The following is a 57,671-nucleotide window of genomic DNA, read 5'->3' on the forward strand; positions in this document are numbered from 1 at the left end:
GTGAGAGCCACCATCTCTCAGAATTTGTAAGAGATAACAGTGGATTTAGTAAATGGTTGATTGACCTACGAAACTTCCATGAACATGCCGATTTATCACGAACAGTATTTACTAATTTTGAGATTACCCCTGCGGGCTTGGTTAGAACACCAACATGGGGTATTGAAGGCGAAGTTGTTAAAGGTCCATTAGCATTAAGGGGTGAATTAGTCTATGCCTTGGAGTATCTTATGATTACCATAGAAGCCATATTCCTTCACTGTGTTCAGGCAAGCCTAACTCCAAACTTGCCTTGGGTTATTTACCCCACACCAGATGAAGAACTGGATATCACTAATCCAATCAAATTTAGATTAACTTTAGATCATACTAAGATGAATTTTCCTGAATAGATTCAAAGCTGAGTGATAGAGCTAGAGCCATTAAACAAACAATCAGATTAGTAGCTCACAGAATACCAAATAAAACCAATTAGGATACAGTTTGAAAGCACCGCTAGAGCTCTTTGGCTGGTTTATGTAACTCATTTTGCTCCATATGGATAAAAAGACAAAAGGCTTACAAAGCTGCAATGCCCTGTAAGCCTTATGTTTATTGGTGGTGATGGGGGGACTTGAACCCTCGACCCCAGGATTATGAATCCTGTGCTCTAACCAGCTGAGCTACATCACCGGGGAAATCTTCTGATTAAATCTCTGGATTTAATCAAGCCCGCCATTCTATTGTTTTGAGGGGGTATTGTCAAAAACAACTGCGGTTTTCAGCAATATCTAGACATTAAACAAGAAGTGCATCACATCGCCATCCTGCACGATGTAGGTCTTGCCTTCCAGCCGCATTTTGCCGGCTTCTTTAGCGCCTTGTTCGCCTTTGTGGGCGACATATTCGTTATAGTTAATGACTTCAGCACGAATAAAACCGCGTTCAAAATCTGTGTGGATGACACCAGCGGCTTGCGGGGCGGTGGAGCCTTTGCGGATAGTCCATGCGCGTACTTCTTTTACGCCCGCGGTGAAATATGTTTCCAGACCGAGCAAGCTGTAGGCCGCACGGATAACGCGGTCTAGGCCGGGTTCATCCAGCCCTAGTTCGGTTAAGAACATGGCTTTATCTTCATCTTCAAGGTCGGAGATTTCGGCTTCGATCTTGGCGCAGATGGAAACAACAGGTGCGCCTTCTGCTTTGCCGAGGTTGGCGACTTGATCAAGTAATGGGTTATTGTCGAAACCGGATTCGTCAACATTGGCGATATACATCACAGGCTTGACGGTGATCAGGCATAAAGGCTTGATGATTGCCAGTTCGTCTACATCAAGACCGAGTGTGCGGACAGGGTTGCCTTGATCTAACCATTTCTCGATTTTTTCGAGCACGGCAGAAAGTGCGATGGCTTCTTTATCGCCGGATTTGGCTTTTTTCTGTTCGCGTTGCAAAGTCTTTTCGACTGTTTCCATATCGGCCAGCGCGAGTTCTGTATTGATGGTTTCGATATCGGCCAGAGGATCAACCTTGCCAGCAACGTGCACCACATTGCCATCATCAAAGCATCGAACTACGTGCGCGATTGCGTCGGTTTCACGAATATTCGCAAGAAACTTATTGCCTAAGCCCTCACCTTTGGAAGCACCTGCAACAAGACCTGCAATATCGACAAACTCAACGATGGCAGGCTGAATCTTTTGCGGTTTGACGATATCGATGAGTGGTTGTAAACGGGTATCCGGTACCTCGACAATCCCTACATTCGGTTCGATAGTACAGAAAGGGTAGTTTTCTGCTGCAATGCCAGCTTTTGTGATGGCATTGAATAAAGTGGATTTACCTACGTTAGGCAGGCCGACGATTCCGCATTTCATGTGAGTGATTAACCTTTAAGATATTGCACCAGCAGCTACCTTTATTTCGTACTTTGATTGAGCTGGATGGTAAGGATAAACTTGGCAAAATACTTCGTATTTGTGAGGTTTTGCCTGATATTTATCAGAAAGCGTTATTGTAACCTTCTACGATGTTTTACTACAAAGAGTATCAACGCACATATAGTTTGAAATAGTGGGTAAATTCAAACTAATATACGATTAAGACTATCAAAATTAAAAAGGAAGCATCATGGAACTTGAAGTCACTTGGGGTAGGGCGATTCGTGTTTGGTGGGCATATGTCTGGCGAAATATTATTGCCATCATTGTGGCGATGCTTATCGGTGCAGTGCTTGGTGCTATTCTCGGTGCAATCATGGGGGCGCTGCATGTTCCACTAGAAACGATCAAGATTATTGTGACGCCTATCGGGGTGATCTTAGGTTTTGCGATTTCAATCGTGCCTATCAAGTTGATATTAGGTAAGGATTTTGGTGAGTTCCGCCTAGTATTAATAAAAAAATGAAGGTGATGAGATTAACGGGCCCATTAATGTCCATGCCTGTTTATGTCTAGGCAAACGAATCGCCGAAACAAGATGGCATAGACAGGCTAAATCTTTTTACTTAAAGAGTCGGTTTTTCGCTACTACGTGAGTATAAAAATACAATGAGCGATCACGATACAGAAGTCGATCACTATCTTAAAGCGGTCACAGATCTAGGGGATACACATGAGATCGTGGCCGATAAGGATATCTATTCTGAAAACGGCACCAAGCTTGTAGCCGCTGGCATCAGGATCACCAGTAAGCTTTATGAAAAGCTGGTTGATCATAAGCTGCAATTGCCTCTTGATATGTCTTTGTCGGCCGACCCGACGGTGGGCATTGCTTCGATCATCGCAGATATTGAGGCGATGGCTGATAGTAATCCTATGCTTAAGCATGTTTGCGACGAATTTGGCAGTAGCTATGATCTCAAGCAGATGATTGCAGACATCAGGCTACCAGCCCCTATGTTTTTCAGGCTGACGGTATCGAAAGAGAAATTCCCCAGTGTCTATGAGCGGGGATTATCCAGTGTCGTGCTGGCCTTGTTTGTTGCCCATTGTGAGAAAATGAATGATCAGGATGCCCAGTCGATTGCGATTGCGGCCTTATTCCATAACATCGGCATGATGCATGTGGATCCTACCATGTTGGCACCTGCTTATGTCATGAGCAGTATCGAGCGCCGTCATATTTATGCCCATCCCCTGACTGCTTACATGCTGATCAAGCAATTTTCTGAGTTGCCTAAAAACATAGCTGAGGCTGTGTTAGAGCATCATGAGCGTATGGATGGGAGAGGTTATCCGCGCGGATTAACGGCTGAAAAAATTAGCCGATGTGGCCAGATACTAGGCGTGGCAGTTGTTGCTACCAAAGCGTTTGAGTCAGCAAGGACTGAAGAACTTGAAAAGCTTAAAGTGACCCTAAAAGTCAATGCACGTCAGTATGGAAATGGTTTGATTGGGCATATTGTGCGTGTGATCGACCAGATTGATTCCGGAACGGGCAGTTCAGGCAGCTTAGGCCAGCTCTCAGAAAAGATGACGCTCATCGCGAATGTATTTGATGCGTTTAATTTAGTCGCTGATGATGATTCAGAAGATGACGAGATACTCGAGTTCACCAAACAACGCATGATGCGTTTGAGAGTGGATTTTTTAGATGTTGGGATTGATCTCAACAATATTGAAACATCCGTTCAGGTGTTTGAAAGTGACCCTGAATTGGCGCATGAATACATCCCGCTCGTTAATGAAGCTATCTGGCAGCTGAAGTCTATTCTGCTTGAGATATCACGCCGATGGACACATGAATTCGAAGTGGCGATGCTTGATGATGGATGGTTAAGTAAGCTGCAGTCCCTACTGCTTGCGAAATAAACCGTAGATTATTTTTTAGTGTGCAGCTTAAGCATCGCTGCCTCAAACTCACCTTTCAGTAGTGAGTCGAGTAGGGGCGCGCTGTCATCGATTGAAAATTCTATCAATTGCATCTCATTTTTTGATGGGGCATGCAGTACGAAGTTGATGACTTCATTTCTATCCCCCGGGTGACCAATACCTAGGCGTAGGCGCCAGAATTCATTTGTCCCTAATTGTGCTGCGATATCTTTAAGACCGTTATGCCCGCCATGTCCGCCGCCTTTTTTAAGCTTGGCTGTGCCGGGCGGAATATCCAGCTCATCATGGATGACCAAAATGGACTCTGGTTCGATCTTATAAAATTTGGCAAGGGCGGCGACAGAGCGTCCGCTGGCATTCATAAAGGTTGTGGGTTTAAGTAGCCAAGCCTCGTTACGAAGTTTCCCCGCATAGCCAAATAACTTGGATTCATTCGCAAGTTTGCTATTGGTAATCGCGGCGACGCGGTCAATCCACCAGAAACCAGCGTTATGCCGTGTATCTTCATACTCGTTGCCGGGATTGCCCAAGCCTACAAAAAGTTTAATGCCGTTCATGTCAGTAGAGTGTCATCCTGAAAATAAAAAACGCGTGCCCCATAATGCCATAAATGGCTGGGACACGCGTTTTCAAGACGCTAGCCGTAGAGCTTACTCTGCAGCTGGCGCTTCTGGAGCAGATGCTTCGTCAACATCAGCAGCACCGCCACGAGTCTTAGCGATCGTTGCAACAGCAGCATCATTGCCGTGTGTCAGTTGAACGAATTCAGCACCCTTAGGCAGTTTGATTTCAGACAAGTGGATAGAGTGACCAGCATCCAGATTTGCCAAGTCGATTTCGATGAATTCTGGCAAGTCTTTAGGCAGGCAGCTAACATCAGCTTCTGTCAGGATGTGTGCGACGATGCCACCACCAATTTTCACACCTGGTGCAATTTCAGCATTGATGAAGTGGAAAGGCACCTTCACGTGAATCTTCTCAGTCGCGCTTACGCGTTGAAAGTCGATATGCTGGATGTTGTTGCGAACAGGGTGCAATTGGTAGTCACGTACTAATACGGACTCTTTCTTGCCATCCAGATTCAGCGTCAGGATAGAAGCATGGAACGCTTCATGGCGGAACTCAAGGAACAGCGCCTTGTGGTCGAATTCAAGGCTAACTGCATCTTGGTTTGCACCGTATACAACACCAGGTACTTTGCCTGCGCGACGAAGGCGGCGGCTCGCACCCGTACCTTTTACATCGCGCTTAACGGCGGTAATTTCAATAGTCATTTTACTACTCCTAATTTATCTGCCAGAAATCCAAATTGGGGGTTTCTGACTTCGGGTTACCTGTTATCCGCGACCAGATAACAGAATTTGAGCAATAGTTTTTAAGGCTACTGCTCTAATGCTTCACTACTTATTCCATGAACAATGAGCTGACAGAGTCTTCATTGCTGATACGACGGATCGTTTCAGCCAATAAGCCTGCTGCGCTCAATTGACGTATCTTTTTGCAATTCGCTGCGTCTTCACGCAACGGGATCGTATTCGTTACAACCAGTTCATCCAGTTGTGAATTCATGATCCTATCTACCGCAGAGCCCGATAATACAGGGTGTGTACAGTAGGAAACCACTTTTTCAGCGCCATGCTCTTTAAGGGCTGCGGCTGCTTCGCATAATGTATTTGCGGTATCGACCATGTCATCCATCAGCACACAGGTGCGGCCGGATACATCGCCGATGATATTCATTACCTTAGCCACGTTTGGCTTAGGGCGACGTTTATCGATGATCGCCAAATCTGAGTTCATCTGTTTTGCCACAGCGCGGGCACGTACCACACCGCCTACATCAGGCGATACGATGATCAGATTCTCGTAATTCTGTCTTGTTAAGTCCTCAAGCAGAATCGGTGTCGCATAAATATTATCTACAGGGATATCAAAGAAACCCTGAATCTGGTCTGAGTGTAAATCCATCGTCAAAAGACGGTTCACCCCGACACTGGTCAGCATATTGGCGACCACTTTTGCCGTGATCGCAACACGTGCTGAACGCGGACGCCTGTCTTGGCGTGAGTAGCCAAGGTAAGGAATCGCTGCCGTAATACGGCCTGCCGATGAGCGACGGAGTGCATCGACCATGACCATGACTTCCATCAGGTTGTCATTGGTCGGGTTGCAGGTGGATTGCAGTACGAAGACATCTTTGCCGCGTACGTTATCCAGCAACTCGATCATTACTTCACCGTCACTGAAACGATCAACCGTTGCAGCACCCAATTGTATGCCAAGGTGGCTGACGACTTCTTCAGCCAGCTTGCGATTGGCATTGCCAGTAAATACCATCATGCCGCCATTGGCCACAGTCGGGATTCCTTATAATCTAAAAAAATAAAAGCGTGTAAAAAGTTTACACGCTCTGTTTTGTCATACTAGAAACTGGCTGGGGAAGAAGGATTCGAACCTTCGCATGCCGGAATCAAAATCCGGTGCCTTAACCAGCTTGGCGACTCCCCAATTGATCTTTATTTCCTACTCGGCATAATTATACAACGGGTGAACCTCTAACCCTTGAGCAACACAAGAAAAAATTGCAGTTTCAGCGATTTTTTCCGGCACTTGCTTGTGTATATTTTCTGCTATCGCCTGATTCTCAACTTCTACAAACACAGAGGCGCCTGAACCACTCATTCGCGATCGTGTGAATTGGCTGAGCCATTCAAGACAGGAAGCGATAGCGGGGTAATGCTGGCAAACCACTGGTTCGAGATCGTTACGAACCATGACCTTCGAAAAGGCCGCTATTGTCGTGGGAATCGTGTTCCTTGTCAATTCCTTAGCGCTAAAAATTTGTGCGGTAGAGACATGGATATGTGGCGTAGTCACTACATACCACGCTGGATCCAAAGGGATCGCCTGCATTTTTTCACCAATGCCTTCAGCCCAGGCATTTTTTCCAAAAATGAAAAACGGGACGTCGGCACCTAGTTTGACGCCAATATCCATGAGCGTTTGCCGAGGCAGATTCAGTGCCCATAAGCGGTTGAGTGCCAGTAATACTGTTGCAGCATCAGAGCTGCCACCGCCAAGGCCGCCGCCGATGGGGATGCGTTTGACCAATGAGATATCAACGCCAAGGTCGCTGCCTGTGCGTACTTTTAACAAATGGGCTGCACGTAAGCATAAGTCTTGCGCCTCGCTGACGTTGGGTATTTCGCTGGTGCGGCTGATGATGCCATCTTCTCGTACCTTTAAATATACCGTGTCGTGTAGGTCGATCAATCGAAAAACGGTCTGTAGTAAATGGTAGCCATCTTCACGCTGTCCGACGATATGCAGAAACAGATTGACCTTGGCGGGTGCGGGAAAAGATTGAAAGCCTTCCATTTATGGATGACTTTCTGATAAAAGCCATCGTTCAACAATGATCTTGAGGTTAAGGTTTTGGCTGCGCAACGCGATCTTTTGCGGTAACTGATAACCGGATGTGCTTACATACTGACTGTATTCGATATCCCATCCATCCTGGCGCAGTTTCGTCAGCCTGCCTGCTTCATCCCACGCTGATTGCTCGATCTTGCTAGGTGATGGCCGACCTATTATCCAGTCAGGCAAACCTTGCATAGGCAAGCTCCAGCCTAGTATTTTCTGCGTCAGGGTTTCGGTGTCATCGGCATAATAAGTCTTGCCATCAGCAATCAATGTCACACCATTCGGGGTTTTATCTATCGTCGCTACCTGCGCGCCGAGAGGAGAAAAGATCGCGATATTGTCGTGAGTGGCTGAGTGTTTCCAGTTTGTGGCGCCAGAGAAACCTCGCCCATTGGCTTGTACGCCAATACGGGTTTGAAGGTCAAATGCGCTAATCGTAGCGATAGTTGCCAAATGCTGCGCATGTATTTCTGGCGTGCTGGCGGGTAGGGGTGTCGTATTCTGCGGCTTGATGCCAGCACACCCCGTGAGAATGAAGAGCACACCAACAAAAGTGGCGAGCAGAGGCTGGCGGGATGTCACTGGCATAAACTACTTAAAAGATTGTTACTGGAATTTTTTTGTTGTGTTGAGTAGCACTTCATTCTCTGGGTGTTCGCGCAGGGCGTCGTTCCAAGTTTTCTGTGCTTCTTCACGGTTGCCGCGTTGCCATAAGACCTCACCCAAGTGCGCTGCGATCTCAGGGTCTGTCTGCGCAACATAGGCTTGGCGCAAGTACGCTTCCGCCTTATCCAGTTTGCCCATCCGGTACTGCACCCAACCCATGCTATCTAGAATGTAATGATCGTTAGGGCTGAGTGAGAGTGCCTTCTCGATCAGCTGTTGCGCTTCATCCAGCTTGATGTTCCGATCAGCCAAGGTATAGCCGAGTGCATTGTATGCCTGAGCAAAATCCGGTTTTAGCTGAATAAGCTTACGGAGTTCTTTTTCTGTGACGTCGATACGCTCAATACGTTCTGCTGCCATGGCGTAGTCGTACACGATCTCAGGCGTATTCGGCAGGGTGGTGACTGCTCTATCAAGAAAATCATAAGCCTCTTGGTAGCGTTTTGCTTGGCTGAAGAGATTCGCTTGCGTTTGAATCACCAATGCCTGTTGCTCGCTATCCAGACCCTGCATTTCAGAAAGCTGCTTAACGGCAGCATCTACACCTTGAGTGCGCGCAATAATCGTAGACGCATTCAACTTGGCTTCAAGGTAGCGGTTACCCGGATTTACCTTGCTATACCAAGCAATGGCTTGCTCATCATGGTTCTGTTTTTCAGCGATTTGGCCCAGGTAAAGGTAGATTTGGTCAGGGTCTTTAAAGCCGCTATTCAATGCCTGCTGGAAGTATTTTTCAGCCTCTACATAATCGGAACCCTGAAATGAAAGCAGGCCGACCACTACCATGACTTCTGGATTGCTTTTTGATAGTTTGACCAGCTTTACAAACTCAGGCTTGGCTTCTGAGAAGCGTTTCTCGCTAATCATCATGCGTGCCATCGTCAAGCGAACTTCATTCGCCTCCTGATGTTTTTCGAGATAATTTTGGTAGAAGATGATCGCAGATTTAGGCGATTGCCCATACAAAATCTGCCCATGAATAATGGCAGCTACTTCCCAATCAGGGCGCAATTTCTCGGCAATCGCTAGTTCACTGAGTGCAAGGTCAATATTGCCTGTGCCCCAAGCGGCATTGGCGATTGTGAAATGTGCCTCGGGTAATTTAGGGTAGGGTTTAGCCAGTTCCTGCACTAGATCCAATACTGCTTTTTTATCCGGATAGCGTGCGAATAGGGTGTTTAGGTATAAGAAACCATTCGCGCGAGTGTCTTCTTTTTGTAATAACTTTTCGAGAAACGGCTTGGCTTCAGCGATTCTGCCCGTGCTAATCAGTACTTGGGTGTTCGCTTGTTGGGCTTCTACTGAGGCAGGGTCTAGCTCCGCCCACAAGGTCACTGCCTGCGCTGCTGTTTTGTTGATATTGCCAAAGGCGGCTGCTTTTGCGGCGCGCTCAGCTAAACGTGGGTCTTGGCTTGATTTTGCCAAGTCCAAAAATAGGTTGCTGGATAGAAAAAGATCGCCGCGCTGCCCCGCAATCTCGGCAATCAGGTATTTATAGATGAATTGGCTAGTAAGCTCGTTTTTTGGAGCTTCGGTCTTGGCTACGACAGATTCAGCAAAGGCCACTTGCGTGCTGGCAAAGGTTAACAATGCGCCTGCGATCGCAAGTTTTAAAGGCTGATAGATAGGCATGATTTAGATATTCTCGTTACTCAGGTTGGGTCTAGGGTTCTTGTCGCTAGCAAGTATTCATTCTACCGCGTATTTTTTGCTGCACGGCCTCTTTTGGTTAGTCCGTGACAGGCTCTGCAAGTTCATCCATAATGAAACTTGACTATATCTTTTTGAGATGAACTTTCCAAGAGAATTTCAGCCCAAAAGGGCTCAAGCCCAAAGAATTTAAGTTGATAGCCAGTAGGATTTAAATTCTGTTTAGCAGAATAAAACAATAAGACGCTTGACATAAGTCTGGCGTTTTTTTACTTTAGCAGCCCCTAACCAGAAATGTAACAAAATATATCATGACAACTATAACCGTTGAGGCGAGCGAACTTACCCGCATCTATGGCGGCCGCGAAGCGGTTAGTAATGTAAGTTTTACGCTGAGTAAGGGTGAGGTGCTGGGGTTTCTAGGCCCTAATGGTGCCGGTAAATCTACAACGATGAAGATGCTGACAGGCAATCTTGCACCTAGTAAAGGTCGCGTTAAGATTTGCGGCATCGATATCATCGAAAATCCCAAGGAAGCGAAAGCGCTGATCGGATACTTGCCAGAGCAGCCACCTTTATATCGTGAATTTACCGTCGACGAGTTCCTGACCATTGCCGCACGTTTGCATCGTGTTAATAACCAGCACATCAAGAAAGCCGTGCAGGTTGCCAAAGAGCGCTGCGGATTGACTGAAATGGGTAAGCGCCTGATCGAGAATCTCTCTAAAGGCTATCAGCAACGTGTAGGTATCGCACAGGCCATCATCCATAACCCCATGGTCGTGATTCTTGATGAACCCACAGTGGGTCTTGACCCTATCCAGATTCGTGATATCCGGGCATTGATCAAGGAGTTGGGTGGTGAGCATAGCGTGATTCTGTCTACCCATATCCTGCCCGAAGTCGAAATGGTCTGTGACCATGTGCAGATCATCCATAAGGGTCAATTGGTATTCAATGGCGCGATCGATGTGCTTAAACAGCAGCGCCATGGTAATAAGTTGCTGATTGGATTAAATAATCCACCAGAAAATGATGCCTTATTGAAAATCGCTGGTGTCACAGGGATTGATACGCTGCCAAGTGGCTTGATCAGTGTTCGCTATGCTGAAGGCCAATTGCCTGCCGAAGCGATTGTGCAGGCTGCGGTCAAGAGCGGATGGGGTCTGTATCAAATAAACCCTGACCAGACCAGCCTTGAAGAAGTATTCGTTCAGCTTACTTTCCAAGAACAAGGTTTACAAGAACAAGCCGCATAGTGCTTGAAAAGATTTTGCCTTGATTTTATTCAGGCATTTATAAAAATTAGAGGATGATTTCATGATAATCAATATCGCCAGAAAAGAGCTTAAAAGCCTCTTTTCATCCCCGATGGGATGGGTCGTACTGGCATTGCTTCAGTTCGTATTCGCTACTTTCTTTGTGATCGGTATCGATCAGTATTTCCAGACCATGTCAGGGGCGATGCGGCCAGAAGAAAGGCAGGGCGTCACAGAGTTCGTAGGCTATAGCGTGTTTGGTATTGCCTCTTTTATCATGCTGTTTGCTGTGCCATTGCTCTCTATGCGATTGATCAGTGAAGAGCGCCGTCAACAGACGCTGACTTTTTTAGTGAGTGCGCCGCTTACGCTGACTGAGATCGTACTGGGCAAGTTTTTCGGCTTGGTGACATTCCTGACCATTACGATATTGCTGATGGCGGCTATGGTTTCTTCGCTGAATCTTTGGGCAGATATCGATTTTGGTTTTATCTTCTCAAACGTGATCGGGCTATGGCTTCTGGTGGCAAGTTTCTCTGCGCTTGGGGTCTATGTCTCTAGTACGACGCAGCAGCCGGTTGTCGCTGGCATCATTACTTTCGTGGCGTTGTTCGCGTTATTGATTCTGGATCATTTCTTTGCGGGTGACCCAAGCAGCACCATGGCCTATCTGTCACTGATGCGCCATTTTGAGCCATTTTCACGTGGCGTACTGGATACCAAGGATTTCTTATATTTCCTGCTATTTATTACTACTTTCCTGACTTTAACGGTGCGCCGCTTAGATGCCGACCGTCTACGTGGCTAACCGGATTACCTTGATGATGAAAACCAACCGTAAACTACGCTTTCAGCTATTCATGCAAAACAGCATCTTTGTGCTGTTATTCCTATTATTCGTGTTTTTATTAGGCTTTTTGTCACACGAATATCATTACTCCCGTGATATCACGCAAGGGTCTCGCAATACGTTGACAGAAGGTAGTGTGAACGTATTGAAGCAGATGGATGGTCCCGTTAATATCACGGTGTATGTCTCGCAGGATGATCAATATCGTAAGACGATCAATGACTTTGTTGCGCGCTATCAGCGCGCCAAAACCGATGTGAAACTCAAATTCATCAACCCTGCTGAGGAGCCTAAATTGGCGCAAGAGGAGGGCATCCGCGCCGAAGGTGAGATGGTGGTTGAGTTCCAAAAACGTACTGAACATATGGTGCCGCCTTACATTGAGCAGGATATGACCAATCTGCTAGTGCGCTTATCTCGTAGCAACCAGCGCGCGGTGATGTACCTTGATGGCCATGGCGAACGTAACTTGATTGGCATCAAAAATCACGACCTCGGCGAATTCGGTAAACAACTTGAGAAAAAAGGCTTCAAGTTGGCTAATCCAGATTTGACTATCGCTCAAGGGGTACCGAGCAATGGCGCGATGCTCGTCATCGCAGCACCTCAAGTGGATGTCAGCGATATTGAGGTTAAAAAGATCAAGGATTATCTTGATTCCGGCGGTAACCTGCTGTGGTTGCTGGATGATGAGAATATGCATGGACTTCAGACTATCGCTGAATACATCGGCCTACAGATCACACCGGGTATGGTAATCGATCTTTCATCTACGCAATATGGGGCGGACTCCAAGATCGCCTTTGCCAGCCAGTATGGTGAGCATGCGATTACCAAGAACTTTATGCTGCGTACTTTGTTCCCTGAAGCACGCATGGTGAGTGCGCAAGGCTCTGAGGATAATGGCTGGAAGGTCAGCAACCTTGTCGAGGTTGCCCCCAATGGCTGGCTCGAAACGACCAAGATCGAAGCTGGTGACAAAGTCAAAGTCAGTTTTGATGATAAAAAAGACATACATGGCCCGATCAATATCGCGGTTGCGCTAGAGCGTAGTTATGGCAAGCGCGGTCAACGTATCGTTGTTGTTGGTAATGGTAATTTCCTATCCAATACGTTTATCGCCAATGGTGGAAACCTTGATCTTGGTGTGAATATGGTGAACTGGCTGGCGGGTGACGATAGCCTGATTACGATTCAACCTAAACCGTTGAAAGATGTGAATATCGCTATCCCAGCGGATAACTGGAATAAGTTCCTCGCGATACTGGTGTTCTTCGGCTACCGTATTATCTTGCCGCTAATCCTCTTATTCGCAGGTGTTTATATCTGGTGGAAGCGTCGTAAAGCATGAAGTCACGTTGGATAGTTAATCTTGTTCTTCTGTTGTTGATCGTGGGGATTGTTACTTTCCTGCATTTGCGCTCACAACCTGAAGCCGAAGGGCCGAAATCTTATTCCGTCAGTGCTTTGAAGTTATCGGACTTCACTAAGCTGACGATCGACGATCCGTCTAAAGCATCGCGGGTGTTCGAGAAAGTTGATGGCTATTGGTATATCGTTCAGCCTTATAAAGCACGGGCAGACCAGATGTCGATACAACGCATCCTGTCTCTTGTTGCGGCTACTACCTCAGAGAAGTTTCCTGCGGTTGGGCTTGATCGTTTCGGTTTAGATACGCCAAGACTGAAGATCAAGATGAATGACGAAGAGTTTCTGTTCGGCACGTTCAACCCTGTCTCCGGCGAACAATATATTGCCTATAAAGATACCGTTTACCTGCTATCGAATAGCTATTCTGATTATGCCGCTGTGCAGACAGAGGAGCTGATTGATAAGAACCTGCTCAAGCCTACAGAGAAGATTGCCGGGTTCGATCTTTCGCATCTGGAGCAGTGGGAGAAAACACGCTTGCAAGTTGATCTTACTGACGGCAAATGGACTATCTCGGTTGAAGGTGCCAAGCCAGACCAGAACGGAATGAACGAATGGCTGGATACCTACTGGACGCACATGGCCGTCAAGTCTGTCGAGCCATACACACCTAACCATCGTGCAAACTACCCATCATTTGAGGTTAAGCTGCAAGACGGTAGCAGGATTCATTTCGATAAGCTCGAAGAATCTCCTGAGCTCTTGCTGGGGCGTCCTGATGAAGGTATGTTGTACCATATTCAGTCAGATGTTGGTTTTAGCATGCTGAACCCGCCTCTCAATATTGCCAAATAAGCAGACATGCCTGAGTTACCAGAGGTAGAGACTACACGACGTGGCCTGCTGCCTCTGGTAGGTAAGAATGTCCGGCAAGTCACTATCCGCAATCCCTCCTTGCGCTGGCCTATCCCAGGTCATCTGCCTGAAACGCTCGTCAATCAGCAATTGGTCGAGCTTACCCGCAGGTCTAAATACATTTTAGCGAGATTCAGTAACGGCACATTGATATTGCACCTCGGCATGTCTGGCCGCATATGCCTGTTGGCCAAAGATGAAGCACCTGCAAAGCACGATCACTTTGATATCCATTTTAACGATGGCCAAGTGTTGAGGCTGCGTGATCCACGACGTTTTGGTGCTGTGTTATGGGCGAGCGATGACCCTAGCCAGCACGTGCTGCTGAAAGTGCTGGGCTTAGAGCCATTGGATGACGAGTTTGATGGTGCGTGGCTGTACCGTAATATCCGTACCAGAAAATCGCCCATCAAGAATGTCATTATGGATAGCCATCTGGTGGTAGGCGTCGGTAATATCTATGCGAGTGAGTCATTATTCAGGGCTGGCATTGATCCGCAAACCCCGGCGAATAAAGTCAGTCAAGCGCGCTGTGATAAGCTGGTTATCGAGATCAAGCAGACATTGCGTGATGCCCTTGCCGCTGGCGGTAGCAGTCTACGCGATTTTTTCGGTGCGGATGGCAACCCGGGATATTTTCAGCAGACTTATAATGTTTACGGGCGTACAGGTGAGCCTTGCCGCGTTTGTGAAACCAAGATTCAAACAGTCAGATTGGGGCAGCGATCCACATTTTACTGTGCCCGCTGCCAGCGCTGAGTATTAATACTGGTGCCATGGCAATTTGGCGTATGATTAACTTACAATATCAAGTGATGCCTCAAGGAACTTGTTAAATGACTGCAACACCAGAGTCTCTCGAAGATTGGGTAGCTTTTCTTAGCAAGGCGGAAATCCCCGTGCTCAAGCATACGTCCAGGGAAATGGCGCGTTTGCAGGCTGATCCTGATTCGGTGAGTGGCAGGGCGATCTCTTCTGTGGTGTTGCAAGACCCGATGATGGTGTTTCGCGTATTGCGTTATGCACAGACACATAAATCCGCCAGTCAGGTGCAAGATATCGTGCAGATTGAGCATGTCGCTATGATGATGGGCACTGACCGATTCTTTCGTGAGTTGCCCCCCACTCTGCTGGTTGAAGATATCTTGCGTACACAACTGATGGCGCTTACGCATCTTCTTAAGCTGATTCGTCGCGCGCATCGTGCATCCCAATATGCGCTTGATTGGTCTGCTTTGCTGTATGACTTGCATTCTGAAGAGGTTGGCGTGGCGAGTTTGTTGCATGATCTGGCTGAGATGTTGATGTGGTGCTATGCACCGCAAAAAATGCTAAAGATATATGACATGCAGCATGCAGATAAGACCTTAAGAAGTCAGTCAGTACAGCTTGAGGTGCTCGGGTTCAAATTGATGGATTTGCAACGGGATTTGGCTGAGTCTTGTCAGTTGTCACCATTGCTGCGTAAATTGATCCAAGAGGGTTCAGCCAAAGAGCAGCGCGTGAGAAATGTGACTTTAGCCGTGAATCTTGCGCGGCACTCAGCCAATGGGTGGGATGATGCCGCTTTGCCTGACGATTATCGCGATATATCCGAATTGCTGCGGGTCGATGTGAGCAGGGTAAAGCAGATCATTGGCGTACCCGCTGATTAAGCTATTTAAAAGTAACGTATCAATTCAAGTATCAGCAGGCCAAAAAGCGCGATCGCAATAATGCTTACTGCCCATGATTGGCGCTTGTACTGACGACGTATCAATTCAAGTTCGATTGCAATCAGTGCGTTATTATCACGTTGCAGATAGGCATCTAGCCTACGGGGAAGTTGCGGCAAGATAGAACCCCATAGTGGCGCTTCTGCCTTGATTTTTTCTACCACGCTTCGCCAGCCGACCTGTTCTGACATCCAGCGTTCCAGATAAGGCCGCGCTGTTTTCCATAAGTCCAGTTCAGGGTCTAGATCACGTCCCAGACCTTCAACATTCAATAATGTCTTTTGCAGCATGGCAAGCTGAGGTTGTATCTCGACGCCAAAACGGCGCGATGTTTGGAATAGCCGCAACAAGACTTTGCCAAAGGAGATTTCTTTAAGCGGTTTGTCGAAGATCGGTTCGCACACGGCGCGAATGGCGGTTTCAAATTCGTCTATCGGCGTATCTTTCGGCGCCCAGCCGGATTCGATATGCGCGCGCGCGACTTCGCGATAATCCCGGCGGAAGAATGCCAGAAAATTGCGCGCCAAATATTGCTTATCTACCTCGTTAAGCGCGCCCATGATGCCGAAATCGAGCGCTACATAGCGTCCGTCATCAGCCACTTGAATATTCCCGGGATGCATATCGGCATGAAAGAATCCATCACGAAACACTTGGGTAAAGAATATCTCTACGCCATCGCGCGCCAGTTTGGGAATATCCACGCCGATGCTGATCAAATGGCTCACATGGCTGATAGGCGTGCCATCCATACGCTCCATGACCATGACTTGTTCATGGCAAAAATCCCAATGCACTTCAGGCACCAGTAATAGCTTCTTATCAGCAAAATTCCGCCCTAACAGGCTGCAGTTTGCAGCTTCTAGCATCAGGTCTAGTTCACTATGGATATGTTTGGAGAATTCCGCGACAACTTCGCGCGGTTTAAGCCGTTTGCCATCCGCAGAAACTTTCTGGAAAAGCCACGCAGCAGTATCCAGTAACGCCAGATCTTTCTCAATCACGACGCTGATTCCCGGCCTTAACACTTTAACCGCGACGGGCGTGCCATCAGGCAGGTGCGCAAAATGCACCTGTGCCACAGATGCGCTTGCAACAGGCGTTACATCGAATTGCTGGAATACCTCATGTATCGGCCTGCCAAAGGATGATTCGATGATCAGCACTACGGATTCATAATCAAAAGGCGGTACACGGTCTTGCAGTTTTGCCAGCTCATCCGCGATATCAAGCGGGATCAAGTCGCGCCTTGTTGAGAGCATCTGGCCGAATTTAACAAAAATCGGGCCTAATGCCTCCAGCGCAAGCCTTAGTCGTTCGCCTCTTGGGGATGATTGTGTATTGCGCCAAAACAGCGCCGCACGAAATGGTTTTTGAAACGGCTTTAACCTTGTATAGCCAAGGATGAAGTCATCCAAACCGTAGCGTACAGTGATAGAGATGATCTTTAAAAGACGGAAGAAACGCATCAGTGCTCTTATTTTTCTTTTTCGGTAATCAGGCTAGGGGTCTCAAGGCCAGTGATCGCGGATAACCTATCTGTGATCTTTTCCAGACGCTTATCCATGCGCTCCATATCGTCACGCAGTGTATCGACTTCGTTATTGAATTTCTCCACATGACGTTTTTTTGCGATCAGTGGTTCTTCTTCCTGCCAATATTCTGCAAACATCTCAGCGATATTGATCGATTGCTTTTTAACTTCTGACGATGCCTTGCGTGCAAACTCACTGACTTGATGTGCGGGAATATCACCAATGACCTTGCTTAAGTCTTCTTCATAATCCCACGATATGTTCTGTAATACTTTGGCAAGTGCAGTGGCAAGCTCTGTATCACCCTGCAAATCTACCAGCGTCGTCGCTGTTTCATCTTTTGCCAACAAGCGTAATGCTATAGTTGGTGGAACAGTGATGGTTGCATCAACAGCGGCCGTCTCGCCCGCGATCGCTAGCCCACCATCCTCAAGTATCGTCAGCGTGGCACTGACAGGCGGTATCCTGAATAAGATGGATTTTCCGCCAAAATCGCGTAGTTCTTTTCTGGCCCAGCTATTTTGGCTGATCAAATGGTTTAATAATCGGGTAAGTATCGGTTTGAACATGATCGCGTATTAGATTTTCCAACCTTTGTGCAGGGCGACTACACCGGCTGCCAGATTGTAATAGTCAACTTTAGCCAACCCTGCATCCAGCATCATTTGCTTGAGTGTCTCCTGGTCAGGGTGCATGCGGATAGATTCAGCCAGATATTGATAGCTATCTGCATCCTTGGCAAAGAGCTTGCCCATGATTGGCAATAGTTTGAATGAATATATGTCGTAGAGTGGCGCCAATGGTTTCCATACTTGAGAGAACTCCAGCACCAGCAATCGCCCACCTACTTTTAAAACACGCTGCATCTCTGCCAGAGCGCGGTCTTTATGGGTCATGTTGCGGAGCCCAAAAGCCACGATCACGCAATCAAAGTATTGGTCAGGAAAGGGCAGTTTTTCTGCATCGCATTGCAGTGCTGGCACAGCAACGCCATCATCTATCAGCCGATCGCGGCCAACGGCAAGCATCGATGCGTTGATGTCTGTCAGGACAACTTCACCTGTCCCCCCGATCTTTTTCGCGAATAACCTTGAAAGGTCACCGCTGCCGCCTGCGACATCCAATACACGATCACCTTTTTTAACGCCGCTGACTTCAACAGCAAAGTGTTTCCATGTGCGATGCAGGCCTGCTGACATCACATCATTCATCAAATCGTATTTACGTGCGACGGAGTGGAATACTTCACCGACCTTGCGCGCCTTTTCGCTCTCGGCGACTGTCTTGAAGCCAAAATGGGTCTGTGCTTTATCTGACATCTAATAAAATCCTTATTCTTGCCAAGTTACTCAAGTCGCCAAGCGCTGATCTATTGGGGAATCTTGCGCTTGATACCTGCAGCGTCAAGTTTACCTATATATTCCAGCCACAGTGCTTCATAGTGCTTTGCCAACTCGTAAAGATAATCCCATGAGTACAACCCGGTATCGTGGCCATCTGAAAATCTAAGTTTGACAGCATATTGGCCTACAGGCTCTATGCCTACAATATTGACGTCTTCCTTGCCTATTTGCAGCACTTCCTGACCGTGTCCATGACCACGAACCTCAGCAGAAGGGGAATACACACGCAAGAATTCGCAGGACAACATGCAGGTCGTATTGTCATCGAACGATATCTCCAGCAAACGCGATTTTTGATGCAAGCGGATATCTGTGGGGCGTGGACTATCTGGATTAAGGCCGCTCATCTGCGATTAAGGCAATTATCAGCATGTAAAATATAGATGATAGCAGAATCGATATCTCTAGTATCTGTTACCTAGTTCACAGGTTTTGACGAGATTAAGACAAATGTGACAAATTTTGCGCATAAAACATGCTTTATACGTCTGATTCATTTGACTAATTCCGCTCCCATGCTAGAGTTACAGCCACTACTATAAAAGTAATCAGGGTTAATCATGGCTGAAAACAAGCTTGCGCAGCACTTTGCCGCCTACACAGAATGGCGAAAAGGGCTGGTTGATACTATCTGCGACTATCGCAGCTGGTTAAATGAGCAAGAGCTGAATGACTCGCAGATCGATCAACGTATCCAATATCTGCTGGAGCGTTTGCGTGAAGATAAACTGAATGTCGCTTTTGTCGCCGAATTCTCGCGCGGTAAGTCAGAACTGATCAACGCGATTTTCTTCGCAGGATATGGTCAGCGTTTACTTCCCTCGAGCGCAGGGCGCACCACGATGTGTCCTACCGAACTTCTGTATGACCCAAGCAAGCCAACCTCATTACAACTGCTGCCCATTGAAACACGGGCATCTGACGCAACGACTACTGAATATAAGCGCTACCCTGATGAGTGGCAGGTATTTGAGTTCGATGTAGACAACAGCGATAGCATGGTTGCTGCATTCAAGGAAGTTAGCCGCACTAAACGCGTCACCGTTGCTGAAGCCGAGCGCTATGGTCTTTATGACCCTAGCAGCGAAGATGATGCCATGAGCCTGAATAGTGATGGCAGTATTGATGTACCAGCATGGCGCTATGCTGTGATCAATTTCCCGCATCCATTGCTTGAGCAGGGTTTAGTGATTCTTGATACCCCAGGCTTGAATGCCATCGGTACCGAGCCAGAGTTGACGCTCAATATGTTGCCAAATGCGCATGCCGTTTTATTCATTCTGGCTGCCGATACTGGTGTGACTAAATCTGAGATTGACGTATGGCGCCAATATATCAGTGGCACGCGCTGGAAACAAAAAGGCCGCCTTGCTGTTCTTAACAAGATCGATGGCTTATGGGATGACCTAAAGAATGAAGCAGAGATCGAGCAGGAGATCACTAAGCAACTGAGCACTAGTGCAGAGTTGCTTGGCTTGAATAGTAACCAGATATTCCCTATTTCTGCGCAAAAAGGGTTGCTGGCTAAAGTCACTAAAGACGACGAACTGCTATTGAAGAGTCGTCTACCTGCGTTGGAAAAAGCGCTTTCGAGTGAGTTGATTCCATCTAAAAAAGATATCGTGCGTGATAATACGCAAAGTGAACTTGACGATCTGGTTAAGAATTCACAGATGATTCTTGAGTCTCGCTTACATGGCCTCACCGAGCAATTGGATGAGCTCAAAGGCCTGCGCGGTAAGAATGAAGATGTTGTCGAGCATATGATGAACAAGGTCAAGCTTGATAAGGAAAACTTTGAAAAAGGTCTACAGCGTTTTCAGGCCTTGCGAAGTGTGTTCTCGCAGCATGCCAACCATTTGTTTACCCTGCTCGGCATGGAAGCATTAAGATCACAAGTGACCGTCACGCGCGATAATATGATTGCGGCCAAGTTCACTAAGAGCATTCGTACCGCGATGGATGACTTCTTCACGGATATTAAATCCCGCCTACTAAAATCAGATGCGCAAATTGATGAAATCAAGCAAATGATGGACGCAATGTACGACAAGTTCTCCAAAGAACATGGTCTGCGTAAATCCGATGCGCCTACATTTTCTACATTAAGATACCAGAAAGAAATTGCAAAACTGGAGCGTGCATATAAAGAACAGTTTAATACGATGTTCAATATGATTGCCAATGAGAAAATGACATTAACTTCTAAATTCTTTGAGACTTTGGCTAGCCGTGTGATCCATGTTTATGAAGTGGCAAATCGCGATGTTGAAAATTGGCTGAAAGCTGTTATTTCCCCAATGGAATCGCAAGTGCGCGAGCATCAACTTCAACTGCGCCGTCGTCTTGAAAGTATCAAGCGCATCTATAAGGCAACTGACACCTTGGAAGACCGTATCACAGAGCTTGAGAATATCGAGAAGAGTATTCAGGCGCAGGCTTCAGATCTTAAGATACTTCGTCAGCATATGATGAATGCACTCGCTATCGAGTCGTCTGAGGAAGCCCAAGCGCAAGTGGCATGACATTAGCAACCCTGCTTTTCCTGCTTGGCATTACGCTAATTTTTGTGGGGATAGCAGCGGCAGGCATATTCTGGGCCATCAAAAATGGTCAATATGATGATCTTGAAGGCCCCGCCCAACGGATATTAATGGATGATGATGACCCGATGATTCCATTTAACCGCTTGAAGCAGAATGCCAATCAGCATAAAATAAACGAAAATTCAGATTAGGGTTGATGCAATGAAGCTCGATGTAAGCAAAGAAGAATTGAAATCGTGGTTTAGTTTTGCCAATGCGCCATTGAGTATTGTGGTCATACTCATCACATGGTCATGGCTAAGCTTTTTATCTGTCATCATCTTTGGTTGATTTGACTGATTCCCTAGCAAAAATATAAATAAAAAAGGCTGCATATGCAGCCTTTTTTATTTATACCTGATACTTAGTTTCGAGCCAGCAGAGCTTCTATAATGTGTCTGGTGAAATTAATATGCCTCGCTCAAAGCAGCTTTCATTTTTTGCATCGCCTTTTGCTCGATCTGGCGAATACGCTCAGCAGATACACCAAACTCTGCTGCAAGATCATGCAGTGTTGAGCTAGAGTCTTCCTGCAACCAGCGTGCTTGAACGATTCTTCTGCTACGTTCATCCAAACTGTTTAGTGCTGATGCCAAGCCGTCAGTCTGGATGTGGTCTGCTTGCTGTTCAGCCAGTTTTTCTGAAGGTTCAAGTTGCGGATCTTCCAAGTACGAGATTGGACTAAAAGCATCTTCATGCTCATCATCACTATTGCCTTCAAGCGATATCTCATGACCGCCCATGCGAGATTCCATCTCAAGCACTTCTTCAGGCTTCACTTTTAACTCGCGGGCAATATGCGCAACTTCTTCAGGTTTTAGGCTGCCAGTGCCAGATCGCATGCTACGCAAATTGAAGAACAGTTTGCGCTGCGCTTTGGTCGTTGCAACTTTGACTAAACGCCAATTGCGCACGATATATTCGTTAATTTCGGCCTTGATCCAATGCATCGCGAACGAAACCAAACGAACGCCACGATCTGGATCGAAGCGTTTGACGGCTTTCATTAAACCGATATTGCCCTCTTGAATCAGATCCGCCTGAGGCAAGCCGTATCCTGCGTAGCCACGCGCAATGCTCGCAACTAAGCGCAGATGCGAAACAATCAGTCCTTTAGCCGACTCAAGATCGTTGTCTTTTCTGAGTCGCGTAGCCAGATCATATTCCTCTTCGGCAGTCAGCACCGGGAATGCCTTAATCGTACGCATGTACTGATCTAAGCTATCCAGCGAAGAAATGGAAGGTAATGTTAAGGCGTTGCTCATAGTATGTATCTCACTCATGAAATAATTTTAGCACTCTATATGAGAGAGTGCTAGTGGCAAAAAGTTCACTTCACAATGGGAAGTGATGACCAATAATAGAAATAAGATTGAAGTTAAAACTGATGGTCTCTTATGGTTGGCTAGCTATTTTGGCCAGTGAGTCAAGTTTTAACTCTTTACGAATGCCGATATCAATTAATGCTGCAGGCGCAAACCTTCTCAGAAAACTCAAACGAGATGCTAATTTTCCTACAGCGTAACGCAACTTTGGATGCTTGGCATTGGCCGCTTTCAATACAACACTGGCGACGACTTTGGGATCATCGCCACCTGCCACAGCGATTTTAATTAATTTTGCGAGTGCTTTTCGCGCAATCGTGTATTCGTCTAATTTGGAATCTACTTCCTGGGTGTTGGCTTCAAACTGTGTGTTGGTATAGCCAGGCTCAACCACAGTAACACGGATGCCCCTTGTTCTCAGCTCATGATCTAGCGATTCTGAATAACCTTCTATCGCATGTTTTGTAGCTGCATACGTTGCCATGTAGGGTGCTGGTATTAACCCAAGGATGGAACCGATGTTAATAATTCGTCCTGCCCCCTGATTTCTCATGTAGGGCACAACAGCGCGTGTCATACGGATAATCCCAAAAAAATTGGTATCAAATAGCATCTTGGTTTGTTCAATTGAACTTTCTTCAGCCCCACCTGGCGCTATGCCGAAGCCCGCGTTGTTCACTACAAGATCAATCTGCCCTTCAATTTGGATTATTTTTTTTAAGGCTGATTCTATTGATGTCTCGCTGTTCACGTCTAGCGCAATCATCTTGTATGAACGTTGAGTGGCTTGCGCGCCCTTACGACTCGTTCCATAAACTTTATAACCAGAATTTGCTAGTAACTCTGCTACAGCTTCACCAATACCTGATGATGCGCCTGTCACTATTGCGATCTTACTTTTCATGTTGTATCTCCCATTTCATTAAAAATTAATAAAACTTGCCACGAATATATGATGGTCATCATATATTCGTCCAAAAAAAGCCAAAAAAGTTAACTAAGAAATTAATCATTCTTTGGCATCATAGTGCTTTAAAGTTGCTTCGCGGAAAGCATCGCTAAGTTCAGGGTCTTCTACCGCACGAGCTAACAATAATGTTCCTACCATAGCTGAGACCATGACAAGCGCGTCTTCACGTGCATTTGGTTGGTCTGACAGTTGACTTTCAATAAGCGCGATCATTTCCTTGATTCGGCGAGTAGAGGCTTTCCTCACTTCGGGCGCTTGGCGCGGCATTTCCGAACCTAGCGCTGCTAAAGAGCATCCTGTTTCTATGTTAGCTATATGCTCATATGATAAATAAGCATTCATCAAAGCCCGCAGTGCCTGATCTTGAGGTACTTCAGCGAATATTTTCTTCGCAATAGCAGTAGTTTCTTCCCCCGCCCGATTTGCAGCTTCCGCAAGCATGGCATCACGAGATGCAAAATGAGCGTAAAACCCTCCATGTGTGAGACCGGCTTCTTTCATTATATCGGCTACACCTGTTCCATCGTAACCACTTCTACGGATTGCCCGAGCCGCGGTTTCTACAATGCGCGTATGTGTAATTTCTTTACGATTGGAAGAGTTTAGTTTAACTATAGATTCATTCATGACGACCATCATATATGATGGTCGTCATAATCAGCAACTAAAATAAATTTTACTAATGATTTTTTTAAAACTATCTGATGTCTGCTTTGGATCGAATGTAAACATTCAATCAAAGAATCTAAAGTAATTCTATTTGAATAAACAGATTGTTACAGGGTAATTAAGAGCAAACTGAATTTCACTCTCAAAAGCCTGCGAGGCCTTCATTATTTATTCAGTGGATTGTTATCAGACGGTTGTTTTAGCAATACGACAATCAGTATCAGTGTTATCCCTAGCTGTTGCCACAGTAAGCTATTGCTGCTGGTATGGCTGATGATAAACCCTGCACACATCGGGCCGAGGGCTGACAATGTGGTGTAGATAATCGAAACTTGTCGCACACGATTGGTAATCGCGGTGCCGGAGCCATGCTTAGTGGCCCATACCATGCCTAAGGTGAGCAGGCCGCCGCCCATGCCACCTACCAGAAATGCCATGACAGCCAGTGCAGGCAAAGCGTGCCCTGCCGTGAGGGCTGCAATTACTGCGACCATGCCGAATGCTGCGCAGAGTTTTGCAGTGTAGAGCACGCCTTTGTGGTCGGATAACCAGCCGATTGGATACTGGCAAACCATTGCGCCGATGCCGAGTACAGTCAGTAGCCATGCGGTGTCTGTACTGGCTAGCCCCACGTCACTGACATATACCGGTAATAACGCGAGTAGGCTGCCTTCTATCCAGCCGCCCAGGCCGGCGATTAGTCCGCCGAAGCCCAGCCAGAATGCTAAACGTCGCCGAATGCATGTATTCATAGTTGGTTTGCTGGATTGGCTGATATCTATAGTGGATTTATCTGTCATTGGTTCATCTATAGCTGCCAGCGTCTTTGCAATGAATAATGGCAGAATGGCAAGCAAGCAGGCTGCGGCAGCCACCCAGAATGCACGGGGATTATTGACCCCCAGCGCGACAATAACCATTGGGCCTGCTACTGATGCCACCGCAATCAATGTCTCGTGGATGCCGATAATGCGGCCTCGCGCATCCGCTGGCGATAAGCGATAAAGCCAGGTTTCATTGGCAATCCAGCGTAAGCCCAAACCAAACCCCACGGCGGTTGCGGGGAGTACCCACCATTGAATATCCATGATTGGTATCAATACAAAACTGATGCCGCTGATCAGCAGGCCTAGAATAACGGTGTTGCGATAGCCTAGTGAGCGCGTGAGCTTACCTGCAACTAATAGACCGCCGAGCATGCCGAACCAGAATGCTGCGCTTGTCAGACCAATCAGCTCTGGTGTGGCGTGTCTGGTCTCTAGTGCAATAGGCAGCAGCGTTGTGCCAAGGCCAAACTGGCCGATTTGCGACAGGGTGGATACAGCGTTGAGCGCGACGATGCTGGTGGTGCGTTGTTGATTACTGAAGTTTTCTGGCATGTGATTTTGTGTTCTTAATGGCGGTATTGAATAAGCAAAAACCCTCAGGCCAGTATTGATTGGCCTGAGGGTTGCATTCTAACAGCTCACCATTTATTTCATGGTTGGCATGACGAATTCGGCACCTGCGCCTTTGCTGCCGGAGGGCCAGCGGGAAGTGGTGGTTTTCAGGCGAGTGTAAAACCGGATACCCTCAGTGCCGTAGATGTGGTGATCGCCAAACAGCGAACGCTTCCAGCCGCCAAAGCTGTGAAAAGCAATGGGCACGGGAATCGCTACATTCACGCCTACCATCCCCGCCTGAACGCGGCTGGTGAACTCGCGTGCTACTTCGCCATCGCGTGTGAAAATAGCAGTACCGTTGCCAAACTCATGGTCGTTGACCAGTTGCAGTGCCTCTTCAAAATTATCTGTGCGGACAATGGATAGTACCGGGCCGAAGATTTCTTCTTGGTAGATGCGCATGTCCTTGCTGACGTTATCGAACAGGCAGGGACCTAGGAAGAAGCCTTGGTCATGTCCGGCATGATTGTAGCCACGACCATCAATCACCAGTTCTGCGCCTTCGCTCACGCCGAGATCGACATACTCTTTTACTTTTGCGTAGTGCTGTGGCGTTACTAACGGCCCCATGTCGGCTTTCTCGTTCAAGCCTTGGTCAATGACGATGGTTTTTACTTTTTCCTGCAGTTTTGTAATGAGCTTATCGGCTGTATTGCCTACTGCCACTGCCACCGAAATTGCCATGCAGCGTTCGCCAGCAGAACCGTAACCTGCGCCTATCAGTGCGTCTGCTACTTGGTCGATATCGGCATCTGGCATCACGACTAAATGATTCTTCGCGCCACCGAGAGCCTGTACGCGTTTGCCATTTTTGGTGCCGGTGCTGTAGATGTATTCGGCAATCGGGGTAGAGCCGACAAAGCTGATGGCTTGTATGCGCTTGTCATTGAGCAACACATCCACGGCTTCTTTATCGCCATTTACTAGGTTGAAAACACCTTTTGGCAAGCCTGCTTCAGCCAGTAAATCCGCCAGCATCAGGCTAGCGCTTGGTGTCTTCTCGGAGGGTTTTAGTACAAATGTATTGCCTGTTGCCAGTGCCATAGGGATCATCCACAACGGCACCATGACAGGGAAGTTGAAAGGCGTAATGCCTGCGACCACCCCCAGCGGTTGATGCATGCTGTATGTGTCGATGCCGGTGCCGACCTGCTCGTTGTAGTCGCCTTTAAGCAAATGCGGCATACCACAGGCGAACTCGACCACTTCTATTCCGCGTGTGACTTCACCGCGCGCATCGCTGATGGTCTTACCATGCTCCAGCGAAATCGCTTTCGCCAGTTCGTTGGCATGTTCATCCAGTAGCGCCTTGAACTTGAACATAATGCGTGCGCGTTTGAGTGCAGGCGTGGTCGACCATGCAGGAAAAGCCGCTTGTGCAGCACTGATAGCGGTGTTGACCTCATCTACTGTGGCATAGCTTAGTTGTGCCTGTATTTTGCCCGTAGCCGGATTATAGATATCGCCATATCGCTTGCTGCTACCAGCGATATGTTCGCCATTGATGTAGTGGCCAATCACGCGGCTGCTTGCTTCTAGCTTGCTCATTTCAGGGTTGTTCATGCGGAATGCTCCATGGTGATTTGGCTAAAATTGGTGTCTTCAAGTGCTAGGTGTTCTATACCGGATTGCTGGTGCGCAGCCCTTGCTAATTGATTGTGCACAGCCCAATGCTGTTCATTTTTAAGGTATTGCGTATGGTCTAGTCCTGCTTCGCCAGCGGCGGTGACGAATTTAATCGCATCTGCAATCGTACTGAAAATGCGATCGATCTCATGCGGCTCGATCGTCAGTGGCGGCGATACGGCGATGATGTCGCCGGTGTAGCGTACGTGCACGCCCATCTCGTAGCATTTTAGGTAGGTAGCAAAGGCCATGGCGCCGGGTTTTCCGGTAATTGCCTCGAACTCAATGCCCGCGACTAACCCGATATTGCGGATGTCTTTCACCATCGGTAAGCCTCTCAGTGCGTGTGCTGCCGATTCAAGCCTGCTGCTTAATCCTGCTGCACGCTCTTCCAGTTTTTCTGTGGCAAAGATATCCAGCGTGGCAATCGCTGCTGCGCAGGCAATGGGGATAGCGCTGTAGGTATAACCATGCGGCAATTCAATCGCATTGGCAGCGGAGTTTTCCATGAAGGCGTCATAGATCTCGCGCTTCACGGCTACTGCACCCATAGGCACCACACCGTTGGTCAGGCCTTTGGCGCAGGTGATGATGTCGGGGATTACATCAAAATAATCCGCGCCGAACTTGGTACCTAGGCGGCCAAAGCCGGTGATCACTTCATCGAATATCAGCAATATGCCGTGCTTGGTGCAAATCTCGCGCAGGCGCTTCAGGTAGTTTTTAGGTGGCACGATCACACCGGCCGATCCCTGCATCGGTTCGACGATCAATGCGGCAATGGTGGATGGGTCATGCAATGTCATGATGCGCTGTTCGAACTCGTTGGCTAGCGCTATGCCACCATCTTCCGGCACGCCTTTGGTAAAGGCATTGTTTGCTATATCCAGCGGGTGGCGGATATGGTCAACGCCAGCCAGTGCGTTGCCAAAAGCCTTGCGGTTGCCCGCAATGCCGCCCACTGCAATGCCACCGAAATTCACGCCATGGTAACCGCGCTCACGGCCAATCAGCTTGTTGCGTAGCGGATTGCCGCATACGCGGTGGTAGGCCAGGGCGATTTTGAGTGCAGTCTCTACTGATTCAGAGCCGGAGTTTGTGAAAAATATTCTATCGAGTCCCGCAGGCATATATTGCGCCACGCGTTCCGCAGCTTCAAAAGCCAGCGGATGGCTAGTTTGGAAAGCGGGGGCGTAATCCAATGTAAGCAACTGCTTGCCAACTGCTGTGGCGATTTCCTCTCGCCCGTGCCCGGCAGGTACGCACCATAAACCTGCTGTGCCATCCAATATCTCGCGGTCATCCATCGTAGTGAAGTAATTGCCCTTGGCTGCCTTGAAAAGTCGCGGCATGGCCTTAAACTGGCGATTGGCAGTGAATGGCACCCAGTAGTGCGACATATTGGGCAGCTGTACCGTGGGTTGTATTGGCGAACCGGTTTGCGACATGGCAGAGTCCTTAAATGCTTTAAATGCAATATAAGCAATGAGTTTCCATGTGTTTAGTATGATGCGTCAAGACTGTAACTTTATAAAATTAAGTGATTGATTTTATTGATTACAAATTATGGAGTGTTATTGTATATTTAACACTTTAAACACTTGTCATGGGTAAAGGTGCTTTTATGGAAATGGATGTCGGTTTTCGTTTGCGCATGGTGCGATTGCGACATGAGCTATCGCAACGCACATTGGCAAAGCGTGCAGGTGTTGCTAATGCGACGATATCTCTTATTGAGTCCGGCAATACCAGCCCCTCAGTCAGCGCTCTGAAGCGTATATTGGCGGGCATTCCCATGACGTTGGGCGAATTCTTCTCGGATGAATTGCCGGGCATGAAAAGTGAAGTGTTTTATCGGGCTGAAGCACTCACCGAGATTAGTGGTGGTGAAGGTATTTCTTACCGCCAGATTGGCTCTGCCAAGGCTGGTCATGTGTTACAGATATTGCATGAAACCTATCAGATAGGTGCTGATACAGGCATGATTATGCTGCAACATGAAGGCGAAGAGGGTGCGGTGATATTGTCAGGCCAACTTGAAGTCACCGTAGGCGAGTCCACACGTGTATTAGGCGCTGGTGATGCTTATTATTTCAACAGTCGCGAACCGCACCGGTTTCGCAACGCGGGGAATCAGGTTTGTATTTTGGTAAGCTCGTGCAGCCCGCCGACGTTCTAACGAAGTAGAAATTTTCTCTAGATTATGCACTCGGCAAAGTTTGGAAATATTTCCGAGCTTGAGCAAAAGCTGAGGATGCGAATCTGCGCGCGATGAGCGCTTACTGTCGAGAGGCGCAAGTTTGACACTTACATTCTCCACATGGAGCGCATCTCCCGCAGGTACTGCGAATCGATACTCATGCTGCCATTTAAATGACTTTGGTTTACACATAGCAATTTTCTCTGGAAGAGCCCAGTCAACGATTGGTGGTTCATGCCACTCGTAATAACGTACTGGCTGATGAGTTAGTTGCTCGGCTCGAAGGCGTCTGCGCAAAGATAGAGATGAACGAATTCGGGATAAGAATCTCACCGGGTCAACGATTTCAATTGCTACATCGGCCTTGAATCGTTGACCGATATCTTTGGAAAGTTCGGTGCTCATACAGTAGACGAAAATTTCGTCTTCCTTAGCTGTGGACTCAAATCTATGAGGCAGAGAAATCGATTCTCCGCTATCAACTAGAGTGACTTTTAATCCATTAGACGGAAGATGAACAAGCGTACCCTCATGTTCATCAGAACGAACTTCGTTGTCTTCATAATCTCGGAAATAGGACAGAGATCGGAAAAGAACCTCCCCTTTCTCAACAAATGCACGAGCATTTTTCTCTGAAAAATAACGAATTAGTCTAGGCATGGGCACGTTAATTAAGCAATCGTCAAAAAATCGGATAGAAATTCACTGCAAAAAAACATAGAGGTTCAGGGTTATCAGGTCGTTTGGCATATTACATGGGGAATGCAACGCGCGCAGAGAGTTTACTCCGCTATATTCTCTGCAAGAGGCAATGCAAAGCCCTCTTTGACTTCTTCCATCACAATATAGCTTCTGGATTCCTGCGCACCTGGTAGTGTGAGCAAAATATCGCCAAGTAAAGTGCGGTAGTCCGTCATTTGTGTGATGCGTGCCTTGATCAGGTAATCAAAATCTCCTGAAACTAGATGGCATTCCAGCACGCTGGGTAGCTTCAGTATCTCTTGCTTGAACTTGTTGAAAATCGTGCCCGATTTAGTGGATAGCTTCAGCTCGACGAATACAAGCAGGGAAAGCCCAAGCGCATGCGGATCAAGTCGTGCGTGGTAGCCAAGAATCACACCTTCTTTTTCCAGGCGTTTGACCCTTTCGCCACAAGGTGTGACAGATAAGCCTACACGTTCAGCCAGTTCGGTAATCGGGATACGTGCATCTTGCTGTAATACAGATAATATTTTGTTATCGATACGATCAAGTTCACGAACTGCATGGGTGCGTATGCGCATGGCTCATCCTTAAATATTGCATCACTATCTCTTTTAGAGACTATAAAACAATAGATTGCTAAAAAACAGAAATAATCACTGCATATTGCATAAATTTAGTTGATTAAATCTATTTAATATTAATATTTAGTCAACTTTTGATGTTGTAAGAAAATAAACTGTAGTCATATTGCTGTAGGGGTTGATGTAAGTTAAAAGGCTTGGAGAGAGGTATCATGCGCATACTGGTTTTAGGCTCGGGAGTCGTTGGCGTAACGAGTGCTTATTACTTGGCACGTAAAGGCTTTGAAGTCACCGTGATAGATCGCCAACCTGCGCCGGGGTTGGAGACCAGTTTTGCTAATGCAGGCCAGATATCTCCGGGCTATTCTTCACCTTGGGCTGCCCCTGGAATTCCACTGAAAGCCATGAAATGGCTGTTTCAACGCCATGCCCCATTTTCCATGAAGCCCGATGGAACACTTTGGCAACTACAGTGGGCCTTAAAGCTGCTGCAAAACTGTAATTCCGCCAGTTATGACATCAATAAAGAGCGCATGGTGCGCCTTGCTGAATATAGCCGAGATTGTTTGCGTGACTTGCGAGCTACGACAAGCATTCAATATGAGGCACGTACTCAAGGAACCTTGCAGGTATTTCGTACCCAGCGCCAGCTCGATGCCGCAGCAAAAGACATTGCTGTGTTGAGTCGCATAGGCGTGCCTTTTGAATTATTAGATAGAGAAGGTTGTGCTGTTGCCGAACCTGCCTTGGATTTAGTTAAGTACAAACTTACAGGTGGTCTACGCTTGCCCGGTGATGAAACAGGTGATTGCCAGTTATTCACCACACGGCTAGCCGAAGAGGCACGCAAGCTTGGCGTAGAGTTTCGCCAGAATGTGTCAATTGATCAACTACTCACCAGTAATGGCAAGGTTACAGGCGTTGAAATTAGTACGTATGAAGGTAAAGAAAGCCTAACGGCCGATCAATACGTGATTGCGCTTGGTAGTTATTCTCGCCAATTGATGCAGCAACTGGCGATTGATATTCCTGTTTATCCCGTCAAGGGCTACTCGCTTACCGTGCCTGTGGTGAATGCCGAGGCATCGCCCGTTTCTACAGTGATGGATGAAACTTACAAAGTGGCTATTACGCGTTTTGACAATCGCATTCGCGTAGGTGGCATGGCTGAACTGGCAGGCTTTGATTTAAGCCTGAACCCAAGGCGCCGCAAAACGCTGGAAATGATCACCAATGACTTATTCCCCAATGCGGGTGATGTGCCCAATGCCACGCTATGGACTGGCTTGCGGCCTATGACGCCAGATGGTACGCCGATTATTGGTCGCGCCTCTACTAATCCACAACTAGATAACGTCTGGCTCAACACAGGTCACGGTACCTTAGGCTGGACTATGGCCTGTGGATCAGGGCAAGTATTGGCAGATATGGTGGCTCAGCATAAAACGGCTATTCGTAGTGATGATTTGGCGATCAGTCGTTATGGTGCAAGCAAGCGTAGCAATCACCAGCAACCCACGGCTTTTGCATATCAAACAAAACAAAAATAAAGTCGCCCATGTCACGTCCTGCTATCGCTCATATTCGTCTGGATGCGTTTCGTCATAATTACCGCATCGCCAAACAATCTCACAGCGGTAAGGCGCTGGCTGTTATCAAAGCCAATGCTTACGGCCATGGGGCAATTCAATGTGCGCAAGCGATTGAAAATGAAGCTGATGGTTTTGCTGTAGCAGCCATAGAAGAAGCGTTGCAACTGCGTGAGGCGGGAATAACAGCCCCCATTTTATTACTCGAAGGTTTTTTTGAAGTCTGTGAATTACCAGTCATCGTCGCGAATGATTTATGGGTAGTGATTCATCATCTGTGGCAGGTAGAGGTATTGCTTGAGACGCCTCTGGCAAAGCCACTCAATATCTGGCTTAAGCTAGATAGCGGTATGCGTAGAGTAGGGTTGTCACCTGCCGACTACAGTCATGCATATTCATCTCTTAGTCAGCATGCCAGTGTTGCTAAGGTTGTACTGATGACACATTTTGCCAATGCGGATGATTTGAATTCCGACCATACGCAGCAGCAAACCGTCATTTTTCAAAAAGCGATTGCGGGCATGGGCAAACTTTCTGCAACGCTCTGCGAAACCAGCCTTGCTAACTCGGCAGGTATTCTCAGCTGGCCCCACGCGCAGGGCAACTGGTCGCGCGCTGGTATTATGCTGTATGGCGCTAACCCAGTACCAGAGCAACTTACGGGGCAGGTGCTACGCGCTGTTATGCAGCTCACATCGCGTATTATTTCGATACGAAAAATCGCCAAAGGTGAATCTATCGGCTATGGCAGCACATTCACTGCTGAGCGCGATACTACAGTTGGCGTGGTGGCGTGTGGCTATGCGGATGGTTACCCAAGGTCGGCTATTACAGGCACACCAATCGCCATTGATGGGCAGATGACTAGGCTGATAGGCCGTGTTTCAATGGATATGTTATTTGTTGATCTTACTGATATACCAAGTGCGAATATTGGCAGTCAGGTGGAATTATGGGGTGATCAAGTGTCTGCCAATGAGGTTGCAAAATCTGCAGGTACCATCGCTTATGAACTATTTTGTAACGTCAAACGGGTACAATTTCAATATTCAGATGCGGGTTGATTAGCCTGCTCTTCAATAGCTCAGTATCATTCCAGTTAATTAATAAAAAGGGTTTATCCATGCAAGTGATTCAAACACCAAACGCACCTGCCGCCATCGGCCCATACTCACAAGCCATGGTCGTTGGTGACCTCTTATTTACATCAGGGCAAATTCCATTACGTGCAGATGGTACTTTGGTGGAAGGCGATATCACCGTACAAACCACTCAAGTATTAGCCAACCTCAAAGCGGTGATAGAAGCTGCTGGTGCTAATTTATCAAAAGTCGTCAAAACCACCGTATTCTTGAAAAACTTGGATGATTTTGTTGTGATGAATGGCATTTATGCAGAGGCATTTGGCACGCACACACCAGCTCGCTCAACGGTGCAAGTCGCTAAGTTGCCACGTGATGTATTGGTGGAGATCGAGGCGATTGTCTCGTTGAAATAAGCGTTTGCTTATTGAAATAGCCACTACCATTAAATGGTAGTGGTGAGTCTTGTGACGATGTTTATCGTACTAGGCGAGCAACTGATCAACAACAAGTGAGTTGGTTTTGCATTCAACGATGACTACTTCAAATTGTTTGATTAACTGTGAGGCTAGCGTGTGAAACTACAAATGTTTCGATATAAGATCCGCAAAAACATGCATCACAGAAATATCACGCTCATTGAGCGTTTGGTTTGGTTTATAACTAAAACAGCAAAAGGTACCATAAATACTACCATCACTAAGTCGGATCGGTACGCTCATATGTGCCCGAACAGGTAGTTTTACCGTAGCTTCCAAACTCATTGCTTCTGGCAATTCGAAAGCGTCATTAATGATCTCTGGTAAGCGCCCATCAATTACTCGCTGGCAATAGCCGTCTTCAAGAGCGCCGCTATCGCCAACTGAAATCGGTGGATTTAGGTCTTTTGAATCGACGTATTCAAACTCTCGAACGCCGTCGTGAAAGCGTGAGATAAATGCGACATCCATATCAAGATGGCGTCGTAAAGCCGATAAAGTGTTTTGTAAGAAATCTCCATCCCCATTCTCAGGAATACTCAGAAGTTGTTGCGTATTTTCTATGCTTGTAGGATTTGGAAGCAGGGATTTATTTTCAGTCGATGTTTCAATATCTTCAAACCTTAATATTTTGAAGTTATTACGGCCAGAGTGTTTGGCTTTGTACATCGCTTTATCAGCCAGTGCCACCAGTTTATCCGCCTCTACCGCACGACCATCGTAGATTGCAATACCGATGCTTGAGGTAATCTTTAGGTCATGGGTGTCTAACCAAGCGCCTCGGTTGAGTTCTTGCAAGATATTGCCTGCTACTTTACCTGCGTTATCTTCGGTAATCACACCTTCAATAATCACCGTAAACTCATCACCTCCAAGACGGGAAACAATATCAACTTCACGTAACTTGCTTTTAAGCCTGATGGCGAATTCTTGCAGAAGTCGATCTCCTGCTTCGTGCCCTAAAGAGTCATTAATGGATTTGAAATGATCTATATCTAGGTACATCAAGGCCAGATTTGTATTACTGCGCCTGCTCCTTGCCATTGCCTCAGGCAAGCTCGTATTAAAATATGCTCGATTGCTCAAACCTGTGAGTGGGTCGTTAGATGCCAAGAAACGTAGTTTTTGCTCTTCAAGTTTGCGATTAGAAATATCTTGGATAAATGCATAAAACTCATGCATTCCTGAGTTCATAATGTAGGTAATTGCCATTTCAGTGGGAAACTCTTCCCCTGTTTTTCTGGTAGCTTCTAACTGAATACGGCGATTCAATACTTCAGCGTGCCCCGTTTCTAGAAAACGCTGCATTCCATGCTGATGGGCTTCTCTGAATCTCTCAGGAATGATCATCTCTTCCATTTTTTGGCCTAGCGCCTCCTGTTGGCTCCATCCAAAAATATTTTCGGCTTGCTGATTCCATTCGATGATGAATCCATTGTGATCAACCCCAACAAAAGCATCGTAGCTGGTATCGAGGATGTTTCTAAGGCGTTGCTCTTGATTTTGATCGTTCATGGTCATTTAATAAATTTGTAAGCAATTTTCTAACCAAGTTTCAAAGTATTAAAACTTTTAACGGCTTGCTAGCCTCATTATTCAACAGGTTTTCTACATTGTTAAGCGATTATTGAATGAATCAAAAGGGTGTATTGGCGTTCTCAGAAGAGCCTAAATAACCTAACAAGGCGAGTAGGCATGCATGATTCATGAAAATTTCCACCATATTAAGCTGGCCACAATAATGGGGATTGCGGAAATGCCTAAAAATATAGGCAACTCTTCGCCCCATGAATAACCATGTTGTACGCCTATCCACATATTCAGGCCACTGCAAATTATCCAGATGGGGATGAAGAGTTTTGCACCAGTGAGCAATCCTGGTATGCCATTACCCCAAGCATGTCCAAGCAGCACGCTAGCAATTAAAAGTGCAAAACCGCCGCCTATTACGATCAATGTGTGCATGCTCAGCGCTCCTTTGGAATGACTAGATTTTAACGCGTAGTATAGCCGCCGTTAGCAAAAATCGTTTGGCCAGTAATCCACCAGCCTTCAGTGACCAAGAAACGTACAATGGGTGCAATGTCTTCGATATCGGTAAGCCCTTTTTTTGACCACCCGCTTAACGCTGCTGCTGAGGCATGGTAGGCAGCAGCCTCCTTACTTTCTTGTCCGTAGAAGAAGGGCGTATCCATCGGTCCTGGGCCTATGGCATTCACACTGATTCCCCTAGAACCGAATTCCTTTGAGGCTGCACGCGTAAAGTGTTCTACTGGCGCTTTACTGCCAGGGTATATAGCGTAGCTGTCAGTGTAGGCAGCCAAAAGAGACGATACGATAGTGACAATGCTACCGCCATCACTGAGTGTGCGGCCAGCTTGCTGAATGAAAAAGAAAGCAGCTTTGGCGTTTGCATCAAAGCTTTTATCAAATTCATCCTCTGTCACATCTAGGATTGGTTTCTTGATGACGAGCCCAGCTGTATTGATTGCAATATCAACATGCCCAAATTGCTTAAGCGCTTCATCAAATAGTTTTACATTGTTCTCTACAATCGAAAGGTCGCCTTGGAAAGCAAAGGCATCCACCCCTTCGGCCTTTAGTGTTGCAACCGTTTTATCCGCATCTGGTTTGGACGATGCGCTGTTGTAATGAATTGCTGCCCCGCGCAATCCTGCTTCTGCAAACTGTTGGGCAATCAATGCCCCTAAGTTTTTACCGCCACCTGCGATGACGACAACTTTGTCTTTGAGTGTACGTGATGCCATTTTTGAGTCTCCATAACAAGAAAATTTGGGTGATAAATCTGTGACTTCCATACTCACCTGAACGATAAATAATTACAATCCTGAAATTATGGATAGACTATCTATAAATCACAAACAATAGGGGTGTTTATGGACAGGATAGATGCGCTGAAAATTTTTATACGCGTTACTGAGCTGAAAAGCTTCAGTAGGGCTGCTGAGGATTTAGCGTTGCCACGTGCAACAGTGTCAGCGGCAGTTGCCCAACTAGAAGCCGCTCTCGGCACGCGATTACTGCAACGCACTACGCGCAAACTCAGTTTGACAGAGGATGGCAGCTCAATTCTAGAACGTACCCATACGCTGCTTGATGAATTCGAGGCCCTGCATCATCAGTTTCGTGCGAATTCAGCGCCTTTAAATGGCAAACTAAATGTTGATTTGCCGAGTCGTATTGCCAGAAGAATTGTAATACCGGCTTTACCTCAGTTTTTAGCAAACCATCCTGAACTCAATATCACATTAGGTGCAGATGACAGAATCGTTGACTTGGTTGAGGACGGAGTCGATTGCGCGATACGAGTAGGGGCATTGTCAGAAAGTAGCCTTGTAGCCAAACCTCTGGGGATGGTTGAGATGATTAATTGCGCTAGTCCTGATTACTTACAGGTGAATGCTAAGTTAGAAAATCTTGATGACCTAGCATCGCACCGGGCTATTCATTATGGTAGCAAACGTAGTGGTAACCTAAATACCACAGAAACAAATTGGCAATATGTAGATAGCGATGGATCAGAAAAAACAGTCACAATCCCATGCCGTATTAGTGTGCACACGGTAGAAACTTATATTGCCTCAGCTGTAGCAGGGTTGGGTTTAATCCAGGTTCCGGCTTTCGATGTGAGCGATCTGCTGAAGAACGGCAAGCTGACTGAAGTAATGCCGCATTGGCGGCCAGCTCCAATGCCTGTACATGCGCTATACCCCCATCGTAAGCATCTATCACCTAGAGTTAGAGTTTTTTTGGAGTGGGTGGAATCCTTGATCAACGAAAAAGTAAGATTCTGATTTATTCAGGGAGTTATAAATCAATGTCCGTTGATGGCCGATAGTCGTTATCTACAATTCATAGGTCAACGACATTAAATGACTTGATCTTTTGCCTGCCAAATCACATAAATCTTCTTGATTGGCTCTAGTGTTTCCCAAATACCTTTGAATCCTGCTGGCAATACAAAGGTGCTGCCAGCCCCGAACTCTTTTGCGTTGCCTGCACTGTCTGTTAAACGTACCCGACCTTCCAAGATGTAGCAGACCTCTTCTTCAGTGTAGCTCACAGTTTTTGCCCCTATGCTGGAGTGCCATATGCCTGCGAAAAACTGGTCAGTGGGGTCGGTGTAGTGATTCAATGTCGTCATCTTGATTTTGACATTTGCATCGCTGGCAACCCCAGCTACTACTCGTTCTTGAGGCACTATGCCGTATTCTGGCTCTACTGTATTCGTGGCAAAATCAACGATGTCGTTGATGGTTTTCGTCATATTTTTTCCTTATTTTAAATAACGGCTAATCACAAATTTTAATGGATTGAGCTTTTAATTAACGCTGAAAGATGAATATAGTTGTTTCTAGTCCGTTCGTTCATTTTGCAGCATCAGTTTTGCCGTATTTAACAGTTTTTCATGGTGCTATGGCACAGGGTTTATTCCGTCTGCTTCTGTTATTCGGGTTATAAAATGCGTAAAGTGGTTCTGGCCATTTTTATGGATTGGCTCTATATAAAATACCAAAATATGCATTATCATCTTACCAATTTTCAATCTAATGGTAATTATTTTTAGCCGTCATTTTTATATGGAGCAGCAATGAATCACGGATTTGCCTATGTGATGACAGGCGGTTTTTTAGGTGTGCCGTTCAGCACCGATGGCCTTACCAATAAAGCTTTTGGTATTGCTGGTATTAGCTGGGATGGCAGCGTGACTAATCGCACTGGCGCTAGATTCGGCCCACGTGGCATACGTCAGGCCAGCCATATGTTGTGCGGAGATGAGCATCCATTTTTTGATACAACGCCTGTCGATGACTTGGTTGATCTGGGCGATTTGCTATTACCCAATACAAGCTTGGAAAGCATGCGAGCTGCGTTGATTCCTCAAGTTGCTTCATTACTGGCAAGCCAGACAGTTGGGCAGCAGATGGTCTGGCTAGGTGGAGACCACTCGATTACCTTACCGTTGTTACGCGCTTATCATGCGCATTACGGGCAGCCTTTAGCGATTATTCATTTTGATGCACATTGCGATACTTGGGAAAGCCATTTTGGCGAGCCATCCGGCCACGGCACTTGGGTATACGAAGCTATCACTGAAGGCTTGGTGATCCCTGAGGGTTTTGTGCAAATCGGTATTCGCTCCTCTGGCGAGCGCGCAGCACGCGAATATGTGAATGAGCAGGGTGGCCGTATCTACACGGGTCGCGAACTACGCGGTCGTGATGGTGCCGCACTGCAAGACGTGATTGATGAAGTGCGGGCGCGCATGGCAAAGCTCGGTAACCCTCCACTCTATTTAACGTTTGATATAGATGCTCTGGATCCAGCTTTTGCACCTGGTACTGGCACCCCAGAACCGGGTGGCCTGACTACGGCGCAAGCAATGACCTTGCTTGAAGCTTGGTATGACCTCAACTGGGTAGGCATGGATTGCACCGAGGTTGCACCAGCGTATGACCATGCTGAACTCACCACCAATGCCGCGGCCAATTTAATCTGGACATGGCTATGTGGACGTATGGCAGCAAAGGCTCAAGGTAAAACCTACTGATGTCTGCCGAACTCAAATCTGCCGAGCTTAAGCTCACGCAAAACTCCTACTACACCGCCAGTGCCAACAGCGTGCCCGACTATCCGCAGCTATCTGCAAATATAGAGGTCGATGTGTGTGTCGTAGGTGGTGGCTTTGCGGGTTTATCCAGCGCCATTGAGTTGGCTGATCGTGGTTACTCTGTGGTGGTGCTTGAAGCTAAACATATCGGCTGGGGAGCCAGCGGCCGTAATGGTGGGCAGATTATTGCAGGATTGGCTTGCGAGCAATCCGTCATCGAAAACGCATTGGGGTTGGAAGCCGCAAAAAAAGTATGGGCGATGACTATAGAAGCGCTCGATTTAGTGCGTGAACGAGTCAAGCGTTTCAATATCCAGTGTGATCTGCAAGATGGCTTTTTGGGTGTTGCCGTTAATCCACGCAAGAGCGCCAGCTTGCGGTTGTGGTTTGACGAGATGTCGAAAAAGTATAATTACGATACCGATGCCCAGTGGATAGAACCCTCCAACATTGGTAAATGGATAGATAGCCCACGTTATCACAGCGGCTATTTTGACCAGCGCTCTGGGCATTTACACCCACTCAATTATTGCCTTGGTTTGGCTAAGGGTGCCGCGAGTCTTGGCGTAAAGATTTTTCAGAATTCGCCTGTGACAGCCATGCAAGAGGGTGAAACAGCGATCTTGCACACTGATAAAGGCCAGATAAAAGCTAAATATGTAGTGCTTGCAGGCAATATGTATCTGCCTGAAGTTTCACCAAAGCTGGCACCCAAGCTTAGCCGCCGAATCATGCCGGTAGGCACCTATATCATTGGTACTGAGCCGATCGAGCCTGAGTTGGCAAGCAAATTAATACCAACCAAAGCAGCGGTTTGCGACACCAATTTCATACTCGATTACTTTCGCTTTGCTGCTGATGCCGCCTCACAAAAACAGCGCATGATCTATGGTGGCCGTGTTAGCTATAGCGCTATGACGCCACCTAATCTGACCGCGACCATGCAGGCGCGTATGGCAGAGACTTTTCCGCAATTAGCCAATACTAGCGTTGAATATACATGGGGCGGTTTTGTCGATATCACCATGAACCGTGCACCAGATTTTGGCCGCATCTCACCTAATGTTTATTACTTGCAGGGTTTTTCTGGTCATGGCGTTGCGCTCACTGGCATGGCAGGCAAGCTTGTAGCAGAGGCAATAGCAGGACAAGCTGAGCGGCTGGATATGATGGCTAAAATCCCACACCATGATTTCCCTGGCGGGAAATTATTGCGCATGCCAGCGCTGGTGCTTGGTATGGCTTGGTATCAGTTGCGCGATAAGTTAGGCTAACTCATCGGCATCTCGCGCAGTTACTAGCTCACTTTTTTAATGCTGCCCGAATCACATCCGCCAGCACAAGGCCATATTTGCTGATACTCTCGGTCGCGGCGTAAGCGTAGCCAATAATCAGGCCTTTTTCGCGTTTTTCGCCAATGCCATAGTAAGAGAGCGGGGAGACGCGCAAGCGATGTTCTGCCGCTAGTGCGGCAACACGGACGTCATCAACCTCCTCGTCAAACTCGACTACCAGATGCAAGCCAGAATCCACAGGTGAAAGCCTTGCCCCTACCTCAGCCACTGAGGCTAGCGATTTTTGCAGTAACTTGCGTCGTTCTGCGTAGGTTTGCCGTAATCGTCGGATATGGCTGGCAAAATGGCCTTCTTCGATAAAGTCGGCAAGTGCTGCCTGAATGACCACTTGCCCGGGGCGTTGTAATTCATATAAGCCGCTTTTGAAGCTGGCAACTAGATTAGGCGGTACTACCAGATAGCCCAATCGAATGCCTGGGTACATCACTTTGGAAAACGTGCCCATGTAGAGCACACGATCATTTTGATCCATCCCTTGCAGAGATGAAATAGGGCGGCCTTCAAAACGAAATTCACTATCGTAATCATCTTCAATAATCCACGCTTTGCGGCTTTCAGCGTAATCGAGCAGCAGGCGTCTGCGGCCGTAACTCATCACCATACCTTTCGGGTATTGGTGTGATGGCGTGGTGTAAATCAGCTTTGGTGTGGCGCGAAAGTCTTCGGTGGTGGGTGCCAGACCTTCTTTATCGACTGATACAGGGTGCAATTGCAGACCGTTCACTTCGAGCACGCGCCGTGCTGCCCAGTAGCAGGGGTTTTCTATCCATGCGCGATCGCCGTGGTCGGTCAGCAAACGTGCGCAGAGATCAATAGATTGCTGCGTGCCAGCGGTAATGAGCACCTGATCCACGGTGAGATTTACTGCGCGCGATACGCGCAAGTAATCGGCAATTGCCAGACGTAGTGGCAAATAGCCACCTGAGTGGCCGTAATCAAGCAGTGAAGGGTCCGGCGCACGCCACTGGCGATTAAGTAGGCGTCGCCACAGCATAGTGGGGAATTGGGAGTAATCATCCTCGCCTGGGGTAAAAGGCTGCACTTCATGGCTTTGTCTGTTCAGCGAACCAGCAGCGGCCATGCCTCTGCGCGATAGGCCGATATCATCCTGTAGCTTAAGTGGTTCTGTTGCGCCCAACGAAACAGGCTTCTTAGCGAACCCATCCGGCTGGTTATAGGCGACATAAGTACCGCTGCCTGTTTGCGCAGCCACATAGCCTTCATCCAGCAATTGCTCAAACGCAGCGAGAATCGTGTTGCGTGATACTGAGAGGTCTTGCGACAGGTTGCGTGTTGAAGGTAACCGAGTGCCGGAAATGAGTATGCGATCAGTGATCGCCTGACGGATAGCTTCATAGATGCGCCTGTGCGTGGGCATACGCCGTGGGAAACTACCCTGGCTCAGTTGCGTTAACAGCCACTCAGAAAGTACCAATTGTTTCAATGCACTGGATCCATGAAGAATTTTTGAAAGCGTAACGTAACTCTAATGCCGTTAAAGTGGTTCCATTAAAATAATCTAAATGGCTCTTGTAGCATTACCAATTTCAAGGAATAATACATTCACGAAACCTGTACTGCAACTAAACAGCGCAATATATAGCGCATGTTTACATGCCCCTTGCAGAAGTGCGTTATCAATAAAACTGGCCAGTGCCAACATGATGAAGTCGACAAAAACGAAGCCTGTGGTCTTGATTCCTGCTGATGTTAAACATCAGGGGGAACACCCTTTTCACATGGTGGGGCAGAAATACATTCTGGCAGTCGCTGAGGCCGCCGAAGCCACCCCTTTATTAGTCCCCGCGATCAGTGAGCATACCGATTTCAATGCGTTGCTTGAGTTTGCAGACGGCATTTTTCTCACGGGGGCAGTATCCAATGTGCACCCCTCGCATTTTGATCAAGAAGTACATAATCCAGAATTACCGCTAGATCCAGAGCGCGATGCGATTACCTTAAACCTGATTCGTGCGGCTATCGTAGCTGGCGTGCCCTTGTTTGGCATCTGCCGTGGATTTCAGGAGATCAATGTCGCATTCGGTGGCAGTTTGCATCAAGCCGTGCATGAAGTAGTCGGCATGGCAGACCATCGCGAACCCAAAGATTTACCAATCGCTGAGCAATATGCACCTGCACACTCAGTGCGCTTGGTGGCTGGCGGGCGATTAGCCAATATCACAGGTCGCGAAGAAATCATGGTGAATTCACTGCATGGGCAAGGGGTCGACCAACTTGGCAATGGTCTGGTGGCTGAAGCTTATGCCCCCGATGGCCTAATTGAAGCGATACGTGTTGAAAACGCACCAACATTTGCGCTTGCAGTGCAATGGCACCCGGAATGGCAAGTGATGCAAAACCCTGTGTATTTATCTATCTTCAAAGCATTTGGTGATGCCTGCCGCGCGCGAGCCGCAGGGCAATTGAAAGCAAGAGGGCGCGCCGCGCCAGATTAGCGGTTAAATCTTACATACACCCAATAGCGCCCCAATTGAGTAACTGAATACCAAAGAAAAGCAGCGGAGTATAAAAATGACGATGGATTGTACGAATTTTAACCATGTAGATATGGATCGATGGCTGACAGAGCACAACGTCACTGAAATTGAATGTCTGGTGCCCGACCTAACCGGCGTTGCTCGAGGCAAGATTTTGCCGCGTGAAAAATTTTCTACCGAACGCGCGATGCGGCTGCCCGAGGCGGTGCTTGGCGTCACGGTAACCGGTGAGTCGCCAGAAGGTCACGCAGGGTACGACAATGTATTCGGCTTTACTGACAAAGATATGGTGTTACTGCCAGACCCGACCACAGTGCGACTGGTGCCTTGGGCAGTCGACCCTACAGCGCAAGTGATTATGGACTGTGTGAACCATGATGGATCACCGATTGATTTTGCGCCGCGCAATGTACTGCGCCGTGTGACTGGCTTATACAAAGATATGGGGTGGACGCCAATCGTCGCGCCAGAGCTCGAGTTCTATCTGCTTGCCCGTAATATCGACCCCAATTTGCCGCTGACACCACCGGTTGGCCGCAGTGGACGCTCTGAAACCAGCCGCCAGTTATACAGTATTGACGCAGTGAATGAATTTGACCCCTTGTTTGAAGATATCTACGAGTACTGCGGCATCATGGGATTAGAGCTCGATACTCTTATTCATGAGTTTGGTGCCGGGCAAATGGAAATCAACTTCTTGCATGACGAGCCGATGTTGCTTGCCGATAAAGTATTTTTCTTTAAGCGCACCCTGCGTGAAGTGGCGATGCGCCACAATATGTATGCCACTTTCATGGCTAAGCCCATGGAACGTGAACCCGGTTCAGCGATGCATATTCACCAAAGTGTGATTGATACCAAAACGCGCCAGAATATCTTCAGCAAAGAAGACGGTAGCGAATCGTTGCTATTCTTTAACTACATCGCGGGCCTGCAAAAATATCTGCCTGCGGCGATGGCCATCTTGGCGCCTTACGTGAATTCGTACCGCCGGATTGTGCGTGATGGCGCAGCGCCGATCAATATCGAATGGGGTTACGACAATCGTACCGTCGGTATCCGTGTGCCGATTTCAGACCCGGATGCACGCCGTGTTGAGAATCGCGTAGTGGGTGCAGACGCGAACCCTTATTTGGCCATGGCCGTAACGCTGGCTTGCGGATACCAAGGCATTGTCGAAGGTTTGCAGCCAACCGAAGTAACCACCGGTAGTGCCTATGCCTCCGATTACCAGTTGCCGCGCGGTTTATCTGAAGCTTTGCGTGTGCTTGAGGGTGCAACGGCATTGCATGACGTATTAGGCAAAAATTTCATTGATGTGTATCTGGCAGTGAAAGAAACCGAGCACGATGAATTTATGCGCGTGATCAGTCCATGGGAGCGCGAGCATTTATTGATGCATGTTTAATGCGATCAAGATACAACAGCAAAACCACCATACCAATGGCAAAGAATTGAGTGAGGATGTATGACCACTATAACGAGTGAAATTCAAGCTGAAGATTCAGCCTATTATCTGCATCCTTTTACTGACCATAAAAGTTTAGCGGGTAAGGGTGCGCGCATTATCACCAAGGCTGATGGCCTTTATATATGGGATTCTGAAGGCGAAAAAATATTCGATGCCATGTCAGGCCTATGGTGCGTGAATATTGGTTATGGTCGTCAGGAGCTGGTAGATGCCGCCACCAAGCAGATGCAAGAGCTGCCCTATTACAATAGCTTTTTCCAAACCACCAATGTACCCGCTGTAAAACTGGCTAAACGCATCGTCGGTCTCGCGGGCGATAATTATTCGCATGTGTTTTTCAGCAGTTCCGGTTCTGAATCGAATGACACCAATATTCGTATGGTGCGCCACTATTGGGCGACCTTGGGGCAGCCGGAGCGCAAGGTGATTATCAGCCGTAACAATGCCTATCATGGGTCTACCATGGCAGGGGCATCACTTGGCGGCATGGGCTATATGCATGCGCAGGGCGGTTTGCCTATTCCCGATATCGCGCACATAGAGCAGCCCTATCATTACGGGCTTGATCATGCCAAGGATAAAGATGCCTTCGGCATTGAGGCAGCTGGCTGGCTTGAGAAAAAAATACTCGAAATTGGTGCAGATAAAGTGGCTGCATTCATTGGTGAGCCAATTCAGGGCGCTGGTGGTGTCATCATTCCACCTAAAACTTACTGGCCGGAAATACAACGCATCTGTGATAAATATGGAATTTTGCTTATTTGCGATGAGGTCATCTGTGGTTTTGGCAGATTGGGCACATGGTTTGGTTCTCAATTACTTGGGGCAAAGCCAGACCTGATGACGTTTGCCAAAGGTGTGACTTCCGGTTACCTGCCATTAGGTGGTGTGGTCGTCGGTAAGCGCGTGGCGGATGTGTTGATTAATCAAGGCGGCGACTTTAATCATGGCTACACTTATTCTGGCCATCCAGTAGCCTGCGCCGTGGCACTGGCAAACATCGACATTTTGGAGCATGAAGGTTTGGTAGATCGCGTGCGCCAAGAGACGGGCCCTTATCTGGCTGAGCGCTATGCCGAGCTTTCTCATCACCCATTAGTTGGTGGCGCTGAAACTTGCGGCCTGATGGCAGGTTTTATGCTTATGAAAGACAAGCAAGCACACATTACTTTTGATGAAACGCTAGAAGTGGGCATGATCTGCCGTAACCATTGTTTTGCTAATGGCCTGATTATGCGCGCTGTTGGTGACCGCATGATTATTGCGCCGCCCCTCATGATTTCCAAGGCGCAGATTGACGACATGATGAAGCTGATCTATCACTGTTTAGATGCCACGCTGGATGAGCTGGAAACATTGGGGTACATGGAGAGCAAGCAACTTAAGGTAAATGCTGCATAAAAAATGGTGCGGATATAGGGGTAGCTCTACTTTTTTGGTTGATTGAATGCAATTGATTCACTCAATTTTGGTTTGGATAGTTTGAATTTGTTGATGTAATCTTAAACTGTAGTTTTGCATCAGTTTTTGTTATCAGTATCGTGAATGGTTATCTATCTAAAGGTTATCTAGGAGAATATGAATGAAATCGCTATTTAATAAACGTATGTTAAGCAAGGGTTTGTCAGCTGCGCTGACGGGTGCCGTTTTAACTGCGACTGTTATCTCGACCGCCTACGCCAAAGAAGAAGAAAAAATACTCAATATCTATAACTGGTCTGATTATCTGGGCCCAGACACGATTGCCAATTTTGAAAAAGAAACCGGCATCAAGGTGCGTTATGACGTATTCGACAGCAATGAGATTCTCCATGCCAAGCTGGTAGCAGGTAAAACCGGTTACGACATCGTGGTGCCTTCTTCCAACTGGGCAAAATTGCAAATAGACGGCGGTTTACTGCAAAAACTGGACAAAACCAAGCTGCCTAACTGGAAGAATCTGGATCCCGGTGTACTTGCACAGTTGGCTAAGCTTGATCCGGGCAATACTTACCTAGTGGATTGGCTTTGGAGTTACACCACGGTTGGTATCAATGTCGATAAGGTGAAAAAGGCACTGGGTACCATGCCTATGCCAGATAACGCCTGGGATTTGGTATTCGACCCCAAGTACACAAACAAACTGAAATCCTGTGGATTGACTTATCTCGATACACCTTCTGAAGTATTCCCGGTTGCCTTGCATTACTTGGGCAAGCCTGAATTCAGTACCAATGCAGATGACTATAAAGCTGCATTCGATATGCTAAAAAAAGTGCGTCCTGATATCAAACGTTTTAACTCCGGTGGTCAGATTGAAGATCTAGCCAGCGGGTCTGTTTGTGTGGCACTTGGCTGGGCTGGTGATTTCAACCTTGCCCGTAAACGTTCAATTGAAAATAAATCTGCTCAAAACATCGTGGCGCTGGTGCCTAAAACAGGTGGGCTGATGTTCATGGATACGATGGCGATTCCTGCTGATGCACCGCACCCTGGCAATGCGCACAAATTTATCAATTACATCATGCAACCTAAAGTGCACGCAGAGCTGACCAATGCAGTGACTTATGCCAACCCTAACAAAGCGGCTACGCCATTTGTAGACCCTGAGATCAGAAATAATAAAACCATCTTTCTTTCAGATGCTGACGTGGCAAACCTGATTGCGCCGGGTAATGTAGATAACAATACGCGCCGCACGATGACGCGGTTATTTACACGATTTAAAACAGGCTTGTAAGTGGCTGGGCGCCCAGCATCAAAGCTGGGTGCCGTTTTTAAGTAGTGAATTAAAGCATTCTCTGGAAATTACTTAGTTTAGGGGTATTTATGTCCACAACAGCAACGACAGACTCGGCAAAACCCAGTGCGATCAGAAAAATGGCACCACAAGAGTTACTACGCGTTGAAGGTATTACCAAGGTTTACGATGGTAGTGTTAAAGCGGTGGATAACATATCGCTGACAGTAGCCACCGGTGAAATTTTTGCCTTGTTAGGTGGCTCTGGTTGTGGAAAATCTACCCTATTGCGTATGCTGGCAGGTTTTGAAAAGCCTACCAACGGCAAGATTTTTCTGGCAGGCAAAGACATCACCGATCTGCCAGCTTATAAACGCCCAATCAATATGATGTTTCAGTCGTATGCATTATTCCCGCATTTAAGTGTATGGGAGAACATCGCTTTTGGGCTGCGTCGTGACGATATGGCGAAAGGGGATATTGCTGAGCGGGTTGAATCCATGCTCAGCTTGGTGCAGCTTGATAAATTTGCCAAACGTAAACCGCATCAGCTTTCAGGGGGGCAGCAGCAGCGTGTCGCGTTAGCGCGTAGTCTGGCTAAACGCCCTAAATTACTCCTGTTGGATGAACCACTAGGCGCGCTGGATAAGAAATTACGTGAAAAGACCCAGCTTGAACTGGTCAATATTATTGAAGAGGTCGGTGTGACCTGTGTGCTGGTAACGCATGACCAAGAAGAAGCCATGACCATGGCTTCGCGTATCGCGGTGATGAGTGAAGGCTCTTTCATGCAGGTAGGCTCACCAGATGAAGTCTATGAAATGCCGAATAGCCGCCAGGTGGCTGACTTTATCGGTAACGTGAATATCTTCGACGGCATTATCGAAGAAGACGAATCCGATCACGTCACCATCCGTTGCGAGGAGTGCCTGCATTATGTCGGGCACGGCATTAGTGGCAATGTCGGCATGTCGGTCGGCGTTGCGCTACGCCCAGAGAAAATCACCTTAAGTAAAGAGCAGCCGCAAAGTGAATATAACTGGTGTGCCGGTGAAGTGGTCGAGATCGTTTACTTCGGCGCTCACACTACCTATCACTTGAAACTTGATAGCGGCAAGGTGATCAAGGCGCAGGAGTTGAATAACACGCGGGATCTGAGTTGTGGCCTGACCTGGGGTGACAGAGCCTATGCACATTGGAATGATATGGCGATGGTCGTGCTGACGTATTAGTCAGCCTCTCAGCCAATAATCAATGGAGCATGCCATGACTAATATTTATAACTACCTGCGCAACCATATTCCCAGTCGCCAAATCGTAATCGGTGTTCCGTATCTCTGGTTTCTGCTGTTAGCTGCTATTCCAATATTGATTGTGCTGAAAATCAGCATGTCAGAAATGGAGTCTACTTCGGTATCCAGCATGATCAGTTGGACGCAAGGCTGGCCAACCATCAAATTCAATTTTGCCAGCTACATCTTCTTAAGTACCGATCCACTTTATTTTGAAACTTACCTCTCATCGATCAAGTATGCGCTGATCACTACTGTCATCTGCTTGGCTATTGGATATCCCTTCGCCTATTTCATGGCGCGTTCGCCCAAGCATTTGCAGCCCATGTTGCTGATGCTCATCATGCTGCCATTTTGGACGTCCTTCCTGCTGCGCATCTACGCTTGGAAAACGCTAATGGTGAATAACGGTGTGATCAACAATGTGCTCATGAGTCTTGGCGTGATTGATGATCCGATCGCGATGATGAATACGCCGTTCTCCTTGCTGGTGGGGATGGTTTACTCCTATCTGCCATTCATGATATTGCCGCTGTATGCCAATTTATCCAAGCTGGATATCCGCTTTCTGGAGGCCGCCGCTGATCTTGGCACGAGCCCATTCCGCACATTCTGGTTGGTGACGATTCCTTTATCTAAAGCGGGAATTATTGCAGGCTCGATGCTGGTGTTCATTCCGGCAATAGGCGAATACGTGATCCCAGAGTTATTGGGTGGTCCAGATACGCTGATGATAGGCCGTGTCCTATGGGATGAATTCTTCAGCAATAACGATTGGCCGATGGCCTCTGCTGTTGCGGTGGTGATGATCCTGCTGATCCTGCTGCCGATGGCGATCTTCAATAAATACCAGTCTGACCAGGCGGAGGCAAAGTCATGAACAAGTTATTTGGCCGAGCCTGGATGATCGCCGTGTATATATTTTTATACATGCCCATCGTTACATTGGTGATTTATTCGTTCAATGCTTCACCGTTGGTTACCGTCTGGAGCGAAGCCAGCCTGCGTTGGTATGTGGCACTGGCGAATGATGGCGACCTGATCGCTGCTGTGTGGTTGTCGTTAAAGATCGCATTTCTCTCGTCACTCATGTCGGTATTTTTCGGCACTTTCACAGCGTTTGCACTCACCCGTTACAAGCGCTTTCCCGGCCGTACTTTGTTGTCTTCAATGTCTAGTACGCCACTGGTGATGCCTGATGTGATTGTCGGGTTGTCGTTATTACTGATGCTGGTTTCACTGCAACACTGGCTAGGGTTTCCTGAGCGCGGCTTATTCACCATTTTGCTTGGGCACGCATTATTGGGTACTGCCTATGCCGCAGTGGTCGTGACATCCCGATTGAACGAGATGGATAAGCGCTTGGATGAGGCCGCGATGGATCTTGGCTGCAGACCATTTCAGGTATTTCGTCTGGTTACTCTACCGTTGCTCGTGCCAGCGCTTGTCTCGGCATTCCTACTTACGTTTACCCTGTCATTTGATGATGTCGTGTTGTCGTCCTTTTTGTCCGGCCCCGGCTACTCTACTTTGCCGATGGTGATTTTTTCGCGGGCACGGCTGGGGTTAAACCCTACGATCAATGCGGTGGCGGCGGTCACTATCGCTGTCGTCAGTATTGCGGTCATCGCTTCCAGCATTTACCAATCGCGTGCAGAGCGGCAGCGTAAGCGTGAAGTGGCGCAGGCATACAGTGATGCGAATCAATAGTCTTGAATACGTGAGTTTTAGTTTGTGAGTTGAGTTGTTAGTTAGGTTGTATGAAGTTTAGGGATCGTTGCAGTAAACTTTTTTAATAAAGGGAAAATGCTATGAATATGAAGAAATGCTTATTTTTATCTGGTGTATTAGGCACTGTGATAGCTTTTAACCAAACTGCTTATGCGGAAGCTGAACCTGCGGCGACCATCGAGCCGACGCCGTCGTATACCATTGACTATAATCTTGGTCTGTACAGCAACTACATGTTCCGTGGTACTGCACTAAGCGATGGGCCTGCTTTACAAGGCGGTATTGACGTGACACATAACAGCGGATTTTATGTGGGCACGTGGTTCTCTAATATTGATACAAACTATGCTGGACGAGGCGATGGTTTTTCGGATGGCAATCGCTGGGAGGTCGATCTATACGGTGGTTATTTACATACCTTTGATAATGGCATCGGACTCAATTTCCTAGGTAACTACTACGGCTACCCTCAAGGTGAGCATTCATATAATGAAGCTAACAAGGGACATAAGCAGGACACATTCGAGGCATCCGTGGGCATTTCTTACCAAGGGCTGACCTACACTTATTATCGCGCATTGACGGATTATTACGGCGCAGATAATAACAATGGGACAAAAAGTCGAGATACCAAGGGTGCAGATTATAACGAGATCAAATTCAAGTATAAATTGCCAGTGGCAGATCTAAACCTTGACGCAAAAGTAGGTTACCAAAATACGCGTCATCTGAATGGCGATCAAGGCGACTTCTTGATCGGTCTCAACCGTGACTTCTCACTGCCGTTAGGCAGTAAAGCGATCGACGGCTTTAATGCTGGGGGTTACTTCACGTCAACATTCGATGTTCAGGATGAAAGCTATTATGTTGCTGCTGATGGCCGAGACGTAAATAAGAATAGGTTGACTCTTTTTGTTAAGCGGACTTGGTAATAAAGTATCCAGATTAGTTAGTATCTTTGAATCATTGTAATGATGATCGATCGCTGGCAGATGCGTTAAGGTTTGTCAGCGATTTTGATCTGGTTTATTCCGCTGCGCTTAATGTAGTCATGCAGAATTTAGTTATATAGTGTACTCAGCATTTTTTCATTATCAAAGTAATACTAGTAATAAAGAAGCCCATAGCGGCCTCTACAAAAAAGCAGTTCAGGAGATGTAATGCCCCCCGTATTAACGCATACCGCACTACTTAAAAATGAAACTGCGTGGCTAGCCGGGCAGTGGGTAGGTGCCGATTCAGGTAAGACTTTCGCTGTGACTAATCCGGCCAATGGTGAAGTGATTGCCAACGTGCCGATGATGGCGCGTGCCGAAACCGAGCGCGCGATTGTTGCAGCAACTGCTGCACAGAAGTCATGGAAAGCATTAACCGCACAGGCGCGCGCCGTCATTCTCAAGCGCTGGTTTGAGCTGATTATCTTGCACCGCGAAGACCTAGCACGCTTACTTACAGCCGAGCAAGGCAAGCCATTGGCTGAGGCGCGTGGTGAAATTACCTATGGGGCAAGCTTTATCGAATGGTTCGCTGAAGAGGCTAAACGTGTCTATGGGGAGGTGATTCCAACTCCGATGGGTGACCGCAGACTGCTGGTGATTAAACAACCTATCGGCGTCACTGCGGCGATTACTCCGTGGAATTTTCCAACTGCCATGATCACGCGTAAAGCGGCACCTGCATTGGCAGCGGGGTGCTCCATGATTATCAAGCCAGCAGAGCAGACGCCGCTTTCAGCTTTTGCGCTCGGCGTATTGGCTGAAGAAGCGGGCATTCCCGCAGGCGTGTTGCAGATCATTACGGGTGATGCGCGTGAAATAGGGGCTGCCCTGTGCGAGAGCCCGGTGGTGACCAAACTTTCGTTTACAGGCTCTACCGAAGTTGGCCGCATTCTTATGCGCCAATGCGCCGATACCATTAAAAAACTCTCACTTGAGCTTGGTGGTAACGCGCCATTTATTGTATTTGATGATGCCGATCTTGATGCCGCGGTCGAAGGTGCACTGGTCAGCAAATTCCGCAATGCCGGACAAACCTGCGTCTGTGCCAACCGCCTATTTGTGCAGGATGACATTTTTGATGTATTCACGAAAAAACTTAGCGCAAAAGTCAGCCAGCTCAAAGTGGGTGAGGGCACTTTGGCTGACGTTACTCAAGGACCGTTGATAGACGAGGCCGCTGTAGAAAAAGTCGAGAGCCATATCGCGGATGCGGTCGCCAAAGGGGCTAGTCTGGTTCAGGGCGGTAAACGGCACGCACTCGGCAGCACTTTCTTTGAACCCACTGTGTTGGCTGATGTCAGCCCGGATGCCATGATTTTTCGCGAAGAGACCTTTGGGCCAGTCGCGCCATTGTTCCGCTTTAAAACAGATGATGAAGTGGTTGAACTGGCGAACCGAACAGAATTTGGTCTTGCTGCCTATTTTTTCAGTCGCGATATTGAGCGTATCTGGCGGGTGGCAGAAGCACTCGAATACGGCATGGTTGGTGTGAATACAGGCATCATTTCTAATGAAGTCGCGCCATTTGGCGGTATTAAACAATCCGGTCTGGGGCGCGAAGGTTCACACCACGGCATTGATGAATATCTTGAAATTAAATATGTATGTATGGCTGGGCTGTAATGCCACAAGATATTCAGACAGCAGGCTTTTAAGGAGCAATGACGATGAATGCAAATGCACCGATTCAACCGACAATAGATTGGCACACACGTGCTTTGGTGCTAAAGATTGATGGCCGCGCGTTTATCGATGGCAAGCGTGTCGATGCGATTGGTGGCGCGACATTTGCCTGTTTCTCGCCGATTGATAATCGCAAGCTTGCCGATGTTGCCAGTGGTCAGGCAGCTGATATTGATGCTGCAGTGAGTGCTGCACGCGCAGCATTTGATGACAGACGCTGGGCTGGTCTTTCGCCACGTGAGCGCAAACAGGCCATGATTCGATTTGCCGATCTGTTAATTAAACATCGCGAAGAACTTGCGCTGCTAGAAACGCTGGATATGGGCAAGCCCATTTCGGCTAGTCTTGCCGTGGATGTGAACTCGGCAGCGAATTCTTTGCGCTGGTTTGGTGAGGCGATTGACAAGGTTTATGATGAGATCGCACCCACCGCTGAAAATACATTGGCCATGATCACGCGTGAGCCGTTGGGCGTAGTCGGCGCGATTGTGCCGTGGAATTACCCGATATTGATGGCCTGCTGGAAGATCGCCCCAGCTCTGGTATCAGGGAATAGTGTCGTATTAAAACCCTCTGAAAAATCCCCACTCACTGCATTGCGTCTGGGTGATCTGGCAATAGAGGCTGGCATCCCCGCTGGCGTACTTAACGTGGTGCCGGGGTTTGGCCCTGATGCAGGTACACCGCTTGCCATGCATATGGATGTTGATTGCATTGCGTTTACTGGTTCAACCGGCGTCGGTAAAAAAATTCAGGTGATGGCGGGGCAGAGCAATCTCAAGCGTGCGTGGTGTGAATTGGGTGGCAAGTCACCCAACATTGTATTCGCCGACTGTCCAAACATGGATAAGGCCGCAGCGGCATCAGCCGGTTCGATTTTCTATAATCAGGGTGAAAGCTGCAATGCGCCATCACGCTTGCTGGTTGAGCGCTCCATCAAAGACGAATTCGTCAAAAAAGTGCTGGCGCAACTTGCGGATTACCAACCAGGTGACCCACTTGATGCTAGTACCAATATGGGCGCGATTGTAGATGGCGGCCAGCTGGAAAATGTCTTGAAATATATAGAAAGCGGCAAATCCCAAGGTGCTAAATTGCGTGCTGGTGGCGAGCGTGCACGTAGTGAAACTGGCGGCTTTTATGTGCAACCCACAGTCTTTGATGATGTCAGCAACGACATGACGATTGCTAGCGAGGAGATCTTCGGCCCCGTGCTTTCCATCATCACATTCGATACGCAGGAAGAAGCGATAGCCATTGCCAATGCAACTCACTATGGGCTGGCTGCTGCAGTGTGGACGCGCGATATTTCGCGTGCGCATTTGGTGGCGAAAGCTTTGCGGGCAGGTACAGTGCATGTGAACAGTTATGATGAGGACGACATTACCGTACCTTTTGGCGGGTATAAACAATCGGGCAATGGCCGCGATAAATCCTTGCACGCATTGGAAAAGTACACCGAACTCAAGACAACGTGGATCAAACTTGAATAAGCCTTAACCTCAGGTTGCCTGCACAAAAGCCTGACGATGTCAGCAGATAAGCAAGTCTCAAGGAAGTCATTTATGAATAAAGTCACAGATACACTCATCAGCAATCAGGATTTGCACCAGCGTCGCTTGGCTGCAACGCCGCGAGGTATAGGTGTGATGGCCGATTTTTTCATAGACCGAGCGCTCAATGCCGAGGTGTGGGATGTAGAAGGTCGCCGCTACATCGATTTTGCAGGCGGAATCGCGGTGCTTAATACCGGACATAGACACCCCAAGCTAGTTGCAGCGGTAGAGGCACAGTTAGCGCGATTCACCCATACCTGCTATCAAGTACTGCCTTATGAAAGCTATGTGACACTGGCTGAACGTATCAATGCACTGACTCCCGGCACGCATGCCAAAAAAACCTGTTTTTTCAGCAGTGGTGCAGAAGCGGCAGAAAATGCAGTAAAAATTGCGCGAGCCAGTACCGGTCGTCCAGGCGTTATCGCTTTTTCAGGCGCTTTTCATGGACGTACTCTCATGGCTTCTGCGCTCACTGGGAAAGTGGTGCCGTATAAAGTCGGTTTTGGTCCGTTTCCATCCGATGTGTATCACGTGCCATTCCCGATCGACCTTCATGGTGTCAGCGTTGAAGATTCAATTAACGCGCTACATACATTGTTTAAATCTGATATCGACCCCAAACGCGTTGCCGCCATCATGATTGAACCAGTGCAAGGTGAGGGTGGCTTTTATATTGCGCCACCAGCGTTGATGCAAGCCCTGCGCAATGAGTGCGATGAGCACGGTATTTTGCTGGTGTTCGATGAAGTACAAACGGGATTTGGCCGCACAGGAAAGCTGTTCGCAGCGGAGCATTACGATGTGATACCAGATATCATGTTGATGGCAAAAAGCTTGGCGGGTGGCATGACCTTATCTGCTGTTTGCGGTAAAGCCGAAGTCATGGATGGGCCTTTGCCAGGTGGTCTGGGTGGTACCTACGCGGGTAATCCGCTAGCGATTGCTGCCGCCCACGCGGTGATTGATATTCTTGAAGAAGAGCAGCTGATTAAGCGCGCAAACGATTTGGGTCAAAAACTCACGGCGAGACTTAAATCGGCACAATCCAAAGTAACTGCATTGAAAGATATCCGGGGTTTGGGTTCCATGATCGCCGCAGAATTTTTTGATCCTGTGACCAATCAGCCATCGTCTGATGCAGCCAAACGTGTGCAACAGGCTGCACTGGAAGAAGGCCTGATTCTGCTGACCTGCGGCGTGTACGCCAATGTCATCCGTTTTCTCTATCCGCTGACAACGGAAGATCAGATATTTGATGAAGCGCTGGATATTATTGATCGGGCACTAGCGAAAGCCTGATCGAATTACTAATCAAATGACAACAAACCATCATCATCAAACCGCAGCCGTTGAAGCTGCTAAAAAAGACCTTGCCAATCAGGGCGTGCATACCATTATCGCGCAATTTGTCGATATTCACGGTTCAGCCAAAGGCAAATATATTCCGCTATCTCATTTGCAGGATATTCTTGAATCAGGTGCTGGTTTTGCTGGCCCATCTATCTGGGGTACTGGTTTACCCCGTAATGGCCCGCGTTCGGAATTTTACGGACAGGGTGATCTGGCCACATTGCAGGCTTTACCATGGATGCCGGGCTACGCGCGCATCGTCTGTAGCGGTGTGGTTGATGGGCAAGCCTTTGATGGTTGCTCAAGGCGTCTTTTACTCAAGCAGATAGCGCGTCTAGAAGCGCGCGGCTGGACGCTCAATGTCGGCATCGAGCCGGAGTTTTTTTTGGTGACAAAAGATGCCCATGGCAGGCCATGCCCAAGTCCAATCGATGATCTGGATAAACCTTCTTACGACCTGAAAGCGCTTGCTCGTGTACGTGATGTGTTGCATCTTATTGAGATTGGCCTCACTGGTTGCGGCTTTGATGTGTTCCAGATCGACCATGAAGACGCCAGCGGGCAATATGAACTTAACTACCATTATGCCGATGCACTCACTGCGGCTGACCGTTTTATCCTGTTTAAAATGGCGGCGGATTATATCGCCGAGCAAGCTAGTCTTACTTTTACGCTGATGCCCAAACCTTTCGCAGACAGACCTGGTAGCGGCTTGCATCTGCACCTGTCAATGACTGATGCGCAGGGTAAACCAGTGATGGCTGATAAAACAGATTCACATGGCCTTTCCCAAACCGGGCGGCAATGCATTGCCGGCTTGCTGGCTCATAGTCCAGCACTTGCGGCTTTTCATGCGCCCACAGTGAATTCTTATAAACGCCTTGTGATTGGACGTTCGCTCTCTGGTACTACTTGGGCACCTGCCCATATTGCCTGGGGATACAATAACCGGACTACCGTAGCGCGCGTAGTCGCTGGCCGTATCGAGTTTCGTCTAAGTGATGGTAGCAGCAATATCTACGCGGTCATCGCCTCTACGATTGCTGCCATGCTCGATGGTGTCGAGCAAGCACTAGTGCCGCCAGCACCGATAGATGAAGACATCTACGAATGGCCGGAAATCGAGTTCGAGAAGCGGGGCGTCAAAACTTTACCGCAAACAATGGGCGAAGCCTTGACTGCGCTCAATGCTGATGCTGCGCTTACTAAAGCATTAGGTGAGGCATATGTAGCCGAGTATCTGGCAACTAAAAAGCCGGAGTGGATAGACTATTGCCGATCAGTCAGTGATTGGGAATATAAGCGATACCTTACTTGGCCTTAATCATCTGGTCTTAAATAACTTGGCACGCAATGACAGTAAAAGGAAGCCAGAATTTTTAGGTAATACAGATTTTTAAGTGCGGGCGTTATGGTGCGAATGACCTGCCGCGTGCACCAAAGAATTCTTCCATCAGAAACTCCTCCAAGCCAGCATTATCTTCTACGCGGGCCGAGAGGGTAACCGTTCTACCTAAACGGTAAGATTCCC

General features: G+C 47.7%; 55 protein-coding genes and 2 tRNA genes (2 of these 57 only partly in view). 31 read left to right on the forward strand and 26 right to left on the reverse strand.

From position 1 onward, the window contains the following. On the forward strand, window positions 1-392 hold the 3' portion of the coding sequence (locus tag A7981_RS02905; protein WP_067263767.1) for a hypothetical protein. 610 nt of this gene lie to the left of the window's left edge; the window shows 392 of its 1,002 coding nt (coding positions 611-1,002); its start codon lies off the left edge, out of view; it ends in the stop codon at window positions 390-392. 203 nt (window positions 393-595) lie between these two features. Here the strand turns inward: A7981_RS02905 and A7981_RS02910 are convergent. Both A7981_RS02910 and ychF read right to left on the reverse strand, forming a co-directional pair. Continuing rightward, window positions 596-672, reverse strand: a tRNA-Met gene (locus tag A7981_RS02910). Between the two features lie 98 nt (window positions 673-770). Then, window positions 771-1,856 (reverse strand): redox-regulated ATPase YchF, encoded by a 1,086-nt coding sequence (gene ychF / locus A7981_RS02915; RefSeq protein ID WP_067263768.1) that lies wholly within the window; start codon window positions 1,854-1,856, stop codon window positions 771-773. A 253-nt stretch (window positions 1,857-2,109) separates the two neighbouring features. On the opposite strand from ychF, the gene A7981_RS02920 reads away from it, so the two are divergent. Both A7981_RS02920 and A7981_RS02925 read left to right on the forward strand, forming a co-directional pair. Then, window positions 2,110-2,385: a hypothetical protein gene (locus A7981_RS02920; RefSeq protein ID WP_067263769.1), complete on the forward strand. Its 276-nt coding sequence runs from the start codon at window positions 2,110-2,112 to the stop codon at window positions 2,383-2,385. 143 nt (window positions 2,386-2,528) lie between these two features. Next, window positions 2,529-3,791 (forward strand): HD-GYP domain-containing protein, encoded by a 1,263-nt coding sequence (locus tag A7981_RS02925; protein ID WP_067263772.1) that lies wholly within the window; start codon window positions 2,529-2,531, stop codon window positions 3,789-3,791. A gap of 8 nt (window positions 3,792-3,799) precedes the next feature. Here the strand turns inward: A7981_RS02925 and pth are convergent, their stop codons facing one another. From pth to A7981_RS02960, 7 genes are all read right to left on the reverse strand, one after another. Further along, a complete protein-coding gene (pth, locus tag A7981_RS02930) occupies window positions 3,800-4,369 on the reverse strand; it encodes an aminoacyl-tRNA hydrolase (protein WP_067263775.1) in 570 nt (189 codons plus the stop codon). Between the two features lie 93 nt (window positions 4,370-4,462). Then, on the reverse strand, window positions 4,463-5,086 hold the full coding sequence (locus A7981_RS02935) for a 50S ribosomal protein L25/general stress protein Ctc (RefSeq protein ID WP_067263779.1): 624 nt from the start codon (window positions 5,084-5,086) through the stop codon (window positions 4,463-4,465). Window positions 5,087-5,216: 130 nt separating this feature from the next. Then, complete coding sequence (locus A7981_RS02940) at window positions 5,217-6,152, reverse strand: ribose-phosphate pyrophosphokinase (RefSeq protein ID WP_067266423.1); 936 nt, start codon at window positions 6,150-6,152, stop codon at window positions 5,217-5,219. A 91-nt stretch (window positions 6,153-6,243) separates the two neighbouring features. Beyond that, window positions 6,244-6,320 (reverse strand) — tRNA-Gln (locus tag A7981_RS02945). Window positions 6,321-6,335: 15 nt separating this feature from the next. Beyond that, on the reverse strand, window positions 6,336-7,190 hold the full coding sequence (ispE, locus tag A7981_RS02950; RefSeq protein ID WP_067263782.1) for a 4-(cytidine 5'-diphospho)-2-C-methyl-D-erythritol kinase: 855 nt from the start codon (window positions 7,188-7,190) through the stop codon (window positions 6,336-6,338). Continuing rightward, window positions 7,191-7,823 carry a lipoprotein insertase outer membrane protein LolB gene (gene lolB, locus A7981_RS02955; protein WP_067263785.1) on the reverse strand — a complete coding sequence of 211 codons (633 nt, stop codon included), beginning with the start codon at window positions 7,821-7,823 and terminating at the stop codon, window positions 7,191-7,193. An 18-nt stretch (window positions 7,824-7,841) separates the two neighbouring features. Next, window positions 7,842-9,533 carry a lipopolysaccharide assembly protein LapB gene (locus A7981_RS02960; protein ID WP_067263788.1) on the reverse strand — a complete coding sequence of 564 codons (1,692 nt, stop codon included), beginning with the start codon at window positions 9,531-9,533 and terminating at the stop codon, window positions 7,842-7,844. A 329-nt stretch (window positions 9,534-9,862) separates the two neighbouring features. On the opposite strand from A7981_RS02960, the gene A7981_RS02965 reads away from it, so the two are divergent. From A7981_RS02965 to A7981_RS02990, 6 genes are all read left to right on the forward strand, one after another. After that, window positions 9,863-10,810 carry an ABC transporter ATP-binding protein gene (locus A7981_RS02965; RefSeq protein WP_067263795.1) on the forward strand — a complete coding sequence of 316 codons (948 nt, stop codon included), beginning with the start codon at window positions 9,863-9,865 and terminating at the stop codon, window positions 10,808-10,810. A gap of 61 nt (window positions 10,811-10,871) precedes the next feature. Next, on the forward strand, window positions 10,872-11,618 hold the full coding sequence (locus A7981_RS02970; protein ID WP_067263798.1) for an ABC transporter permease subunit: 747 nt from the start codon (window positions 10,872-10,874) through the stop codon (window positions 11,616-11,618). A gap of 16 nt (window positions 11,619-11,634) precedes the next feature. After that, window positions 11,635-13,011, forward strand: coding sequence for a GldG family protein (locus A7981_RS02975; RefSeq protein ID WP_067266426.1), 1,377 nt, complete (start codon window positions 11,635-11,637; stop codon window positions 13,009-13,011). Further along, window positions 13,008-13,886: a DUF4340 domain-containing protein gene (locus A7981_RS02980; RefSeq protein ID WP_067263802.1), complete on the forward strand. Its 879-nt coding sequence runs from the start codon at window positions 13,008-13,010 to the stop codon at window positions 13,884-13,886. Before A7981_RS02975 ends, A7981_RS02980 begins: the two co-directional genes overlap by 4 nt. Before the next feature lie 6 nt (window positions 13,887-13,892). After that, entirely contained in the window at window positions 13,893-14,705 is an 813-nt protein-coding gene (gene mutM / locus A7981_RS02985; protein ID WP_067263807.1) for a bifunctional DNA-formamidopyrimidine glycosylase/DNA-(apurinic or apyrimidinic site) lyase, read from the forward strand. Window positions 14,706-14,782: 77 nt separating this feature from the next. Continuing rightward, window positions 14,783-15,601, forward strand: a complete 819-nt coding sequence (locus A7981_RS02990) for an HDOD domain-containing protein (protein ID WP_067263810.1) — start codon at window positions 14,783-14,785, stop codon at window positions 15,599-15,601. Between the two features lie 5 nt (window positions 15,602-15,606). On the opposite strand, the gene ubiB is transcribed toward A7981_RS02990, so the two are convergent. The 4 genes from ubiB to A7981_RS03010 are packed head-to-tail and all read right to left on the reverse strand — an operon-like array spanning window position 15,607 to window position 18,946. Beyond that, entirely contained in the window at window positions 15,607-17,130 is a 1,524-nt protein-coding gene (ubiB, locus tag A7981_RS02995) for a ubiquinone biosynthesis regulatory protein kinase UbiB (RefSeq protein ID WP_067263813.1), read from the reverse strand. 8 nt (window positions 17,131-17,138) lie between these two features. Continuing rightward, window positions 17,139-17,765: an SCP2 domain-containing protein gene (locus tag A7981_RS03000; RefSeq protein WP_067263817.1), complete on the reverse strand. Its 627-nt coding sequence runs from the start codon at window positions 17,763-17,765 to the stop codon at window positions 17,139-17,141. A 9-nt stretch (window positions 17,766-17,774) separates the two neighbouring features. Next, window positions 17,775-18,515, reverse strand: coding sequence for a bifunctional demethylmenaquinone methyltransferase/2-methoxy-6-polyprenyl-1,4-benzoquinol methylase UbiE (gene ubiE / locus A7981_RS03005; protein ID WP_067263821.1), 741 nt, complete (start codon window positions 18,513-18,515; stop codon window positions 17,775-17,777). 50 nt (window positions 18,516-18,565) lie between these two features. Further along, window positions 18,566-18,946, reverse strand: coding sequence for a gamma-butyrobetaine hydroxylase-like domain-containing protein (locus A7981_RS03010; RefSeq protein ID WP_067263823.1), 381 nt, complete (start codon window positions 18,944-18,946; stop codon window positions 18,566-18,568). 213 nt (window positions 18,947-19,159) lie between these two features. Between A7981_RS03010 and A7981_RS03015 the strand changes: the two genes are divergently transcribed. The 3 genes from A7981_RS03015 to A7981_RS12330 are packed head-to-tail and all read left to right on the forward strand — an operon-like array spanning window position 19,160 to window position 21,475. Next, complete coding sequence (locus tag A7981_RS03015) at window positions 19,160-21,124, forward strand: dynamin family protein (RefSeq protein ID WP_067263826.1); 1,965 nt, start codon at window positions 19,160-19,162, stop codon at window positions 21,122-21,124. After that, entirely contained in the window at window positions 21,121-21,336 is a 216-nt protein-coding gene (gene ccoS, locus A7981_RS03020; protein WP_067263830.1) for a cbb3-type cytochrome oxidase assembly protein CcoS, read from the forward strand. Before A7981_RS03015 ends, ccoS begins: the two co-directional genes overlap by 4 nt. A 10-nt stretch (window positions 21,337-21,346) precedes the next feature. Continuing rightward, window positions 21,347-21,475: a hypothetical protein gene (locus tag A7981_RS12330; RefSeq protein ID WP_256365539.1), complete on the forward strand. Its 129-nt coding sequence runs from the start codon at window positions 21,347-21,349 to the stop codon at window positions 21,473-21,475. Window positions 21,476-21,591: 116 nt separating this feature from the next. Here the strand turns inward: A7981_RS12330 and rpoH are convergent, their stop codons facing one another. From rpoH to A7981_RS03050, 6 genes are all read right to left on the reverse strand, one after another. Beyond that, entirely contained in the window at window positions 21,592-22,449 is an 858-nt protein-coding gene (gene rpoH / locus A7981_RS03025; RefSeq protein ID WP_082889190.1) for an RNA polymerase sigma factor RpoH, read from the reverse strand. A gap of 130 nt (window positions 22,450-22,579) precedes the next feature. Next, a complete protein-coding gene (locus A7981_RS03030; RefSeq protein ID WP_067263833.1) occupies window positions 22,580-23,413 on the reverse strand; it encodes an oxidoreductase in 834 nt (277 codons plus the stop codon). Window positions 23,414-23,518: 105 nt separating this feature from the next. Then, entirely contained in the window at window positions 23,519-24,106 is a 588-nt protein-coding gene (locus A7981_RS03035) for a TetR/AcrR family transcriptional regulator (protein WP_254258483.1), read from the reverse strand. A gap of 206 nt (window positions 24,107-24,312) precedes the next feature. Further along, window positions 24,313-25,527, reverse strand: coding sequence for an MFS transporter (locus A7981_RS03040; protein WP_067263840.1), 1,215 nt, complete (start codon window positions 25,525-25,527; stop codon window positions 24,313-24,315). Between the two features lie 93 nt (window positions 25,528-25,620). Then, the gene (locus A7981_RS03045) at window positions 25,621-27,153 is read right to left on the reverse strand and encodes a CoA-acylating methylmalonate-semialdehyde dehydrogenase (protein ID WP_254258484.1); all 1,533 of its coding nucleotides are present in this window, start codon (window positions 27,151-27,153) and stop codon (window positions 25,621-25,623) included. Next, the gene (locus A7981_RS03050; RefSeq protein WP_067263843.1) at window positions 27,150-28,664 is read right to left on the reverse strand and encodes an aminotransferase class III-fold pyridoxal phosphate-dependent enzyme; all 1,515 of its coding nucleotides are present in this window, start codon (window positions 28,662-28,664) and stop codon (window positions 27,150-27,152) included. Before A7981_RS03050 ends, A7981_RS03045 begins: the two co-directional genes overlap by 4 nt. 158 nt (window positions 28,665-28,822) lie before the next feature. Here A7981_RS03050 and A7981_RS03055 point away from each other — a divergent pair, with 158 nt between their 5' ends. Continuing rightward, window positions 28,823-29,395, forward strand: coding sequence for a cupin domain-containing protein (locus A7981_RS03055; protein WP_254258485.1), 573 nt, complete (start codon window positions 28,823-28,825; stop codon window positions 29,393-29,395). Window positions 29,396-30,198: 803 nt separating this feature from the next. Here the strand turns inward: A7981_RS03055 and A7981_RS03060 are convergent. Continuing rightward, window positions 30,199-30,699, reverse strand: coding sequence for a winged helix-turn-helix transcriptional regulator (locus tag A7981_RS03060; RefSeq protein ID WP_067263846.1), 501 nt, complete (start codon window positions 30,697-30,699; stop codon window positions 30,199-30,201). Between the two features lie 215 nt (window positions 30,700-30,914). Between A7981_RS03060 and A7981_RS03065 the strand changes: the two genes are divergently transcribed. From A7981_RS03065 to A7981_RS03075, 3 genes are read left to right on the forward strand one after another with little or no spacing between them, the layout of a single operon-like run. Then, a complete protein-coding gene (locus tag A7981_RS03065) occupies window positions 30,915-32,252 on the forward strand; it encodes a D-amino acid dehydrogenase (protein WP_067263850.1) in 1,338 nt (445 codons plus the stop codon). A gap of 8 nt (window positions 32,253-32,260) precedes the next feature. After that, the gene (gene alr, locus A7981_RS03070; protein WP_067263854.1) at window positions 32,261-33,355 is read left to right on the forward strand and encodes an alanine racemase; all 1,095 of its coding nucleotides are present in this window, start codon (window positions 32,261-32,263) and stop codon (window positions 33,353-33,355) included. Window positions 33,356-33,414: 59 nt separating this feature from the next. Next, complete coding sequence (locus A7981_RS03075; protein ID WP_067263857.1) at window positions 33,415-33,789, forward strand: RidA family protein; 375 nt, start codon at window positions 33,415-33,417, stop codon at window positions 33,787-33,789. Between the two features lie 165 nt (window positions 33,790-33,954). Here A7981_RS03075 and A7981_RS03080 read toward each other — a convergent pair whose 3' ends face one another. The 3 genes from A7981_RS03080 to A7981_RS03090 form a co-directional block, all read right to left on the reverse strand. Continuing rightward, window positions 33,955-35,367, reverse strand: a complete 1,413-nt coding sequence (locus tag A7981_RS03080) for a diguanylate cyclase domain-containing protein (protein ID WP_165595532.1) — start codon at window positions 35,365-35,367, stop codon at window positions 33,955-33,957. A 189-nt stretch (window positions 35,368-35,556) separates the two neighbouring features. Beyond that, window positions 35,557-35,817: a hypothetical protein gene (locus A7981_RS03085; protein ID WP_067263863.1), complete on the reverse strand. Its 261-nt coding sequence runs from the start codon at window positions 35,815-35,817 to the stop codon at window positions 35,557-35,559. A 29-nt stretch (window positions 35,818-35,846) separates the two neighbouring features. After that, window positions 35,847-36,620 (reverse strand): SDR family oxidoreductase, encoded by a 774-nt coding sequence (locus A7981_RS03090; protein ID WP_067263866.1) that lies wholly within the window; start codon window positions 36,618-36,620, stop codon window positions 35,847-35,849. A 129-nt stretch (window positions 36,621-36,749) separates the two neighbouring features. Here A7981_RS03090 and A7981_RS03095 point away from each other — a divergent pair, with 129 nt between their 5' ends. Beyond that, a complete protein-coding gene (locus A7981_RS03095; protein WP_067263869.1) occupies window positions 36,750-37,667 on the forward strand; it encodes a LysR family transcriptional regulator in 918 nt (305 codons plus the stop codon). A gap of 74 nt (window positions 37,668-37,741) precedes the next feature. On the opposite strand, the gene A7981_RS03100 is transcribed toward A7981_RS03095, so the two are convergent. Further along, on the reverse strand, window positions 37,742-38,140 hold the full coding sequence (locus A7981_RS03100) for a cupin domain-containing protein (RefSeq protein WP_067263872.1): 399 nt from the start codon (window positions 38,138-38,140) through the stop codon (window positions 37,742-37,744). Between the two features lie 324 nt (window positions 38,141-38,464). Between A7981_RS03100 and speB the strand changes: the two genes are divergently transcribed. Further along, entirely contained in the window at window positions 38,465-39,424 is a 960-nt protein-coding gene (gene speB, locus A7981_RS03105; protein ID WP_067263875.1) for an agmatinase, read from the forward strand. After that, the gene (locus A7981_RS03110; protein WP_067263878.1) at window positions 39,424-40,758 is read left to right on the forward strand and encodes an FAD-binding oxidoreductase; all 1,335 of its coding nucleotides are present in this window, start codon (window positions 39,424-39,426) and stop codon (window positions 40,756-40,758) included. The genes speB and A7981_RS03110 overlap by 1 nt, the downstream gene beginning before the upstream one ends. 28 nt (window positions 40,759-40,786) lie before the next feature. On the opposite strand, the gene A7981_RS03115 is transcribed toward A7981_RS03110, so the two are convergent. Next, entirely contained in the window at window positions 40,787-42,283 is a 1,497-nt protein-coding gene (locus tag A7981_RS03115; protein ID WP_067263881.1) for a PLP-dependent aminotransferase family protein, read from the reverse strand. A gap of 217 nt (window positions 42,284-42,500) precedes the next feature. On the opposite strand from A7981_RS03115, the gene A7981_RS03120 reads away from it, so the two are divergent. From A7981_RS03120 to glnT, 12 genes are all read left to right on the forward strand, one after another. After that, a complete protein-coding gene (locus A7981_RS03120) occupies window positions 42,501-43,295 on the forward strand; it encodes a gamma-glutamyl-gamma-aminobutyrate hydrolase family protein (RefSeq protein ID WP_254258486.1) in 795 nt (264 codons plus the stop codon). Window positions 43,296-43,371: 76 nt separating this feature from the next. Next, window positions 43,372-44,745, forward strand: coding sequence for a glutamine synthetase family protein (locus A7981_RS03125; protein WP_067263888.1), 1,374 nt, complete (start codon window positions 43,372-43,374; stop codon window positions 44,743-44,745). 60 nt (window positions 44,746-44,805) lie between these two features. After that, complete coding sequence (locus A7981_RS03130; RefSeq protein ID WP_067263891.1) at window positions 44,806-46,209, forward strand: aspartate aminotransferase family protein; 1,404 nt, start codon at window positions 44,806-44,808, stop codon at window positions 46,207-46,209. A 181-nt stretch (window positions 46,210-46,390) separates the two neighbouring features. Further along, window positions 46,391-47,527, forward strand: coding sequence for a polyamine ABC transporter substrate-binding protein (locus tag A7981_RS03135; RefSeq protein ID WP_067263894.1), 1,137 nt, complete (start codon window positions 46,391-46,393; stop codon window positions 47,525-47,527). 89 nt (window positions 47,528-47,616) lie between these two features. Continuing rightward, a complete protein-coding gene (locus A7981_RS03140; RefSeq protein WP_165595533.1) occupies window positions 47,617-48,759 on the forward strand; it encodes an ABC transporter ATP-binding protein in 1,143 nt (380 codons plus the stop codon). Window positions 48,760-48,793: 34 nt separating this feature from the next. Next, entirely contained in the window at window positions 48,794-49,699 is a 906-nt protein-coding gene (locus tag A7981_RS03145; RefSeq protein WP_067266438.1) for an ABC transporter permease subunit, read from the forward strand. Continuing rightward, window positions 49,696-50,529, forward strand: coding sequence for an ABC transporter permease (locus A7981_RS03150; RefSeq protein ID WP_067263897.1), 834 nt, complete (start codon window positions 49,696-49,698; stop codon window positions 50,527-50,529). The genes A7981_RS03145 and A7981_RS03150 overlap by 4 nt, the downstream gene beginning before the upstream one ends. Window positions 50,530-50,630: 101 nt before the next feature. Beyond that, window positions 50,631-51,482, forward strand: coding sequence for a TorF family putative porin (locus tag A7981_RS03155; protein ID WP_067263900.1), 852 nt, complete (start codon window positions 50,631-50,633; stop codon window positions 51,480-51,482). A 228-nt stretch (window positions 51,483-51,710) separates the two neighbouring features. Further along, complete coding sequence (locus A7981_RS03160; RefSeq protein WP_067263902.1) at window positions 51,711-53,171, forward strand: NAD-dependent succinate-semialdehyde dehydrogenase; 1,461 nt, start codon at window positions 51,711-51,713, stop codon at window positions 53,169-53,171. A gap of 44 nt (window positions 53,172-53,215) precedes the next feature. Then, window positions 53,216-54,724: an aldehyde dehydrogenase gene (locus A7981_RS03165; protein ID WP_067263905.1), complete on the forward strand. Its 1,509-nt coding sequence runs from the start codon at window positions 53,216-53,218 to the stop codon at window positions 54,722-54,724. Window positions 54,725-54,796: 72 nt separating this feature from the next. Continuing rightward, complete coding sequence (gabT, locus tag A7981_RS03170) at window positions 54,797-56,089, forward strand: 4-aminobutyrate--2-oxoglutarate transaminase (protein ID WP_067263909.1); 1,293 nt, start codon at window positions 54,797-54,799, stop codon at window positions 56,087-56,089. A gap of 16 nt (window positions 56,090-56,105) precedes the next feature. Further along, complete coding sequence (glnT, locus tag A7981_RS03175; protein WP_067263912.1) at window positions 56,106-57,464, forward strand: type III glutamate--ammonia ligase; 1,359 nt, start codon at window positions 56,106-56,108, stop codon at window positions 57,462-57,464. 85 nt (window positions 57,465-57,549) lie between these two features. On the opposite strand, the gene A7981_RS03180 is transcribed toward glnT, so the two are convergent. Beyond that, window positions 57,550-57,671, reverse strand: the end of a protein-coding gene (locus A7981_RS03180) for a cell envelope integrity protein TolA (protein WP_082889191.1). It continues 766 nt past the right edge of the window; 122 of the gene's 888 nt are visible here — the last part of the coding sequence; its start codon lies off the right edge, out of view — the gene reads right to left on this strand; its stop codon occupies window positions 57,550-57,552.

Origin of the sequence: Methylovorus sp. MM2 (assembly GCF_001648895.1) — a bacterium.
Classification (GTDB): Bacteria; Pseudomonadota; Gammaproteobacteria; order Burkholderiales; family Methylophilaceae; genus MM1.

What these genes read in the sequence shown, in the direction of transcription:
- A7981_RS02920 (WP_067263769.1), top strand. Translation starts at nt 2,110, where the DNA reads ATGGAACTTGAAGTCACTTGGGGTAGGGCGATTCGTGTTTGGTGGGCA.
- A7981_RS03125 (WP_067263888.1), top strand. Translation starts at nt 43,372, where the DNA reads ATGACGATGGATTGTACGAATTTTAACCATGTAGATATGGATCGATGG.
- A7981_RS12330 (WP_256365539.1), top strand. Translation starts at nt 21,347, where the DNA reads ATGAAGCTCGATGTAAGCAAAGAAGAATTGAAATCGTGGTTTAGTTTT.
- ccoS (WP_067263830.1), top strand. Translation starts at nt 21,121, where the DNA reads ATGACATTAGCAACCCTGCTTTTCCTGCTTGGCATTACGCTAATTTTT.
- A7981_RS03085 (WP_067263863.1), bottom strand. Translation starts at nt 35,817, where the DNA reads ATGCACACATTGATCGTAATAGGCGGCGGTTTTGCACTTTTAATTGCT.
- glnT (WP_067263912.1), top strand. Translation starts at nt 56,106, where the DNA reads ATGACAACAAACCATCATCATCAAACCGCAGCCGTTGAAGCTGCTAAA.
- A7981_RS03120 (WP_254258486.1), top strand. Translation starts at nt 42,501, where the DNA reads ATGATGAAGTCGACAAAAACGAAGCCTGTGGTCTTGATTCCTGCTGAT.
- A7981_RS03160 (WP_067263902.1), top strand. Translation starts at nt 51,711, where the DNA reads ATGCCCCCCGTATTAACGCATACCGCACTACTTAAAAATGAAACTGCG.
- A7981_RS02970 (WP_067263798.1), top strand. Translation starts at nt 10,872, where the DNA reads ATGATAATCAATATCGCCAGAAAAGAGCTTAAAAGCCTCTTTTCATCC.
- A7981_RS03095 (WP_067263869.1), top strand. Translation starts at nt 36,750, where the DNA reads ATGGACAGGATAGATGCGCTGAAAATTTTTATACGCGTTACTGAGCTG.
- A7981_RS03015 (WP_067263826.1), top strand. Translation starts at nt 19,160, where the DNA reads ATGGCTGAAAACAAGCTTGCGCAGCACTTTGCCGCCTACACAGAATGG.
- A7981_RS03050 (WP_067263843.1), bottom strand. Translation starts at nt 28,664, where the DNA reads ATGTCGCAAACCGGTTCGCCAATACAACCCACGGTACAGCTGCCCAAT.
- A7981_RS02965 (WP_067263795.1), top strand. Translation starts at nt 9,863, where the DNA reads ATGACAACTATAACCGTTGAGGCGAGCGAACTTACCCGCATCTATGGC.
- A7981_RS03055 (WP_254258485.1), top strand. Translation starts at nt 28,823, where the DNA reads ATGGGTAAAGGTGCTTTTATGGAAATGGATGTCGGTTTTCGTTTGCGC.
- alr (WP_067263854.1), top strand. Translation starts at nt 32,261, where the DNA reads ATGTCACGTCCTGCTATCGCTCATATTCGTCTGGATGCGTTTCGTCAT.
- A7981_RS03130 (WP_067263891.1), top strand. Translation starts at nt 44,806, where the DNA reads ATGACCACTATAACGAGTGAAATTCAAGCTGAAGATTCAGCCTATTAT.
- A7981_RS03000 (WP_067263817.1), bottom strand. Translation starts at nt 17,765, where the DNA reads ATGTTCAAACCGATACTTACCCGATTATTAAACCATTTGATCAGCCAA.
- A7981_RS03100 (WP_067263872.1), bottom strand. Translation starts at nt 38,140, where the DNA reads ATGACGAAAACCATCAACGACATCGTTGATTTTGCCACGAATACAGTA.
- A7981_RS03010 (WP_067263823.1), bottom strand. Translation starts at nt 18,946, where the DNA reads ATGAGCGGCCTTAATCCAGATAGTCCACGCCCCACAGATATCCGCTTG.
- A7981_RS02960 (WP_067263788.1), bottom strand. Translation starts at nt 9,533, where the DNA reads ATGCCTATCTATCAGCCTTTAAAACTTGCGATCGCAGGCGCATTGTTA.
- mutM (WP_067263807.1), top strand. Translation starts at nt 13,893, where the DNA reads ATGCCTGAGTTACCAGAGGTAGAGACTACACGACGTGGCCTGCTGCCT.
- A7981_RS03135 (WP_067263894.1), top strand. Translation starts at nt 46,391, where the DNA reads ATGAAATCGCTATTTAATAAACGTATGTTAAGCAAGGGTTTGTCAGCT.
- rpoH (WP_082889190.1), bottom strand. Translation starts at nt 22,449, where the DNA reads ATGAGCAACGCCTTAACATTACCTTCCATTTCTTCGCTGGATAGCTTA.
- A7981_RS03090 (WP_067263866.1), bottom strand. Translation starts at nt 36,620, where the DNA reads ATGGCATCACGTACACTCAAAGACAAAGTTGTCGTCATCGCAGGTGGC.
- A7981_RS03035 (WP_254258483.1), bottom strand. Translation starts at nt 24,106, where the DNA reads ATGAATGAATCTATAGTTAAACTAAACTCTTCCAATCGTAAAGAAATT.
- ychF (WP_067263768.1), bottom strand. Translation starts at nt 1,856, where the DNA reads ATGAAATGCGGAATCGTCGGCCTGCCTAACGTAGGTAAATCCACTTTA.
- A7981_RS03030 (WP_067263833.1), bottom strand. Translation starts at nt 23,413, where the DNA reads ATGAAAAGTAAGATCGCAATAGTGACAGGCGCATCATCAGGTATTGGT.
- A7981_RS03140 (WP_165595533.1), top strand. Translation starts at nt 47,617, where the DNA reads ATGTCCACAACAGCAACGACAGACTCGGCAAAACCCAGTGCGATCAGA.
- A7981_RS03060 (WP_067263846.1), bottom strand. Translation starts at nt 30,699, where the DNA reads ATGCGCATACGCACCCATGCAGTTCGTGAACTTGATCGTATCGATAAC.
- A7981_RS03075 (WP_067263857.1), top strand. Translation starts at nt 33,415, where the DNA reads ATGCAAGTGATTCAAACACCAAACGCACCTGCCGCCATCGGCCCATAC.
- A7981_RS03110 (WP_067263878.1), top strand. Translation starts at nt 39,424, where the DNA reads ATGTCTGCCGAACTCAAATCTGCCGAGCTTAAGCTCACGCAAAACTCC.
- A7981_RS02925 (WP_067263772.1), top strand. Translation starts at nt 2,529, where the DNA reads ATGAGCGATCACGATACAGAAGTCGATCACTATCTTAAAGCGGTCACA.
- ubiE (WP_067263821.1), bottom strand. Translation starts at nt 18,515, where the DNA reads ATGTCAGATAAAGCACAGACCCATTTTGGCTTCAAGACAGTCGCCGAG.
- A7981_RS03045 (WP_254258484.1), bottom strand. Translation starts at nt 27,153, where the DNA reads ATGAACAACCCTGAAATGAGCAAGCTAGAAGCAAGCAGCCGCGTGATT.
- A7981_RS03155 (WP_067263900.1), top strand. Translation starts at nt 50,631, where the DNA reads ATGAATATGAAGAAATGCTTATTTTTATCTGGTGTATTAGGCACTGTG.
- A7981_RS03080 (WP_165595532.1), bottom strand. Translation starts at nt 35,367, where the DNA reads ATGAACGATCAAAATCAAGAGCAACGCCTTAGAAACATCCTCGATACC.
- speB (WP_067263875.1), top strand. Translation starts at nt 38,465, where the DNA reads ATGAATCACGGATTTGCCTATGTGATGACAGGCGGTTTTTTAGGTGTG.
- A7981_RS02940 (WP_067266423.1), bottom strand. Translation starts at nt 6,152, where the DNA reads ATGATGGTATTTACTGGCAATGCCAATCGCAAGCTGGCTGAAGAAGTC.
- A7981_RS03040 (WP_067263840.1), bottom strand. Translation starts at nt 25,527, where the DNA reads ATGCCAGAAAACTTCAGTAATCAACAACGCACCACCAGCATCGTCGCG.
- A7981_RS03145 (WP_067266438.1), top strand. Translation starts at nt 48,794, where the DNA reads ATGACTAATATTTATAACTACCTGCGCAACCATATTCCCAGTCGCCAA.
- ispE (WP_067263782.1), bottom strand. Translation starts at nt 7,190, where the DNA reads ATGGAAGGCTTTCAATCTTTTCCCGCACCCGCCAAGGTCAATCTGTTT.
- A7981_RS02935 (WP_067263779.1), bottom strand. Translation starts at nt 5,086, where the DNA reads ATGACTATTGAAATTACCGCCGTTAAGCGCGATGTAAAAGGTACGGGT.
- gabT (WP_067263909.1), top strand. Translation starts at nt 54,797, where the DNA reads ATGAATAAAGTCACAGATACACTCATCAGCAATCAGGATTTGCACCAG.
- A7981_RS02975 (WP_067266426.1), top strand. Translation starts at nt 11,635, where the DNA reads ATGAAAACCAACCGTAAACTACGCTTTCAGCTATTCATGCAAAACAGC.
- A7981_RS02990 (WP_067263810.1), top strand. Translation starts at nt 14,783, where the DNA reads ATGACTGCAACACCAGAGTCTCTCGAAGATTGGGTAGCTTTTCTTAGC.
- ubiB (WP_067263813.1), bottom strand. Translation starts at nt 17,130, where the DNA reads ATGCGTTTCTTCCGTCTTTTAAAGATCATCTCTATCACTGTACGCTAC.
- A7981_RS02980 (WP_067263802.1), top strand. Translation starts at nt 13,008, where the DNA reads ATGAAGTCACGTTGGATAGTTAATCTTGTTCTTCTGTTGTTGATCGTG.
- A7981_RS03165 (WP_067263905.1), top strand. Translation starts at nt 53,216, where the DNA reads ATGAATGCAAATGCACCGATTCAACCGACAATAGATTGGCACACACGT.
- pth (WP_067263775.1), bottom strand. Translation starts at nt 4,369, where the DNA reads ATGAACGGCATTAAACTTTTTGTAGGCTTGGGCAATCCCGGCAACGAG.
- A7981_RS03150 (WP_067263897.1), top strand. Translation starts at nt 49,696, where the DNA reads ATGAACAAGTTATTTGGCCGAGCCTGGATGATCGCCGTGTATATATTT.
- lolB (WP_067263785.1), bottom strand. Translation starts at nt 7,823, where the DNA reads ATGCCAGTGACATCCCGCCAGCCTCTGCTCGCCACTTTTGTTGGTGTG.
- A7981_RS03065 (WP_067263850.1), top strand. Translation starts at nt 30,915, where the DNA reads ATGCGCATACTGGTTTTAGGCTCGGGAGTCGTTGGCGTAACGAGTGCT.